Consider the following 40,770-nt stretch of genomic DNA (forward strand, 5'->3'; position numbering starts at 1 on the left):
GCTCACCCAACGCCTCAGCAGCCTCCACCAAAGACAACGGCGCCAACCTCAACTCACACAACACACCCTCACGCGCAGCCTGCGCCACCGCATCCATCACCAGCCGCGGTGCCTGCCGGGGACGGTAGGCCAAGGCCAGCACCATGCGTGGTACCGAACGCCGCAGCATGTGCGCGATCAGCTCCGCCGACGCTGGATCCGCCCAATGCACATCGTCTAGCGCCAACACGATCGGCTTGCGCAGAGCTAGTTGGTCGAGGGCGGTGCGCACCGCACGATAGAACTCGAAGCGCTCCACTTCCAGTCGGCCCACGGCATGCGAGTCACGTCCCGACAGCGATGGCAAAACCGCCGCCAACTCCGCCATCCGATCCGGACCCAGCTCGGCGACACCCTGGGAGTCCAGGGCTGCGAAGCTTTCATCCAACGCGTCGACCACCACACCGAACGGAACCTCGCGTTCCAACTCGGATCCCCGCCCTGCCAACACTTCGAAACCCGCTGCAGTCGCTCGCTTACACAACTCAGTCAGAAGAAGCGTCTTACCGATCCCCGGTTCACCCAGCATGACGACGGAACCCGCCGAACCGGACCGAGCATCTGCCAATGTCTGGTCCACTCGCTGCAGCTCGGAGGCCCTCCCTACCAGAGTCGCACCTCGTCTGCCACGGGCGCCGACCGCCACCATCAAGCCTCCACCCAAAGATCAGCCGCACACGGGAGCCGCGGCCAACAGCCAGCACCCGCACACCGATACTAGTCCCCGCGTGCCGGACCGCGGTCTCCGTCGCTAGCGGCGACGGTCCATGGCACCGCGTCGGCGGCCAGGTGACAAAGCTCGTCAGCCGCCCGAAGTCGTGATGAGAGCCGATATTCTCGGCCAGGCCGCGGTCCTCCACCTAGGTCGAGTCCTCGGGAAACACGCAACGGCCAGCAGAGTTGAGGAGTGATCGGCGAACGACGTGTGGAATGCCGCGAACGGACGCTTCACCCCGTGCCGAAACTTGTTGGGCCACTCAGTACGAGGCTCCTGGCGCGGCGTAAGACACCGCTCCGATAGCGACTGCCCTGGTTTGCTCTTCGGAGTCGGCCGTGTTTGCGCGGTGCCACGAAGCACACAGAACCGGAGGCACGCCAGCAATCGACATGGACCACCGTTGCGGTCGGCCACTCTGACCGGAAGTGACAATCGCCGCACGCGTCGCCGGGAGATGCTATCGTTTAGACGTCTGATGATCAGCTGTATATGTAGGCAGAGGCATATACCGGCAGGGACATCGTCGTTGCGAGAGAGGGGCGGACGAAGGTATGTGTAGGACACGGTCCGGTGCGGTCCATCGGAAGTAGGCGCCCACGCTGATTGTTACCGAGCCCGTGCGGAGCCCAGGGCGAAAGATGTCCAGCCCGCTCCTCCGCAAATCAATTGCCTGGATGTCGGTGCACCTCCGTAAACCGAAGGGCATGGATACGGATAAATCACGGTCATGGTTTCGCGACATTCCGTGACACGATACAGAAGACCAGGCACATCATATGCCGCACCAAACGAAGCCGATGGATCGAAACCGGTGTCGGAGCGACAAAATTCGATACCGGCGGCGATCGAACGCTTCCTCTCGGAATTGAACAACAAATGGACAACCGCCGCAATATATGCGCCGCCGCACCCTCGCCGCAAAGTTATCCGGCCGCGCATTGAACCATCCCCACTCTTCGAGCCATATGCATTGAACGTTTATATCCGACCAAATTGAGAAAGAAACTTTCAGAATGAGTTCGTGGACGCCGTCGAACATCGAACCGCGTTCCGGAATGGGGGCATGTCGCGACATCGCATGCAGATACCCCATCAGCCCAGTCACAGAAGGAGTCCGCAGTGTCGGGCACATCACCGCTCACCTCGAAATCAAGCCCGAACAACCGACCGCCTGGGCCACGAGGATCGTTTGCACCCACTCTGCAGTTCCAGCGCACACCGCTTGAATTTCTCTCCAGAATGCTCGACGAACACGGTGATATATTCTCCGTCGATCTCCTCGGAATGCCGACCATCGTGCTGAACGACCCCACGTTCGTCGATCATGTTTTAAAGCGCCACCACCATAACTACGACCGGAACGGCCCCGCGGTCGAGATGGCACGGAACATGTTCGGCTATGGCCTCGGCACCGCGTCCAGGCCCGAGTGGCTTCTACAGCGCCGCCTTCTGCAACCAGCCTTCCATCGCCAGCGGATTGCCGCGTTCGACGAAATGATGACAACCGCGATCGAAACCACGCACGATCGGTGGGAGCAGGCGCGGATTGCCGGCACACCGATAGACGTCGGCGCCGAAATGACCGACCTCACCCTCAGGATTGTTCTCGCGACACTTTTCGACTTGAATCCTGGTGACGAAATACTACGTACCTTCACCGATGCCTTCACCATCACGACCCAAGAGCTGGCATCGTTCATGCGGTTTCCCTTACTGCCACTCTCTGTGCCGACGCCTGGCCACCGACGCTTCCATCGGGCGTTGAATGTGCTGGACTCGATCATGTACGAGATGATCCGACGGCATCGGGCGGACGAGGGCTCCGACCAGAGCCTGCTGTCGAGGATGATGGCCGCCCGAGACGCCGAATCCGGCGAAGGGATGACCGACCGCCAGTTGCGTGACGAGATCCTGACGATGCTGTTCGCTGGGCATGAGACCAGCGCCAACACGTTGACCTGGGTTTGGTACCTGCTCGGCCACCATCCCGATGTCGAGGAACGGTTGCGCGCCGAAATCGACACCGTCCTCGCCGACCGGCGGCCCCGGACGGCCGATCTGCCGCCGCTCACTTATACCCGCCAGGTCATCCAGGAAACCCTGCGCCTCTATTCTCCCGCATGGCATAATTACCGGCAAGCCGTGGAAGACGATGAAATCGGTGGCTACCGAATTCCCGCCGGCACAACCATTTTGTGGAGCTACTACTTCATACATCGCCACCCGAACTATTGGCCCAATCCAGAGCAGTTCGATCCCGACCGTTTCAGTGAAGTCAACGACGTAGGCGGAACTCATCCAGGTTACTACCCATTCGGCGCCGGACCCCGCATGTGCATCGGCAACGTTTTTGCGATGGCGGAAATGCAGCTGACGATCGCCATGACGCTCCAACGCTATCGACTCGTTCCGACCTCGAACAAACTTATCGCTCCGGTTCCTCTTATTACGCTTCATCCTCGCAGACCAGTGACCGTCCACCTGGAGCAATATCGTTCCTTGTCGTCCCCCTCGACCGGGAGCAGGTGAGGGCTCCGGATGCTGAACGCGAGGGCACACGTATCGCGGAAATCCCCACGCAGCCAACGCCGACCGCAATGCTGCGGCCAGCCGGACGGTGTCCTCGCGAAGCCACACCGATGCGCGACCACCACGCGGGAGTGGTCGTCGATGGACACGAACGGATACGTCTTCAAGCGGACTGAGGGCGCAGCCGCACCCCCGTACGCCGCTCCGTGCGGCCGCAGCATTGCGGCCGACGATGGTGGCTGTTCAGCCGCAGGCATTCACCCATTCGGAAAGTCCGTCGGAGAACAATTGTCGCTTCCAGATCGGCACTTCGTGTTTGATGCGGTCGACCAACTCCGAGCAAGCGGCGAACGCTTCGGCACGGTGCGCCGCGGCCACCGCAGCGACGATCGCGAGATCACCAATGGTCAAGTCGCCGACGCGGTGGACGGCGGCCATCGGCAGACCGTACGACTCGGCCACCTGGCCGCACACCTGCCGCAGGAACCGCTCGGCCTCGGGGTGTGCCGAGTAATCCAGCGCGGAAACTTTTTGGCCACCATCATGATTGCGAACCTTGCCGGTGAACACCACCACAGCGCCGTATCCGGGGCCGGTCACCGCGGCTTCGACCTCGGCCGCATCAAGCGGCCGGTCACTGATTCGGACGAGCCGAACGAAGGATTCGGTTCCTGTCATGATTTCAGCCTTCCCGCGACACTGGTGCCGTCGGCTTCGGCCGCCGCGGTGGCCGGACGGTGGGCACGAGGCCCGTCCGCGAACAATTGGATGGTGGTCTGGGATATCGCATCGACCGAGGACCGGCTGAAACCCGGCCTCTCCCAATGTCCGTGCTTGCCGCCGTCCTTGGTGAGTAACCGCACCGCGTCGAGCGTTGCCGCCGGGTCGACCGCCTTCAGCAGGTAATTCAAGGTCAGCCCTGCGACTGCGACCGCGGTGAGCGCCTCCATCTCGACGCCGGTGGGCCCGGTGGTTTTTGCCGTCCCCTGGATCGTGATGGCGGTATTGGTGAAGCCGAACTCGACCTGGACCGAGGAAAGGGCCAGTTGATGACACAAAGGAATAAGCTCCGAGGTCTTCTTCGCTCCCGCAATGCCTGCGATCCGTGCGGTGGCCAGCACATCCCCCCGCCACTCGCTCTCGCTACGCAATGCCGCTAGCGCCTCGGTGGTGGTTCGTAGTTCACCCGCGGCGACCGCGATCCGTGCGCTGTCGGACTTCGCGCTGACATCGACCATTCGCGCGCGACCTTCCCGGTCGACATGGGACAGCTCACTCATCATCGTCCTTCTTGGCGCCGGGGAGCGCACGCCGCATGTTTGCACACTCGTAGCTATACGTTTGCTTACTCAAAACAATCACATTCATACAATTATGCCCACCTCGGATACGGCTTACCTCTCAGGGGCCGCACAGTGTTCGGGTTCGCGGGCGATCCCATCTTTGCTGATCAGCCGAATCGCATGCACCGCTGCCGCGGGGTCCACTGCTTTCACCATGTCGTGCAGGGTGAGAGCGGCGACCGTGACCGCGCTGAGCGCTTCCATTTCTACCCCGGTGGGCCCGACGGCTTTTGCCGTTGCTCGGATCGTAATGGCGGTGTTGGTGAAGCCGAACTCGACCTGCACCGAGGACAGGGCCAGTTGATGACACAAAGGAATAAGCTCCGAGGTCCTTTTGGCCCCCATGATTCCCGCGATACGCGCGGTCGGCAGCACGTCGGCCTTCGGCATGTCATCCGCCCGCACGAGTGCGACCACCGCCGCGGTGGTCCGCAGCTCACCCGCGGCGACCGCGATTCGTGTGATATCGCTCATGCAAATGATGTTTGCACAATCGCATCCCACAGATGGCTACAGGATTGCCCACGGGTGGGAAGTTGACCAGATTTGTCCGTCTGTGACATGGCTCATAATTCTGAACATGAGCTTTGTCGAAATGGGGATGCCCGCTTTACGTCACTCCGGGCGTCCTTCGCTCGACGGACGTCCCGACACGAGTGAATTAATAGATCGCTTCGGCCGGATTGCCCACGATCTGAGGGTCTCCATCACGGAGAAATGTTCGCTGCGCTGCACATATTGCATGCCCGAAGAGGGCCTGCCTCCGATACCACGCGAAGAGCTGCTGACAGTCGACGAGATCGTGCGGTTGGTCAGCCTCGCGGCCCGCCACCTCGGCGTACGCGAGGTCCGATTCACCGGTGGTGAGCCGTTGATGCGGCGCGATCTCGAACAGATCGTTGAGGGCTGCCATGAGCAGGCACCCGACACCCCACTGTCCATGACCACCAACGGCATCGGTCTAGAGCATCGCGCTCGCCGCCTGGCCGCGGCTGGGCTGCAGCGCGTCAACGTCTCGCTGGACACCGTCGACCGAGCGGGATTCGCCCGGCTCACCAGGCGTGATCGCCTCGACTCCGCGCTGGCGGGCATCCTGGCCGCCCGCGACGCGGGGCTGGCACCAGTGAAGGTGAACGCGGTGCTCATGCGCCAAACCCTCGCCGGTGCACCGGATTTGCTTCGGTGGTGCCTGGACGAAGGGTGTCAGTTGCGTTTCATCGAGCAGATGCCACTGGACGCCGACCGGGAATGGGCGCGCACAAACATGGTGACCGCTGCGGAACTGGTCGACGTGCTGAGTAGTCGCTTCACCTTGACCGAAGCGGGGCGAGGGGATGATCCGTCCGCACCCGCCGAGCTGTGGCTGGTCGATGGCGGCCCAGCCACTGTGGGCATCATCGCCTCGGTGACCCGCAATTTCTGTGGCTCTTGCGACCGCACCCGCCTCACCGCCGACGGTATGTTGCGGTCCTGCCTGTTCAGCGACCAGGAATTCGATGTGCGGCAACTATTGCGTTCCGGTGCCGCCGATGCCGAGATCGCCGACCTCTGGCGCGGCGCCATGTGGAACAAATCGGCCGGCCACGGCATAAACGCCGACGGCTTCGTACCCCCGGAACGGACGATGGGAGCAATCGGTGGTTGAGATCCATTACTTCGCCGCGATGGCCGAAGCCGTCGGCAGGGACCGTGAAGACCTCGATCTTCCAGCCGGCGCCACCATCGCCGACCTGTGCTCCACCCTCGCGACGAGATACGGTGCCGACATCGCAAAGAGACTTGCCGTCTGCGCCTTCGTGGTTGGAGACGAGCTCACCCGTGACCGCGGCACACCGCTGTCGCTACGTGTAGACGTGTTACCTCCATTCGCCGGCGGGTAGCCGCACCTCATAACAGCGACGTTTGCCTACCCCAAGGTCAAGTTCCCGGCGTTCGTGGTCGACTGCTTGTCCCGTTCCATCGTGGGCTGGCAGGCCGCCGTGATCGAGGACGTCGTCATGGTCACCACCGCAGTGTGGATGGTGCTGGAGGCGGCGCGACCACGATGGTCACGCCATCGGATCCATCACAGTGACGCGGTCGCAATACACCTCGATCTGTTCGAGACCGAGGCGTTGCCGTGGCAGCCCGTTTCTACCGGGCCGTTGCGGTCCCTCGACGATATTGAGTTCGCATCAATGAAATGGGTCGGCTGGTACGAAACCAGTGGCTACACACAGCCTCCTGGCCCACGTCCCACCCGCCGAGTACGAAGCCGCGCGGGTGGCGCCTGCCGAGTCCGAACACACCTCGCGCATCCGCGGACCTAGGTTCGTTTCGGCCTCATCGGCGCCGCCAGAGGGATCGTGACGACCGAAGCAGGAAAGGAGCAGTGGCTGACGGATCCGTCCTCAGCGGTCCGCCAAGGTGACTGGTTCGTGCTTTTCGATCCGGACTGGCGTGGTGACCTCGCCCGAGGCCCACCTCCGAGGTAGATGATGGTCGGCGGTTGCAGACTCGAAGAGCGAATACTCGAACCCTTCAGACCGAACGAAAAGTGTCAGCCCATTTCGGTGGCGAACTCGGCGAAACTACGCGGCGCACGGCCGAGCAACTTCTCCACGGTGCCGGTGACATGGCTGAACACGCCCGCTCTGGTTGCTCCCAGCACGGCGGTCATGGTGGCGACAAGTGGCGCGGGAAGCCCTTGGCCGGTCAGCTGTTCGACGAATCCTTCCGGTGTGACGTCCCGTAGTCCGATGCGGCGCCCCAAAGCTCTCGTCAACTCCGCCGCCAGTTGCTCGAATGTCAGGGCCGCTGGTCCGCTCAGCGCGTACTCCTGGCCTTCGTGGCCCTCCGACGTCAGCACCACCGCCGCCACCGCCGCGATGTCGTAAGCATCGATGTGGCTCACCGCCGCAGAACCAGCGGCCAACACCAACTCGCCGGCTTCGATCATCGGCGGGAAGATCGGGCCTTCGCTGAAGTTCTGGTGAAACCAGCTGGCGCGCAGGATAGTCCACGCCTTGCCAGAGGCTTGCACGGCTAGCTCGGCCGCGCGATTCGGAGACTCTGAACCGAGCTGATCGGTGCCCATCGCCGACAACAACACCACCCGGCGGGTATCGCCCGCGGCAGCCAAGAACTCAGCGGTGCGGCGGCCCGCGCTGGGGTATGCGTACGGACCGACCACATAGACGGCCTCGGCTCCGGCTACCGTCGGCGCCCATGTGCTCCGGTCCAGCCAGTCGAAAACTACCGGTTGCACACCGTCGCGGGCGGGTGCGGGTTTGCGGCTCGCGGCTCGCACGGTGGCACCGCGAGTCAGCAGCGCTTCCACTACCTGCCTGCCGGTCTTGCCGGTTGCGCCAATCACAAGAACGTTCTGCACAGCACTCCTTCAGTCGACTTCCGTAATGGTCACGCTAGTCATCGACCGCGAGACGATCCATGCCTGACTGTCGAGAAAAGATATCCATTCGTATTGGCCGTACAGATGTATGGTGCAGTCATGGACGTTCTCGCGGATGTGCTGTCTGCTATGCGCACCGGGCATCCCGTGTCCGCGCACACCGAGGGCCGGGCGCCGTGGGGGTTGCGCTACCTGAGACCAGCCGCGACCGCGTTCCATATGGTGTTGCACGGCACCTGCTGGTTGGTGCGGCCCGAGGCGCCGCCGCTGGCACTGAGCCCTGGTGATGTGATCTTGCTACGCAATGTAGGCCCACACACGCTGGCCGACGATCCGGCCAGCACGCCGGTCGATTTCACCCCGGATGCCGTCGATGATTCCCCCCGTATCAGCAGACTGCGGTTGCCCGGCCCTGGCGCCGAGACCGCACTGCTGTGCGGGGCTTATCTCCTCGAGCAACAACGTGCACACCCACTGCTCGAGTCATTGCCGCCGGTCGTGTACCTGCCCACGCGGGCAGGCCGGCACCATGTGCTGCACGCCACGGTGAACTTGCTCGCCGAGGAGGTCGATGTCCAAGGCCCCGGCGCGAGCGCAGTGGTGTCCGCGTTGGTCGACGCGTTGCTGATTCACATACTGCGGGCGTGGCTGGCAGAGCAGCCGAGCGGCTGGGCAGCGGCGCTGACCGACCCCGCAATCGGCAAGGCACTGGCAAAGATGCACACCGATCCCGCGTTGCCGTGGACCGTCGAGGGGCTCGGTTCCGAGGTCGGGTTGTCGAGGGCGGTATTCGCGCGCCGGTTCCACATGCTGGTCGGCGAGCCGCCCTTGACCTACCTCACCAGGTGGCGGATGACCACAGCGGCAAGGGCTCTGCGGGAATCGAACGCACCTTTGAAGGCAGTGTCGCGACAGATCGGATACAACTCTGAGTACGCCTTTGCCAAGGCATTCAAGCGCGATTACGGCGTCGCCCCCGGCCGTTACCGCCGTACCGCCCGCCTCGCGGGTTCGCCGAACTGATTGTCTCGCACCGCACCTCAGGGGCTGTGGCCGGAATACGGCAGAAGGGACAATAGCGCCCTGTAGCCGCTGGTCGTAGGTATCCGGTCGCGATGGTCGGACTGGTCGTTTAGGGTTCTGACCGGCTGTGTAGACCATGGGTGGCCGGGGAGTTGTGTGGCGTCGATCGACCGGACCGCGTATCCGCGGTTTCAAGCGTGTGGTGTCGGGCCGGGAGCTGGCTGATTCGTTTACGCCCTCACCAACCGAGGTGGAGTGGGCCGGGTCGCGTACCACCTCCGAGTTGCATGCGCTGGTGCTGAAGTCGTATCAGCGGCTCGGGTATTTCCCGAAGCTGGCCGATGTGCCGGAAGTTGTTGTCGCCCACGTCGGTACGGCGGCCGACCTAGGTTCGGGTGTTGTTGCGGTGGAGCATGTTTCGCCGCGTACGGCGAAGTGGCATCGACAGTTGATCCGCGAGTATCTGGGTGTGACGTTCGAGCCGGCGCGGGTGCGGGCGGTGGCGGAGGCCGCGATCCGGGCGGCGGCGCAGACGAAGGACAATCCGGCGGATCTGATCAACGTCGCGTTGGAGGAGCTGGTTCGCCAGTCGTGTGAGCTTCCCGGCTACACGACCCTGGACGCGATGACCAAGACCATCCGTACCGAGGTCAACACCAGTTTCTACACGGCGGTGGCTGGCGGATCGGCCAGCCGGAGCGGGCCCGGCTGGCGCGGTTGCTGCTGGTGGATCCGGTGACGCGGCGCAGCGAATTCGACCGGATGAAAGATCCAGCGAAACAGGCGAGCCTGGGCAAGTTCCGCCAACGCCTGGAACACATGGCCGCACTCGACGCGCTCGGCGCAACCGAGCAGTGGCTCGACGGGATTCCCTCGGGCAAGGTCGGCCACTTCGCCGGGGAGGCGCGGGTGACTGATGTCGCCGATTTCCGCAAGTATGGCCAGTACAAACGGCTGACGTTGCTGGTCAGCCTGATCCACACGTTGCGGACCGCGGCCCGCGACGAGGTGTGCGACATGTTCTGCAAACGGATCTCCGCCATCCACAAGAACGGTCGCGACCTGCTCGACAGGCTGCGCGAGCAGCATCGTGAGGAGTCCGAGCGGCTGCTGGGTGTACTCGGCGATGTCCTGGGTGCCACCCGTCAAGCTGTCGCGCCGGCCGACCTCGAGGCCGAGCCTGTCACCGCGCCGCGCGCGGGAGCTGTTGGCGGGGTGAATGATTCAGAAGTGTTCGGGCGGGCCGGACAGCTGATGCCGAAGGTCCTCGAAGCCGGCGGCGGCATCGAGGCGCTGGCCGCCGCGCACGAGGAGATGTCGGCTCATCACGGCAACAACTATCTGCCGCTGTTGGAACGGTTCTACCGTTCGCACCGCAAGGCACTGTTCACTCTGGTCGACTCGATCCAGCTGGAAGCGGTGACCGCCGAGCGCAGTGTGCTCGACGCGGTGGAGTTCGTGCGCGCGATCCGTGACCGGCGCAGCGACTGGATCGGTGAGATCGCGATCGACGAGGGCGACGGCGAGAAGGTCACGCTCCGGGTGGATGTGGACGGCTTCGCCAGCGAGGCGTGGCGGAAAGTGGTGTGTGACAAACATAAACCGGGGATGCTGTCGCGGCGGCATCTGGAGGTGTGCGTGTTCTCGCACCTGGCCGCCGAACTGCGCTCGGGCGATATCTCGGTGGCTGGGTCGGATTCGTAAATGGTTTTTCTCGAGAGCTCGTAGGCTCCTGGGCCTCTTTGCTGCTTGTTCGTGAATGTTCGGATGTCTTTAGTTTTAGTGCCAGGGATTCATATGTTCAGATACGCATATCTACGTATCTACATGTTATTTGCACACTGGCCAAACCTGCCCGGGCTGGGGCTGGTATCCCAGCTCGCGGAACGGCGCAACATCTTCCTCGAAGATTCCTCCTGACGGCACCCCAGCTGCTTCAGCGATCGCACTCCCCTCCCCTGGCGCGCGGCGGCCGAACTGCCCTATCCCCTGCGCTGTGCCGACGAAACGGGTCTAGGCAGTAATCGCCGAAACCAACAGATATGGCGTAGTGCCTGGTTAGAGCTACCAGTCACCGGCCAGGGCGGTGTCGCCACGACGAGTGCTCCCCCGAATGACATCCGTCATGGACCGGATGGACCGTTCGCACGACTGCTGTTCGCCGTCACCGACGCCACGCAAAATGGGGACTGCCGCGGTTGAACGGACTTCGGTCGGCGAGGTAGCGCTGCATCACCACGGTGTTGAAGTGCCTCGTCTCGGCCAATCGGAACTGGATACGCTTGTCCAGTGTCGGGAAGAGCGGTGTGCCGGCGCCGAGCACCACGGGTGAGAGGAACAGTTGGTACTCGTCGATGAGCCCGTGTGGCCTCGGCGAGGCCGCGAGGCTCGCGCCGCCGACCTCCGCGCGAAACACAACGACATTGGCTCGACCAGCAGCGATGGCGGATACCCTGTTTCCGTGGCAGCTATCCCAATCTGGTCCGCGTGCAGAAGGCGGTTCTCGAGCGCTGTTCGAGAAGTCAGGAAAAGGAGTTCGATGCGAGCGCACCGACGCCGCCGCGTCGTCGCCGCACTCGCGGCTACCACTGCGGCACTGGTCATCAGTGGCACGGTGCCGGCCGCGGCGCGCCCCGCGCCACCCACCCTGATCGCGCCGATGGAGGCAGATTTCCTCTGGGGCGTTGCGGCTTCGGGATACCAGTCGGAAGGACACGCCCCCGACAGCAACTGGTCGCGCTATGTGGCAGCCGGGAAAACACAAGATCCATACCGAGATTCGATCGACTTCACCGCGCATTATCAGTCGGACATAGCCCTGGCGGCGGCCCTCGGCGTCACGGTGTATCGCGTCGGAATCGAGTGGGCTCGCGTGCAACCCGAAGCGGGTACGTGGGACGCGAACGGGCTGGCGTTCTACGACAACGTGATCTCCGCGATCAACACGTCGGGCATGCGCCCGATGCTCACCATCGACCACTGGGTATACCCCGGCTGGGAGGTCGACAAGGGTGGGTGGAACAGCCCGGGCATGGTCGAGGACTGGCTCCGCAATGCACGTATGCTCGTCGACCGCTACGCCGCCCACAAGCCGCTGTGGGTCACGTTCAACGAGCCGGCGTTCTACATCGTCAACGAATTGCGCCACGGCGGCTTGTCACCCGCCTCCGTGCCCGCGATGCATGACCGGATTGTCCAGGCGCACAAAAGCATTTATGACTACATCCATCACGTGCAGCCGGACGCGATGGTGACCAGCAATGTCGCCTACATCCCTGCCGGCGAGGACGTCGTGAACAAGCCGCTCATCGACACGATCGCCGCCGAACTCGACTTCGTCGGCATCGACTATTACTACGGCCTGTCCCCCGACAGCCTGCTCGGCATGATGAGCTTCACGGAGTTGTGGAAGAACCCACTGCAACCGGAGGGCATCTACTATGCGCTCCAGCACTACTCGCGCCGATTTCCCGGCAAACCACTTTACATCGTAGAGAACGGGATGCCCACCGAGAACGGCATGCCGCGCGCGGACGGATATGATCGCGCCGACGCGCTCCGCGACACTGTCTACTGGCTCCAGCGCGCCAAGGCAGACGGAATGAACCTGATCGGCTACAACTACTGGAGCCTCACCGATAATTACGAGTGGGGCTCTTACACACCACGTTTCGGGCTCTACACGGTGGACGTGCTGTCCGATCCCACACTGACCCGCAAGCCGACCGACGCGGTCGCGGCGTACACCGACATCACCCGTGCCCATGGCGTAGCACCCGACTACCGCCCGACCCGAGCACCGAAGAATTGCTCGCTCGTCGACGCGGTGGCCAGCTGCGCCGACCCGGTCACCATCCCACGCTGACCCCCGCGACTCCTGCCCGCACCGTGGGCACCACCAGGAAGGCAGATGATGGCCGTCGACGACCCAGTCACAGTCCTACGCCGCTGGCACGATTTCGGCGGCGTCTGGCGCGTGCTGGGGCACCGATCCGGCGCAGTCATCGTCGCGCTGTATCAGTGCACCGGCGGCGAAGAGGTCGACCGTCTCGTCTCCGCCGATCCTGAACTACTCGAATTCCTCGGCGGCCGGCTCAGTAGCGAGGACTGACCGCGGAGGCTGAGCCGAGGTACGCCGGTCGGGCCGGACCGCAACCCTTCGAGCACTTCGCAGCGGTGACCTTGCCGACGTCTTCCCGGCGATCAGTACCCATAGACCGCCACAGCCGATCCCGACTGTCCGCACTCGTCGGTGATCAGCCACGATAGCCCAGCATGTCGAGTAGGGCATCGAGTTGGAGTTCGAACACTTCGTCACGGTCGGCGAAGGTGTCGGCGCCGTACATGTCAAAGACGTCCGCGCTCACCGCACCGAACAGAGCAACCCAGAACGTTACGCCGCGGGCGATCAGCCAGTCGGGCAGATCGAGTTCGAAATCGTCCCGGATCCGCGCGAAATCGCCTGCGAGCGGAGCGGATATCTGCAGCGCGCGACTGGGTTCGGCGAGCAGACCCGCCTGGTGGGCGCGAGCGAACAGGATCTGCATCATGACGATCACCCGGGTCCCCGGCGCGATGGTCTCGGCCGCAGGCGCCTTGTAACCGGGCACCGGCGTGCCGAACAGCAATCCGTAGCGGGCGGGTTCGGTCAGCGCCCAGCGCCGGACAACGCGGCTCAGGACCCGCAGATGCTCGACCGGATCGTCGGTACGCTCCGCCAGTGCGGCGTCGACCTCATCGCCCAACTCGTTGTAGCCGTCGACCACGAGCAGGGTGAGTAACTCGTCGCGGCTGCGGACGTACCGGTAGATCGCGGAGGACACCACTCCGAGGTCGCGAGCGACCGCCCGCAGCGACAGCGCGGCCGCGCCGTCCGTCGCCAGATGTTCCCGTCCGATCCGAACGATGTCGGTCATGGTCTGAGCCCTGGCGCGGGCGCGTGGTGTCGTCGGCATATCGTTAACCATGCTCGCCGTAGAGAGCAATGTCAACTCTTGCGAGCGGTGCTCTGGATGGAGCGGAGGCCGACCGCCATCGGCGGCCGGATTCGCCTTGCCCGCAGACGTTCGAGATGCCGCCACCTGGCGCGGGGTCGTTGGCACCACGGTGCGACACAAAACCTACTCGGGAGTAGTGTTGTCCGAGTCACTGGCGACAGATCGAGGAGTTCCACATGGACCAGCGGACGACGGATTTCGATGTACTCATCGTCGGTTCGGGGTTCGGCGGCAGCGTCACCGCGCTTCGGCTGGTGGAGAAGGGCTACAAGGTCGGCGTGCTCGAGGCAGGCCGGCGATTCTCTGACCACGAGTTGCCCGAAACCAGTTGGGAGCTGAAGAAGTTTCTTTGGGCACCCGCTTTCGGCTGCTATGGCATCCAGCGCATCCACCTGCTGCGCAACGTCCTCATCCTAGGCGGCGCCGGTGTCGGAGGAGGCTCGCTGAACTACGCCAACACGCTCTACGAACCGCCGGAGCCGTTCTTCCGGGATGTGCAGTGGCGGGATATCACCGACTGGCGCGACGAGCTGACACCGTACTACGAGCAGGCGAGGAAAATGCTCGGCGTGGTGCGTAACCCGCATATGACGCCTGCGGACGAGATCTTCAAAGCGGTCGCCGACGACATGGGCATCGGCGATACGTTCGTGCAGACACCGGTCGGGGTATTTTTCGGCGAACCAGGAAAGACGGTGGCGGACCCGTACTTCGGTGGCGTCGGTCCCGAACGCACGGGTTGTGTGGAATGCGGCGACTGTATGGTCGGCTGCAAGTACGGCGCGAAGAACACCCTCGTGAAGAACTACCTGTACCTCGCCGAAAAGGCCGGCGCCGAAGTGATTCCGATGACGACGGTCACCGAAGTGCGCCCACTCCCCGACGGCACCTGGGACGTGTCCACCGCCCGCACGGGCAGGTGGGTGCGCAAGCGGCCGCGGACACTCACCGCGGCGCATGTCGTACTCGCCGCGGGGACACGAGGCACCCAGAAATTGCTGTTCACCATGCGAGACAAGGGTGTGCTGCCGGACCTCTCGGATCGGCTCGGCGTGCTGACGCGGACCAACTCGGAATCGATCGTCGGCGCGGCGACGAAGAAGGTCACCCCTGGCGTCGACTTCACCAAGGGCGTCGCGATCACCTCCTCGATCCACCCCACGCCTGATACCCACATCGAACCGGTCCGTTATGGCAAAGGCTCCAATTCGATGGGTCTGCTGCAAACGCTCATGGTCGACGGCGGTGGCGGCATTCCGCGCTGGCTACGATTCCTCGGCATGGTGCTGCGGCATCCGATGGACCTACTCAGCTTCCTGAGCACCCAGAACTGGAGCGAACGGACCATCATTTCGCTGGTCATGCAGCATTTGGACAACTCGATCACCATCTACACGAAGCGTGGGCTGTTCGGCCGCAAGCTCACCAGCAAGCAAGGCCATGGCCAGCCCAACCCCACCTGGATTCCCGAGGGCAACGATGTCACCCGGCGGGTCGCGCGGAAGATCGGCGGCATCGCGGGCGGAAGCTGGGGCGAGATCTTCAATATCCCGCTCACCGCACACTTTCTCGGCGGGACGGTGATCGGCGCCGACGCCGAACACGGGGTGATCGATGGGTACCACCGGGTGTACGGCTATCCGACGCTGAGCGTCGTCGACGGCGCCGCGGTCTCGGCCAACCTGGGCGTGAACCCCTCGCTGACCATTGCCGCGCAAGCCGAGCGGGCGGCGGCGTACTGGCCGAACAAGGGCGAGGTGGACACCCGACCACCAGTGGGCAGCGGGTACCGCCGGATCGCTCCGATCGCTCCCGCTCAGCCGGTCGTTCCGGCGAGTTCACCTGCGGCACTGATGCTCCCGATAGTCGAGGTCAAGCAGACACCTGCCGCCGGATGAGCCCACCGCGTGCCCGCGCCGAATCGTGAAACTCTCGTGCACATCCGAGCATGATGCAGACAACCGCTGCCGGATCCGAATGCGGAAGCGGACCTCAGCTGAATCGGACGATCGACAGCGATCCGGCGACCAGGCAATAGACCGCGAACGGCAGCAGTTTGTGGGTCTGGAAGTATCGCTCCAGGAAACGCACCGCCAGCCACGATGACACGCCGGAGACGATAGCTCCGACCAGCACCGGTCCTCGGATGCCATCGGTTCTGGGCCCGACCAGTTCCGGCATCTCCAACAACCCCGCGCCCAGGATCGCCGGGGTGGCTAGCAGAAAAGCGAATTTGGCCGCGTGCTCGTGTTCGAGACCACGCCACAAGCCGCCGACCATGGTCAGACCTGCCCGGCTGAATCCGGTCAGCAAGGCGCCGACCTGGGCAAAACCGATACCGACTGCGTCCAGGACCCCGAGGGCCGCCAGTGGCCGATCGGTTTGGCGACGAGTTTCCGTTTCGACGGCGAGAGTGCCGCCGCGCGCCTCTCGTAGGGCGAACCGTCGGCCGTATTCTGCCAGTGATGGTTCATTGCGCCGCCGCAGCCCTTCACCGACGATCAGCACCACACCGTTCAGAGTCAGAAAGACGCTGGCATAGATCGGCGCCGCGAGCAGAGCGTGCAGTGGATGTTCCAGTAATGGCCCGAGGACGCCGACGGGGATGGTGGCGATCACGATCAGCCATGCCAGGCGTTGCGGAACGGTGTCGAGGCGCCTGGTCCGCAGCGTGATGATGAAACCGACGATGATGGCATGCCAGTCACGCCAGTAGTAGCCAAGTAGCGCCACCGCGGTCGCGACATGCAAGGCGACTACGAACGCCAGATACGGTGTGCCCGTGTCGGACTCGCCGGAACTGACCAACTTCTTCCAATCGCCTCCGAGCCACGCGGCAACCAATACGGAGTGCCCCAGGCTCGAGATCGGGAACAGCTCGGTGACACCTTGCACCGCACCGATGACAGTCGCTTGAAAGTAAGTGAGCATCGTAACGAGTCTCGCATGGCGCATTCCCGCAGCGGCAAGGCGGCCGGTCCAGCGGGCAAGCCCGGAAGCTCGAAAACCGTTCTCCGATAGGGGCCCAGCCGGCTACCAAGTGAGGAGAAGCCGCTCCGGACCACGAGTGAGCATGCCGTGCTTCCACGTAACATCGCCGACCGGCACAGCAAGGGCCAGATCCGGGAACCGCTGCGGCACCATGGTGAGCAGCACTTGTAACTGCATTCGGGCCAACTGGGCGCCGAGGCAATGGTGCACTCCGTGCGCGAAACCTATGTGCGGATTAGGGTTTCGCGCCAGATCGAGCCGATCGGCGTCGACGAATGCCTCGGGGTCCCGATTCGCGGAATTGATCGACAGGACCACACTGTCACCTTCGCGCACCATTAGCCCACTGAGTTCCACGTCGGTGGTCGCCACATACGGCAGGCCGCTTCCACTTCCGAGCGGGATGTAGCGTACGAGTTCCTCGACAGCGGTTGGCACGAGCTCGGGGCTATCGCGAAGCCGATCGTACTGCCGGTCATCGGTGAGCAACACATACAGCGAATTCGCCATTTGATCGGCGGTGGTCTCGAAACCCGCTGCCAGCAACGTGATTCCAAAGGTGACGAGTTCGTCGTCGGAGAGTTTGCCCTGGTCGTCGTGCGCCCGGACCAGCGCGCCGATCAGGTCGTCGGTGGGATGTCGGCGCCGTTGTTCCACCATGTCGCGAACGTAGTCGGCGAGTTGCACCATCGCGGCCATGCCCTCCTCTGGATTCACGGAGGTGACACTCAGCAGGTCTCGGGCCCACTCCCGGAACGCATCCCGATCGGACTCCGATACCCCCAGCAGGTCGCCCATGACCAGCGCCGGGAAGCGTATCGCCACCTCCGAGACGAAATCCGCCGGCCTGCTTCCGTTCTCCAGCCGGTCCAACAGCAACGCCAAGATCTTCTCCGCTCCTGCCCGCAGTTGCTCGACCCGGCGGACAGTGAACTCCCGCGCCACGATGCTGCGGATTCGGGTGTGATGCGGCGGATCCATACTGATGATCATCGAATTCGGCGGCGGGACCGTGGTGATCCGAGGCATACCCGGCGCACAGGCCAGCGCCCGGCTGAACCGGTTGTCGGTCATGATCGACCGAACATCCGCATAGCGGGTCACGAGCCAAGCCGTGCCTTCGGGTAACCTGACCGGCACCACCGGGGAAGACTCACGGAGATGGGCATATTCGGGCTCGATATCGAGACCCGATTGCGCGGCGAACGGAAAGCCCAACTGCGCTTGGCGTACCGCGGACATCAGCTCTCCTCAGGAAACAGAAGTCGGCCGGTGTCAACGTCCACGATCGTGATGGCCTCGGCCGGACAGCTCATGGCCGCCAACAGGATTTCCTCGCCGGCACGGCACGGTGAAGCCGCGGGCTGTGAACGGTCACCGACCAGCATGAACGCCCCGTTCGAGGCCGCGACGCAGATCCCCGACCCTAGACACAGGTCACGATCGACGGCGATGTCCCAGTCGCTCACGCGCTTGCCTTCCTGCTACTCGTGCGGAAGACCGAACACCCGCGCAACTTCCCGGACCAGGACCGACGACATACCGAATCATTCACCATCGGACAACTCACTCTTACAAGCCAGAAAACCGGATCTCGCAGCGAACTGTAACCGATACCCTTCGACCGCGCAGCTGGTGCAATCCCGTGAATCCGAGTGGTACCGGAATCCACGCGATCGCTGACGGTGACTGCTTCGTCGCTCTTTCTCCGACAATGGATTCCGGCCCACCAGCCGTCCGAAAACGAGATCGTGCTCTGCGGCCGTATACAACTGAGCATCGAGTGGCACCGATGACGGAGATACTCACTCTGAGTGACGTTACGCGGTGGCGTCCGGGCGGCTTCTAACCGAAAGGCCGATCGCGTTGGATTGATTCATTCTTTGGCAGAACACGATTCGTCGCCATCGCGGATCGAGGATCAGTCTGCTCGGGCCAGCCGCGACAGTAGCGACGGAGCGGGTTGCGCGCGCGCTCGGAGCTATTGACTGTCGGCGGTATTCGCCTCCAGATGCTTGCGGACCGTCTCGATGAACTGCGGCGGTGAGGGGGGCGTCGGACTCTGCACGAAACTGCCCAGTGCGACGTCGTAGCGCGGTCCGACCGAGGGTTCGATGACATCGTGTCCGTCTTCGCGCAACTGGGCGACGTTCCGCTGGATGGCGGGCTTGGCCCACATCTCCGCGGACATCACCGGGAAAAACACGACCGGTGCGGTGGCCGCGATGATGGTGGCGGTCAGCATGTTGGGCGCCGCGCCGGTGGCCGCTGCCGACAAGACGTTCGCGGTCGCGGGAAGTACCACGAACAGGTCGTGCTCGGCGGCGAGGCTGGCGTGATTCTCCCGAGCCCAGGTGCTGGCGTCGTTCCCGGTGACCACCTTGTCGGCGAACAATCCCATCGTCGAGGCGGGGAGGAAGGTCGTCGCGGTATGGGTCATGATGACCGTCACGGTGCCATGGAACTGCCCGCGCAGCGCGGAGACGAACATGGGCAGAAACGCGACTGCGACCGAGCCGCTGGCGCCGATGAGCAGGCTCCCGGCGAAGGGAGGTGGCATGGTGTCGGACATCGTGTTCCCTTCGGGCTGGTACGGATACCGATCGTTCTCGGCTCGAACATGGACGGCTTTGCGGGCTGCACACACCGACGACCAGTCGCGCGAACGCCGCGGGGAACTGCATGGTGTAGGCCGTCAACTGTCCACGAACGTCAATGAGCCCAGCGAGAACCGCGCTGCGATCGTTCTGCGAGACCATGCGCTGACCTTCGAACTGGATATTGGCCAGCACGTGGACCTCGCGACTGCGTGCGATGAGCGTGCTGTGCGACTCACCCGCTGAGCGAGTCAGGACACCGTCGAGGACCCGACCCCGTCGATGTCGGTATGCCGCACTCGGCCGCCGAACCCGCTGTCGCCAATCGGCTGGATCCCCACTTCGACGAAGGTTTCGCAGACCAAGTCCCGCCAGTAAGCGGCCACGTCCGCACCCGAGACGTCCGCCGTGGACCACATCGCGGCGGAACCAGGAGATGATGGTGAGATCGGTTTCAACATCCTTCCTTGCGACGCAGCCCTGTCGTGCGCCGACCGGTGTCGGTAGGCCTCTGGTGTACCGATGGACGGGCCGTCTCGGCCCTCTGCACCGGCCCACCACTCGTCACGGATCCAGATAACGTCTCCGACCTCAGCGGTCACACTTCCGACACGTCACGTCCGGCATCCGCTATCAGTCACAGTACGCCCCACACCACCTGAGCCGTGCCCGGATGGCTTGCTGCGCGCCGACCTCGCCGAGCTCACCGAAAGATGGTGATCGCCTGGTCAGCGCACGCAAATCGCATCGCGGAGCCAGGGGGATCGGCGGTGGTGGGGGCGGATCCGATCGGTCCAGAGCGGATTGGATTCGTCACGGCGGTAAACCGCGAGCTGCCCCGCGATGGCGAAGTGCAAGCGGGTGGCTTTGCCGACCACCTCGCCATCGGTGGCCAGCGCCTCCGGAGTGGGTATCTGCACGTGCAGTTCCGGCAATAGGCGCTGGCCGTAGACCTTGCTGTGGCCGATTGCGGCGAACAACAGCGCCAGCACCGCACGAGCGCGGGACCAGCGCAGGTCGGCACGCAGCCAGCGTAGGTCGAGCACTCCGGCATCCAGCCGGTCGCGGAAAGCGGGTACCGCACCATACGGATGGTAGGGGCCGTTGCCCACAAACAGGAACCACACCCGTTGCCAGCGTCCGTCCAGACAGATCTCGATCGGTTCGGCACGACGCAGGGTAACTACGAGCGCAGCGGCGAAGGCCGGCCATTTCCCCCAGCGCGGTTGCCATTTCTCGCGCAGCTGCACCAGATCCGGATAACTGCCGACGCTGGCGGTGTTGATCAAGAATCTTGTGCGCGAACCGGTTTCGTCCTCGTACTCGACGCTCGCGATGTCAACCGCGACGGCCTCGCCGACCCCGGTGGCGTCGACCACCTCACGCAGGTCGTAGACGCCGAGGTCGCGGGCGAAGTGGTTGAGTGTACCGGTAGGGATGACGACCAGCGGCAACTCGTGACGCAGTGCGGTCGCGGCCACGGCGGCCACCGTTCCGTCGCCACCGGCGACCCCGATTGCCAAGACCGGCTCGATGTGCTCGGCGAGAGCCTGCTCGAGCTGATCCGCACAGTCGAGATCGGGTTGGGTGCGCAGCACGGTAGCGGCGGGCAAGGCCTCGATGATCTCGGCGGTGGGATCGTAGTTCGGATCGCCGGACACCGGGTTCACCACAACCACAAGCCCTTTGCCTTCCACCAGCACGGGCACCTCGCGCACCGGGCGGGCCCGTGCCTCGTCCGATTCGCGCACCGGCCACCAGCGGCGGGTAGCCAGGGCGATACCGGAACCGATGGCGGCACCGACGAGCACATCGGAACTCCAGTGCACGCCGGTGTGCACCCGAGAGTAGGCGACGGTCGCGGCCAGCGGGGCGGCGACCAGTGCAGTGCGGGGACTTTCGAGCGCCACGGCGGTGGCGAATGCCGCTGCACAGGCGCTGTGCCCCGAAGGGAAAGAGGAGGAGGTCGGGGCAGGGCTCAGACGCCGATGCAGGGGCAGTAACTCTGCGGCTGGGCGGCGCCGCGCGATGAGCGTCTTGAGTCCAGCGTTGACAGTGAGACTCGCGCCTGCGACGGAGACGACGCCGCGCAGCGCAGCGCGCCGCGGCGCTCCTTTCCGTGTGGCGAGCAGCGCCGCGAAGACGAGCCACAGCATGCTGAAATCAGCGCTGCTGGTGAGCCGCAGCAGCCCGTGATCGACCATGGAGGTCGGCAGCTCGGCGACCGCACCGCCGATTGCCCGATCGAACCGTCCGATCCTGTGGAAATTCCTGCGCACCCAGTTACTCACTCGTTCGACACTACCGACCGCCGTCACGTTCCTCCGCGAAGCCCAGCGGCGTAGGGCTATTCGACATCATGCCCAGCAACGGGTTGGCCCGCAGGCGAGGTCATGGCCACTGGATACGACTGCATTACTCGGCGAGGAATTCGAGTAGGGCTGGGTTGACGACGTCAGGGTGTGTCCAGGCGATGTTGTGTGGCCCGCCTTCGACGGTGACGAAGGTCAGGTCCTTGATCAGCGCCGGCAGTCGGGCTGCGGTGTTGGCGTACGGCAGAATTCGATCGGCGTCGCCGTGGATCAGCAGGGTCGGCACATCGATCTTCGGCAGGTCCGGACGAAAGTCCGTCAGCCAGGTGTCGACGCAAGCGTATGCGGCGAATGCCGACGCCGCGACGGCCACATTGAAACTTTGCTGCCATGCTTGGTCGCTGATACGTGTCCCACCCAAGACATCGACGTTGTAGAAATTGTCGAGAAAATCCTTGAAATAGGCGGGTCGATCCTTCTCGATCGCTTCTTTGATGCCTTCGAACACCGAACCGTCCACACCGTCGGGATTGTCCTCGGTCTGGAGCAGGAACGGCGGAATCGCCCCCATCAGAACGGCCTTGCGCACGCGGGCGGAGCCGTAGGCGCCGAGGTAGCGGGTGACTTCTCCGGTGCCCATGGAGAACCCGCAGAGGATTATGTCGTCGAGGTGTAGGTGATTCAACAGCGTGTCGAGGTCGGCGGCGAAGGTGTCGTAGTCGTAGCCGACGGTCGGTTGCGAGGATCGGCCGAACCCACGGCGGTCGTAGGTGATGACGCGGTAGCCCTCCGCGAGCAATACACGTTCTTGCTTTTCCCAAGAATGCCCGTTGAGCGGATAGCCATGGACCAACACCACCGGCTGCCCTTCGCCGTGGTCCTCGTAGTAGATCTCGATGTCGTCCGCGTTCTGTTGACCGACCTTGACCTTGCCCATCAGGTGTCCTCTCTGGTGGCTGCCCCAGCGGCCCGAGCTGATCGCAGCTCAGCGGGCTACGGTCTAGTGGCAGGTGATCCGTCGAAACTTCTACAGTTCGGGTGTCGCCGCACTTGCGCGACGCCGTGGAGCTACGAATCAGCGAACGCCTGCGCGTATGGGAGTTCTAGACGCCTCAGGCCGTCATACCGGGATCGGAAATGTGCCGCGTGCTGGGACCGAGTCATGCCGCGACACCGTGGGTCCACGCGGCATCGAACAGACGAACCTGGCCGGGACGCGGCCGATATGACGCTGCCGCTTCATGATTCCAACCAGGCAAGGAAGGTCGACCTGTTACGGCAAATTCCGGGCCGGCGTCCGGGCGACTGAATTGCCACCAGTTCGCTGATCCGGTCGTAGTAGACGTCGACGCCACCGTCTTCCACGAGGGAATCGTATCATCGAGAGCCTTGTCATTCAGCGAGGCCGGCACCGGCCGAAGCGGATCGACACCCGGATGCGTGGGCTCGGGACAGTGCGGGCACCTGTCCGTTATGTGGATAAAATCCCATATCAGTGCCATATTTCTCCCAATATCATCACCGCGGTGCCCACGGGCGACATTCGACATTCGGGGCGGAAGCTACCGGTCGTCGCGGGCGGACGAAGTCGACTCACAGATCGACATCAAGGCGGCAGTCCGTATTTGCTGAAAGATAACGATACGCTAATTTCTGATGGCGTCGACATTATCGCGCATCCGGCCCATATCTGCTCCGGCGCACCTCCCGTACCCGACCCTTGCCACATCGCGACGCTCGCAGGGCTTGCCGACCAGACCGACAAGGTGGTGGGCTTCTGGATACGCCATATCACCAACGTCCCGGATCCCACCTCCTGGTCTCGCCGAGAAAGAAGGTGGTTCACCAGGCAATCGCGTGGAATACCGAGTTCGAGTCCGTGCCGAGACAACGATGGAGCAACGTATGGACGACGGTTCCGATCGCAAGCCGCAGCTCACGGCGTTCCCGCGCATCGACGACTATGGTTTCATCTCCGACTGCGAGGTCACTGCCCTTATCGCTCCCAGCGGAGCCATCGAGTGGCTGTGTCTACCGCGAATGGACTCCCCCAGCGTCTTCGCAGCCATTCTCGATCGGTCCGCCGGGTCGTTCCGGTTCGCCCCCGCCGACGCCATGGTGCCCACCGATCGGCGCTACATCCCCGGCACGATGGTCATGGAAACCACCTGGCGCAGCGGCGAAGGGTGGGCGACGGTGCGCGATGTGCTGCTGGTCGGGCCCTGGCGGCACCAGAAACCAGGCCGCAGTGCCCATCGTCGGGCACCCACCGACTACGACGCCGAGCATATTCTGCTGCGCACGGTGCGGTGTGAGACCGGGCAGATCCAATTCGGGCTCGACTGCCAACCGGGCTTCGACTACGGCAAGCACCGCGCCCGGTGGGAGTATCTCGACAGCTACCATCTCGCGCAGGCCAACGCCGACGGGATCGATCTGCGGCTGACCTTGAGCACCGACATGCGCTTGGGGCTGGAAGGGACGCACGCTGTCGCCCGTACCCTCTTGAAGACCGGTGACACGCGTTTCTGCGCGCTCGCCTGGGGAAGCCGCGACGCCCCCCGCACGGCGGACGAGGCCGATGAACGGCTGCTGCGGACGATCCATCATTGGCGGCACTGGCTGGCCGGCGGGCGGTTTCCGGACCACCCCTGGACTACCCAGCTGACCCGCAGCGCGTTGACCCTCAAGGGTCTGACCTTCGCTCCCACCGGCGCCATCAGCGCCGCCGCCACGACCTCATTGCCGGAAACTCCAGGTGGACAACGCAATTGGGACTACCGCTACTCGTGGGTGCGCGACTCCGCCTTCGCACTCTGGGGGCTGTACACACTGGGTTTCAGCTGGGAGGCGAACGACTTCTTCTCCTACGTCATCAGCTTGACCGAAGGCGTCCGGGATATGCAGATCGTCTACGGCATCGGCGGCGAGGCCGACCTCACCGAGCAGACCCTCACTCACCTGCGCGGCTACGAGAATGCCCGTCCGGTGCGGATCGGCAACGACGCCTACCGGCAACGCCAGCACGATGTCTGGGGCGCGGTGCTGGATTCGGTCTACCTCTACGCCCGTCAGCAGGACCAAATCGACGCACGGGCTTGGCAACTGCTGGGCCGAGCGGTGAAGAGCGCGCTCACCTACTGGCGCGAACCCGATCATGGCATCTGGGAAGTTCGGGGGAAGGCCCAACACTTCACCTCCAGCAAAGTCATGTGCTGGGTCGCCGCCGATCGCGGCGCCCGGTTGGCCCGGATCCACCAGGACCCAGAACACGCGCAGCGCTGGCAACAGGCCGCGGACGAAATCCACGCCGACATCTGCACCCATGCGGTGGACTCCCGGCGGGTGTTCACCCAGTACTACGGCAGCACAGCACTGGACGCTTCGACTCTGCTCATCCCGCTGGTACGGTTTCTGCCCCCGGACGACGATCGGGTGCGCAACACCGTGTTGGCCATCGCCGACGAACTGACCGAAGACGGCCTGGTACTGCGATATCGCGTCGAGGAAACCGACGATGGATGCGCCGAGGAGGAAGGCGCTTTCACGATCTGTTCGTTCTGGCTGGTCTCCGCACTGTCGGAAATCGGCGAAAAGAAGCGAGCGGAACAACTGTGCGAGAAACTACTCGGTTACGCCAGCCCCCTCGGGCTCTACGCTGAGGAGATCGACCCCCGAACCGGCCGGCACTGGGGCAACTACCCACAGGCATTCACCCACCTTGCCCTGATCAATGCCGTGATGCATGTCATCCAGGACGAACAAGCCGTGCTCCGACAAGCACTCGGAGGAGAATCGATCGCCCCGCGACTGAACGATGCACCGTTCACGCTGGGCTACCTTCACCACTGACCAGGGCGGCAATGGTATCGGTTGTCCGGTCGTCGAATTCGTGCGGCGGGTCGAGTTTCCCGGCGTTCCCGGTCGAGCAGGCCCGTCGATCGTAGCGGCTTCCGACCGCCACCAGCCGAGATAACGCTGCGCCACGACAGTCGGCTGATTCGGATCGTGGCGTCGACGACCCAACGATTCGGGCACCACCCGTCGGTGCTCCAGCGGGTCAGGTCATGCGCCGACGTAGGCCGCGAGGTGTTCGGCGGTGAGAGTGGCGCGGGCGGCAACGAGATCAGCGGGGGTCCCCTCGAAAACGACCCGGCCGCCATCGTGGCCCGCGCCGGGGCCGAGGTCGATGATCCAATCGGCATGCGCCATGACCGCCAGATGGTGTTCGATCACGATCACCGACTTGCCGGAGTCGACCAGCCGGTCGAGCAGACCGAGCAACTGCTCGACGTCGGCGAGGTGCAGACCCGTGGTCGGCTCGTCGAGGATGTAGACGCCGCCTTTCTCGGCCATGTGGGTGGCCAGCTTGAGCCGCTGCCGCTCGCCGCCGGACAGCGTGGTCAGCGGCTGGCCCAGGCTGAGATAGCCGAGCCCGACGTCGGCGAGCCGCTGGAGAATAGTGTGCGCGGCCGGCGTGCGCGCCGCACCGGTGCCGAAGAATTCCGCCGCCTCGATTACCGACATCGCGAGCACCTCGCTGATGTCGAGGCCGCCGAGACGGTACTCCAGCACCGACGCCTGATACCGCTTCCCTTCGCAGTCCTCGCAAGTGGTGGCGACACCCGCCATCATCGCCAAGTCGGTGTAGACGACGCCGGCGCCGTTGCAGGTGGGGCATGCGCCCTCGGAGTTGGCGCTGAACAGCGCCGGTTTCACACCGTTGGCCTTCGCGAACGCTTTACGGATCGGGTCGAGCAATCCGGTGTATGTCGCCGGGTTGCTCCGGCGCGAGCCACGGATCGCGCCCTGATCGACCGACACCACGCCGTCCTCTGCCCGGAGAGACCCGTGCACGAGCGAGCTCTTGCCGGAGCCGGCGACACCGGTGATGACGACAAGCATCCCGAGGGGAATGTCGACGTCGACGTCGCACAGATTGTGCGTCGTCGCGCCGCGGATTTCCAGCGCGCCGGTGGACTTACGCGCCGTCTCCTTCACGACGGCCCGGTCGTCGAAATGGCGGCCGGTGATGGTGCCGCTGTCGCGCAGCCCGTCGACGGTGCCCTCGAAGCAGACGGTGCCACCCGCTGTACCTGCGCCGGGGCCGAGGTCGACGACATGGTCGGCGATCGCGATCGTCTCCGGCTTGTGCTCCACGACGAGCACCGTGTTGCCCTTGTCGCGCAGTCGCAGCAGCAGGTCGTTCATTCGCTGAATGTCATGCGGGTGCAGGCCGATCGTCGGCTCGTCGAAGACGTAGGTGACGTCGGTCAACGAAGAGCCGAGGTGGCGGATCATCTTGACGCGCTGCGCCTCGCCGCCCGAGAGCGTGCCCGACGACCGGTCGAGCGAAAGGTAGCCCAGCCCGATCCCTACGAACGAGTCGAGCGTGTGCCGCAGCGAGGCGAGCAGTGGTGCCACTGATGGCTCGTCGAGGTCGCCGACCCAGGCGGCCAGGTCGCTGATCTGCATCGCGCACGCGTCGGCGATGGTGATCCCGCCGACCCGCGAGGAGCGGGCCCCCTCGCTGAGCCGGGTGCCACCGCATTCTGGACAGGTGGTGAACGTCACCGCTCGCTCCACGAACGCCCGGATGTGTGGCTGCAACGAGTCTGCGTCCTTCGAGAGAAAGGACTTCTGCACTTTCGGGATCAGCCCCTCATAGGTGAGATTGACGCCGTCGATCTTCACCTTGACCGGCTCCTTGTACAAGAAGTCGTGCAGCTCCTTCTTCGTATATCGCCGGATTGGCTTGTCCGGGTCGACGAAGCCCGATTCCGCGTAGACGCGCACTGTCCAGAAACTGTCCGACTTCCAACCGGGGATGGTGAACGCACCCTCGGCGATCGACTTGGAGTCGTCGTAGAGCTGGGCGAGGTCGATATCGGACACCGTGCCCCGGCCCTCGCAGCGCGGGCACATACCGCCGGTGCGGGTGAAGGTCTGTTTCACAGCCTTCGTCTTGCCGGCGCCGCGTTCGACGGTGATGGCGCCGCTCGCCCGCACGGAGGGGACGTTGAAGGCGAACGCGCTGGGCGGGCCGATGTGCGGCTGCCCGAGTCGGCTGAACAGGATGCGCAACATCGCGTTGGCGTCGGTGGCGGTACCCACGGTCGAACGGGGGTCGCCACCGAGCCGCTGCTGGTCGACAACGATCGCGGTGGTCAGCCCTTCCAGCACGTCGACCTCGGGGCGCGCCAACGTCGGCATGAAGCCCTGCACGAACGCGCTGTAGGTCTCGTTGATCAGCCGCTGCGACTCCGCGGCGACCGTGCCGTACACCAGCGAACTCTTCCCCGAGCCGGAGACGCCGGTGAACACCGTCAGCCGGCGTTTGGGGATCTCGATACTGATGTCCTTCAGGTTGTTCACCCGCGCGCCGTGCACGCGGATCACATCGTGACTGTCGGCGCCATACGGCGCGGGCGACTGGGTGTCCGTCCTGGTGGGCGTGCTCATCGTGTCTCCATCTGTTATGCGGGGCCGGCTGCGCAGTCTCCGTCGGCGACACCCGGCTCGATCTAACCAGCTTCGACCACTCGGTCTGGTTTTCGCTTTGTCGGTGTGGTCGCGCCAACGGTCCGCTGTTCTCCGACCGGTGGTACCGGACAGGGCTGGCGCTACGGCCGTCCGGCCGGCGCGGTCGCGGCGGCGCATGGACCCGAGACAGCGACGCCGCTCGTCTCCACCAGCGCCGCCAACCCCGACCACGCCCGTCCGATGCGTCCGGACCGACCGACAACCGTCGCGCTGCTACCTGCTACCTGCGATCGAGTATCGCGTTCACCGATCCGCCGCACCGGCCACCCGGACAGCTCTGTCGTGAGCGAGCCGATGCTCGATCCCGTGCAGACAGCACTGATCAGGCCGGAATCAGCTCGTGAACGTCGCTCTCGCGATCAGTCACGGCAACCACCGGTCGGCCGCAATCGACGGCATTCGCGGGTATCGATCTGGTGCTGTCTGTGCAGCTCGTGGCGGTCGGCGCCGGGCGACTCAGCGCAACTGCTGAACGCGGATCAGGTTACCCGCGGGGTCGCGAACAGCGAAGTCGCGAACTCCGTACGGCTGCTCGGTCGGCTCTTGGACGATCTCGGTGTCGCTGGCTTGCAACCGTGTGAAGGCATCGTCGAGGTCGGCGGTAGCCAGCAGAATGCCGCCGTAGGTCCCTTTGGCCATCATCGCCATGATGGTGCTGCGCTCGTCCTCGGTGACGCCGGGGTCGACCCCCGGCGGATGCAGGACGATGGACGTGCCGGGCTGGTTCGGAGGGCCGACTGTGATCCAGCGCATCCCGTTGTATCCGACGTCGTTGCGGACCTCGAAGCCGAGGGTGTCGCGATAGAAGGCCAGGGCTGCGTCCGGGTCGTCGTGCGGGAGGAAGCTCGAGTGAATGCTGATATCCATGGCAGTCACGATAATTGCGGCTCGATAACCGGCGCTTCTCGATTCCTGATCGGTCTGCTCACTTGTTTCGCGACGCACGAGGGTATCCCCGCCGTCGCGTCCGCCGCTCGGCGTCGATAGACGCTAGGCGGCACACCGACCAGCTCGGTGAAGCGACTACTGAAGGTTCCCAGCGACGAACAGCCGACCGCGAAACAGACCTCGGTGACGCTGAGGTCGCCACGACGCAGCAGCGCCATCGCGCGCTCGATACGTCGCGTCATCAGATAGGTGTACGGCGACTCGCCGTAGGCGAGCTTGAACTGGCGGCTGAGGTGCCCGGCCGACATGTTCACACCGCGGGCGAGCGCCTCGACGTCCAGCGGCTGCACGTACTCCCGGTCGATCCGGTCGCGCACGCGGCGCAGCAGCGCGAGGTCGCGCAGGTGCTGCGCGGCGGTCGGTCTGCTGGTCACCCAACGGATCCTGCCACATCGCAGGGATCGCCGATCGGGGGCCCAAGCGGTCGAGCGCTGCCATGGGCGCGTTCGCCCGCAACCGCGACACACGCACCTGCCGACCCGGTTGGCCGAGGCTGACCGAGTTCGATGTGGGCAGCGTGCACGCCGTGCTCCTGTCCGGCCCTGGGTATTGGACCCGCCCCACGCATTGACGGGTGGGGCGCGCCCGCGGTGCACCTTCGGCGCGACGACCATCGGGTTCACCACCGGCCCAATGGAATTCGCCAGTATTGGCACTTTTCCGCGCACGCCGCGCCTTATAGCGTTCAGGCGTATGAGGAGGAAGCGTGGGAGCAGACGAAAGTACTGCCATTCATCGAGATGGCACAGGTCGCCGCTGCGTTCACGCCGGCTGTCGCGTCGCCTCCGGGCGACAACGCCATGCCGCATCGCCTCGCCCGCGCCGAGAAACGTAATCTGTTAGGACGTCCGATGGCCGCACCCGAGCAGTGGCACGACGGAAATGATCGAAATCTTCGCCGGTTGCGCGCGATAGCTGGAGAAGTTCTCGAGCTAGATGCCGAAACAATCGATATCGGCGCAAATTTTTACGATGACCTGGGCGTATCCTCGTTGGAGAAGGCAGAGATACTGTCGCGGATCGAACGAGAATTCGGCGTGACGCTCACGGACGGTTCGCACACCACCGTGAATTGCCTCGACGACGTGTCGGCGATCGTCGACCACTCGAGAGGTGGTCGTCGGTGAACCTGATCGAGTTCTTCGTCGGAAAACACGTGGATTCGTCTCGGAAACATTGTGTGGCCTATATAGATTCCGAAATCGGGAATGTCACCTTCACCGAACTGTTCCGGGCGGCAGGCGAATTCGCTGCACTGCTCGCGAACGCGGGGGTGGCCGCGCGGACACGGGGCATGGTGCTGGCAGACGACTCGGTGACAACCGTGGTGGCCGTCCTCGGACTCTGGTGGCACGGGTGTTCGGCAGTCCTGGTGAATCCGGCCTTGTCGGACAATGAGATCGGATTCATCGCCGCCGACAGCGGCGTGGAGTTCGTCCATGTCGATGTGACCGCATCCAGGCGAAGAGGCCTCGCGGCGGTGCTGGCGGACACTGCACAACTCGACGGTGACGCCATCAGAGAGCTGGTCATCCAGCAGCAGCGCTCGACCGAAGTCTCCGAATGCCCCGAGCCGGCGCAATGGTCGCCCGATCAGGAAGCGCTGCTGCAATACACATCTGGCAGCACCGGGGTACCGAAGGGAGTTGCGCACCGGGCGGACGCCCTCCTCTCGGTGCCTGCCGGGTTCGGACGCGTTGTTGCGCTCGCTCCAGGCGACACCGTGCTGTCGACCGCGAAGTTGTCCTTCGCCTACGGCTTCGGCAACTCCCTGCTCTTGCCGCTCAGCGCGGGCGCAACCACAGCGCTGATCCGGGGCGGGGTGGACGCGCAGGTCGTTCGCGGCGCGCTTCGCCGCTACAACCCGACGGTACTTTTCTCGGTACCACGCCTCTACGCGTCGCTCGTGGGGTCGTTCGACGGCTCCGGCGGCGGTCGGCTGCGTCTGGCGGTCTCGGCCGGCGAGGCTCTTCCCGCTGAGCTGAGCGAACTGACCATGCGACGCCTCGATGTTCCGCTGGTGAACGGCCTCGGAACGACCGAAGTGCTGTACATCGTCGTGGCCACATCGCCGTCGGATCCGGCGCCCGGCACTATCGGTGTGCCAGTGCCCGGGGTGCACGTCACGGTACGCGATCAGGACGGCCGGGTCCTGACCGGTGACGATGTGGAGGGCCGGCTCCACATCGCCTGCCCCTCCGTCGCGGCCGGCTATCTCGACCGGCCCGCCGCGACGCAGGAAACGTTCGCCGCCGGTGGCGCGTTCACCGGTGACATTGTTCGGCGATCACGGGGCGGCTCGATCAGTTACCTCGGTCGAGTTGACGACTTCTTGAATCTGGGCGGATACAAAGTCGCCCCCGCCGAGATCGAGCGGGTGGCCCGCACCGTTCTCGGTGTTCGTGACTGCGCTGTGGTCGCGGTCGCGGACCGGCACGGGCTTCAGCAAGCGGTGGCGTTCGTCGTCGCGAACAACGAGTTCGAGCCCAACGCGGTACGTCGCGCTGTCATCGCAACCCTGCGTGCCGAACTTGCCTCGTTCAAGCGCCCCGGTCGGGTCGAGATGGTCGATGCCCTACCGACCACATGGACGGGCAAACTCGCACGCAACCGCCTGCGCGCAATGGGAGCCGGCTGATGCCGTGGGATATCACCGGGATGGCGGCCACCGCGTCCATCGGCGACGCGCCCGACCAGATTTTCGCCGCGTTGTGCGCGCGACGCAGCGGCATCGGGAGCCTGCGCGCGTTCGACGCGGCAAAATACCGGACCCGGCACACCTACGAGATCGATGACCGCGGATCGGACGGCGACCGGCCGTTCCGGGCTACGCAATGGCTTCGAGCCGTGATCGCGGCGGCGTTGGCGGACTCGGATCTCGCGGCGTCGTCCCAGCAGTACCCCGTGCTCGTCGGAACCACGCTGCGAGAACAGCGATCCGTCGAACTGTGGTGGAAAGACGCCGGCGCGTCGACATCACTCGATCCCGATCGCCTCGATTTCGCCGCCGCGCTTCGAGACACCGCACAGATCGGCGAGGTGTACACAGTCGCCAGCGCCTGCGCCGCGTCCCTGTACGCACTGGGAATGGCGACGGACCTGATCGAACTCGGACTTGCCGACACGGTGATCGTCGCGGGCACGGATTCGATCACCGAGAGCGCGTTCGGTTCGCTGGACCGCGTTCAGAACAGTACGCCGAACGCGCTGCGCCCGTTCGACACCGATCGCGCGGGCATGATCATGGGTGAAGGCGCGGCAGCGGTTGTCGTGCGTCGAGCCGAAACCGGAGTCGCTCGGCATGCACGGCTTCGCGGCGTCGGGATGAACTGCGACGCGCGCCACGCCACCGCGCCGGATCCGGCGAGCATTCAGGCCGTCATCGGGGACGCCCACAAGCGAGCAGGAGTCGATGCCGGCGACATCGACCTGGTGATGCTGCACGGCAGCGGCACACCGCTCAACGACGCCGTCGAAGCATCGGCGCTGACCGAAGTCTTCGGCGGGCTCGTCGCACCACCCGCGATGACAGCGATCAAATCAATGACCGGTCACACGCTCGGCGGGTCCGGATTGTTGAGCCTGATCATGGGGGCAATCGCGTTGCGGCGCGGGCTGATTCCCCCGATCGTAGGCCTCACCGATCCACTGGCCGAGGCAGCGAAACTGCACCTGGCGCAGGACGTGGTCCAGGCCGACATGACGATCGCACAGATCGATGCGTTCGGGTTCGGTGGCATCAACGCGGTGGCAGTCATCGAGAAGGGGACGAAATGATGCGACAGCCATCGGTCGTCACCGGCGTCGGCCTCGCGGTCGCGGGGCTCGCCACCGGCACCAGCCTGATGTCGGTGGACTCGATCGACGGTGGGTTCGATCCGTTGGTCGACCTGGGCGGACCGCAGATGCGACACAAGGACCGCGCGTCGAGACTGGCCTTGCGCTCGGTCGAGCGCGCGTTCGCCGACGCGGGCAGGTCGGCCGGGACAGCGGGCTCGGTGGATCACGCGACGACGGCCACGGTGGTCAGCTCCAACTACGGCAATCTCGACACCGTCTGCGAATTCACCGATCGCATCGCGGAACTGTCCACAGCCGGTTTGAGCCCTTTGGGGTTACCCCACGTGTCGTCCAACGCCATCGCCGGCTGGATCGCGATCCGGCACCGGCTGCACGGTCCGAACATCACCTTGTGCAACGGCCGGACCAGCGGAATCGACGCGCTGTATTGGGCAGACAACCTCATCGGTGTCGGCCGCGCCGACGCCGTGGTGGTCGTCGGTGTCGAACCCGACACGCGTCAGGTGCGCCGACTGTTGCGTGCCGGGCCGGATGTGCAGGTGCTCGACGGCGCCGCGGCCGTGATTCTGGAATCGGAGGCGTACGCGGCGAATCGGCAGGCGAGGGCGCGGGCCGTCCTGGGAAGCCGTTCTCGTGCAGCCGATATCGATCAGGTGGTTGCCATGTTCCGAGACGAGACACCGATGCCGGGGCTGTGGCTGACCCCGTCGGCACTACCGCCGGATACCTCGCCGCTGGTCTCGGTCCTCGACCTCACCCAACAACTCGGAGAGTGTTCGGGGGCTCTCGGGGTGCTCCAGTGCGTGGCGGCGGTCGCTCACCTCGACAGCGGGGATCCGGGGCCGATCTACGCGACGTGCGGCGGTGGGCCACGCGGCGACCTCGCGACGATGCGATTTCTCCGCCCGCGCGACCTCGCGACGACACCGTTTCCGGTTCGACACCACGCCGGAAATTTCCCACTCGATCAGGAGGGAAGATGACGAGCAACCCATGGTCGGCGGCTGATATCGAGGATCTGCGGGACTTGGTCGCCCGCGTCCTGGAGGTGGCTGCTTCCGAGTTCACCGAAGACACGGATTTCGTCGACCAATTCAATGTCGACTCGCTGCTCGAGCTCGAGCTCGCCGCGCGTTTGGAGCGGAAATACCGCATCGAGATTCCCGCAGCCGAGATCGCCACGCTCACGTCGCTCGGGCACGTTCGGAAACTCGTCGACCGGCTGCGCGACGCGGATTCACTCCGTGCCGAATCGAATAACTGAGAATGGAGGACCAGGTGACCGCACCGGAATCCGTGCGCATCGAGCCGGCGGTCGACACGGCGACCGCGATGTCGCGCCTGGCGGGATCGGATCGATTCGGTGATTACGTCGTCTACGAACGGCCCGGGCACTCGGTCTTCGCGGCGAGTCCCCTCGGTCACGTCCAGTTCGACACCGACCAACTGCGGGTGAGCGTTGCCGACCGACACACACGCGAGCACTGGAACGGCCGGCCGGTCGACACGCTGAGGCGAGCGTTGGAGTCGTTGCGTGTGGGCTGTGGTGCAGGGGCATCGGGTACCGCGTACGGGTGGATAGGATTCGAGTTCTGCGCCTATTCGTTCAGCGCCGAGCACCACCTCTCTAGCAGAACCGGTTTGGCGCACTTGATCATTCCTCGCATCGAGGTCACGATCACGGAATCGAAGGTGACCGTGAACGGTGCGACGGCCACGGAGGTCGACGTGATCGAAGAACTGCTCGGCGCGCCGGTCGAGTCGCCACCGGTGGCGCATCCCGTCGACATCCGCGCAGATGCGAGCGGCTACCGCGCGCGGGTTGCCGCAGCCGTTGCCGAGATCGCCGAGGGGCGGTATCAGAAGGTGATCCTGTCGCGTCGGGTCGAATTACCGTTCCGCGTCGACCTGCCTGCCAGCTACCGGCTCGGGCGGGCCCACAACACCCCCGCGCGCTCGTTCCTTCTGCGGCTCGACGGATTGGCGGCGGCGGGGTTCAGCCCGGAGTTGGTGGTCTCGGTCGATGACGAGGGCGTCGTGTCCACCGAACCGCTGGCGGGCACCCGAGCCCTCGGGCGGGGCGCGAGAGCGGATCTGGCTGCCCGGAACACTCTGGAATCGGACCCGAAAGAAATCGTGGAGCACGCTGTCTCGGTGAAAACGGCGCTTACCGAGGTGGCGTCGATCGCCGAACCGGGTTCGCCGGTGGTAGCCGATTTCATGACCGTCCGAGAGCGCGGAAGCGTCCAGCACCTGGCGTCGACAGTCCGCGGGCGGCTTGCCCGGCATCGGACCAGCTGGGATGCGCTGGAAGCGCTGTTCCCGGCCGTCACCGCGTCGGGAATACCGAAGCGGGCCGGCGTCGACGCCGTCTTTCGCCATGATGACCCACCACGCGGTCTGTACTCCGGGGCGGTGGTGACAGTATCGGACAGCGGTTCGCTGGAGGCCGCACTGGTGCTGCGGGCGGTGTACCAGTCCGATGGTGCCGCATGGCTGCGTGCGGGTGCGGGCATCATCGGGCAGTCCCGGCCCGAGCGCGAATTCGAGGAAACCTGCGAGAAATTGAGCAGTGTGGCGCCATATCTGGTGCGCATGGCTTGAACTCGCACTGAACCGGCCCGACGACGGATGCCGATCCGGGCGCCCGACGGCTCGGAAAGCCGTGCTTCTCGCGACGTTGTTCGCGCGAATTGCAGTGGCGCGTAGGAGTTGCGGCATGGTGACGCATGAGTAGGCTCCCGATATGCTCGGCCGGACCCACTCATGAGCGCGGCGCTCACGGCTTTCCCGATGGGTGCTGCGCGGCGCCCTCCACCATCGATGTCCGGCCACCTGCCGTCGCTCGCCAGCCGACGAGGCTGACAGTGGACGTGCACGTGACATTCGCGGGTCGAGGGGACCTCGGTGGCCAGATCTACCGGCAGATCAAGGCCGCGGTGCTGGACGGGCGACTGTTGCCAGGACAGCCACTGCCCCCGTCACGAGAGCTCGCGCGACGGTTGGCTGTGTCGCGCAACACTGTGACCGGCGCCTACGATCGACTGACTGCCGATGGACTGGCCGAGAGCCGCGTCGGGGCCGGAATATTCGTGCGTGCGGCGATCACCGCGCCGGGCTTCCCACCCGCATCATCCGGGGGTGAATCCGCCGTGCTGCCATTGCCCCTGTGGACCGACCTCACAGTTCCCGGTCCCGATTTCTTTGCGGATACACCACAGTACGACCTGCGTCCCGGTATCCCGGATGTGCGGCTGTTTCCCTTCGAGGCGTGGCGGCGATTGACCTCGCAGATGCTCCGAGCATCGTCCATGGGGACAGGAATGCCCATCGACCCGGCGGGGCTGCTCGCACTGCGGGCCGCTATCGCCCGCCATATCGGCGTCTCCCGGGCGGTGCACGCGACCGCCGAGAACATCATCATCACGCAGGGCATCCAGCAGGCGTTGGACCTGGTCGGACGAGTGCTGCTGCGACCAGGTGACTGCGTGGCCATCGAAGATCCTTGCTACCCCCTCGTGCGAGAGTTGTTCCGGTCCATGGGCGCCGAGGTCGTCGGCGTCGAGGTCGATCCGGAGGGCATGCGTGTGGATGCGCTTCCCGACCACGCACGGATCGTCTATGTCACCCCGTCGCACCAATTCCCGCTGGGTATGCCGATGTCGTTGCCGCGCAGGCTTGCGCTACTCGACTGGGCGCGCGGTCGCGACGCCATCGTGGTCGAGGACGACTATGACACCGAGTTCCGGTACGGCGGGCGCCCGCTTCAACCGCTGCACAGCCTCGATTCCGCCGGACGGGTCATCTACGTCGGAACCTTTTCCAAGATCATGCTTCCGGTGCTGCGAATGGGGTTCGTCGTCGCACCCGCTGCGCTCTGGGCAGCGTTGCGGGCCGCGAAGTATGTTGCCGATTGGCATTCCCCGGAGCCGACGCAGGCCGCACTTGTCGGGTTCCTCGAGGAAGGCTTGTTGGCCAAGCACATCCGTCGGATGCGCCGAGAGTATCAGGCGCGGCACGATCGAATTGTCGACCTGCTGGCGGCGGATTTCGCCGACGCGTTGACCGTCATTCCATCTGCGGTAGGACTGCACGTGGCGGCGTGGACCCACCCCGGCATCGACGCACGTGCCGTCGCTGCTCACGCTCGCGGTCGCGGCGTGGGCGTGTTCCCACTCTCCCAATTCCGCATGAGCAAGGGCCCCGACGGCCTGATAGTGGGATACGGTGCCATCCCGCTGACCGATGTCGACGAGGCCCTCGACCTGCTGCGCTCGACAATCGAAGAGAACCGACTGACAACTGCTACGCGCGCCGTCCGGCGCGCTGGGCCATGAGTTGATCGGAGCACTCCCCTTACTCGGATCGTGATCAGCCGAATTGTTTGCGCGCCCGCAACTCGGCCGACGTTTCGGTCTCCGACACAACGCGGCGTCGGTCTGCCTGCATTCGAACTACGGAAGGCGAATTGTCACCGTTCAGGGCCCGTGAGTCAGAGACTAGGTTCGGACCGCGATCTTGAACACGAGGTTGGTCAGGGCGCCGAAAGCGCCGTGTGCACCGATATAGAGCCGTTTGGTGTCGTAACCGGCGACGTCCTTCATGTTCTCGCCACCGAAGCGGGCTGTGGCTTGTCCGTCGATGAGGGTGACGTCAGTCCCGAGCAGGGCGTGCCTGACGTGAATCCGCTCGTCGCCACTCACGGTGGCCACCAGTTCGCCAATAGTACGTTCTCCACCCGATACTGGAAGGGCGGCGCAGGTCACGTTGCGCTCGTCGAGGTAGCGGTTGATCTGCTCCAAGGTGGCTTCGGCTCCGACGATCAGGGTGAGGTTACCGAGGTCGACAGCGATGTCGGTGTTGCTTCCAGCAGTCGGCGTGGCGGCCGGATCCTGTGACAGGTTGCCGGTCAGAGCCTCGCGGACGGCGGCACCGAACGTGCTCACGTCTGGCTCCTCGGGTGCGGGATCGGGCAGCATGATGCCGGGATTGAATAGCCCTGCGGGGTCGAAAGCCGTCTTGATCGCGCGTTGGGCGGCAATCTCGACCGGAGTGAAGCGCTTGGTCATGAATTGACGCTTCTCGGTGCCGACCCCGTGCTCGCCGGTGATGGTACCTCCCAAACCGAGGGCTGCGTCGATGATCTCGTTGTTCGCGGCTTCCAGTGCCGAGGCAGCCTTGGGGTTGCCCTTGTCGAAGAAGGTGGTTGGGTGCAGGTCGCCGTCGCCGGCGTGGCCGGTCACGGCGATGAACAGCAGCCCGTCGGCGTGGCGGGCGGCGGCGCCCTGGATCGCCTCCTGCATGTCGGGGATCCGTTGGCGGGGAACGGTGACGTCGCCGATGAAGAACCCTTTGCCGCTCTGCACCACCGAGTCCGGGGCGTGCAGACGGCCGTACCACAGCACGGCACGGGATTTCTCGTCCTCGGCGACTCGGACTTCGGTGGCCCGCTCGCGTAGCACCCGGTCCACGATCGGCTGGTCGCGGGCGACCTCGGCGGCGGTGCCGTCGATGTCGATGAGCACGATGGCGTCAGCGTCGAGCGGGTATCCGGTGTCGTAGAACTGCTCGAGCCCCGCAATACCGTCTCGGTCGAGCCATTCCACCGCGGCCGGGACGACACCGGAGGCAATCACCGCTGCGACGGCATCGGCACCCTCTCGGGCAGAGGCGAACGCACCCATGAGGCTGTGCGTTACCTCGGCGATCGGGCGAAGCGCGATGGTTGCCTCGGCAACGATTCCCAAAGTGCCCTCTGAGCCGATGAGAACGCCGAGCAGGTCGGGGCCGTCGTCGTCGACGCTGAGGGTGACGGTGGACCCATCGGAGAGTACGACCTCCACCGACAGGATGTGGTTGTAGGTCACGCCGTACTTCAAAGCATGGGGGCCGCCGGCGTTCTCGATGATGTTGCCTGCCACGGTGGCCAGGTGCGCGGACACCGGGTCAGGGGAGAAACACAGCCCGTGTGGGGCGAGCCGCTCCTGCAAATCGGAGTTGATGACGCCGGGTTCGACCCGTGCACGGCGGTTAGCGACATCGACCTCGAGGATTCGGTTCAGGTCGGAAAGGTCAAGTAGCACACGGCCTGCGGCCGGCATCATTCCCGCGGAGCAGTTCGACGCACCACCACGGGGGACGATCGGGACGTTGCGCTCGGCGGCGATCCGCACGATCGCAGCGATTTCGTCACGATCACGAGGGCGCAGCAGCAGGTCTGCGGTGCCGCCGAAACCCCAAAAGTCGTGGCCACGCTCGGTGCGGACGGTGCTGTCGGTGATCACTTCGCCGCTGCCGGTGACCGCGGTGGTGAACTGTTCGATGGTCGCGCTGTCCAGACTGGTGACGTTTCCTGAAGCATGAGTGGTCATTTCGATCGGTCCTTCGATCGTGCGAATCGACTTGTCGAGAGCGGTCGGTTCGGCGGTGCGCCGACGGCTGGACATCGACAGGTTCGGTGCTGGTGCGGCTCAGCGTGGGTCGCCGGAGGTGGTCATGAGACTGCCGCTTGCTGTTGGTCCGTTCATGGTGTCGGACGCCGGTGAAGTCGGTTGCCGTCGTTCCGATAGATGCGAACCGGCGCTACCCGGAGAACTGCCTGATGGGTTTTCGTACTGCCGACTACCGGCTCATAGATGGCCGCGTCGACCCGCAATGATGGCTTGCAGCCGATTCCCGGTTGTCAGAGAACAAAATTTAGAAGACCCCAATTATAGAAGGTCGCAACATATTCCACAACCGAGGTCGATCGGCGCGGAGAACCTGGATGAAGATAACCACCTGACGCCATCGCCATAGAATTGACCGCTGATCGAATTCCTTCCTCCGACAAAATATGGAGGATGTCAGGGACGCTCTCGAAAATTGTCGCCCATTAATCTAATCAATATTCGGTCGCTCAGAAATTCGCAGCGCGTGCGACGGCCTTCGCCGCGTCGCTGGCGCGAACTGGTCGACCCCACTCAGCCACACACCCGATCGGATCAGCCACTCCACCTATCGATCCCTTCCATTTCTATCGAGGGGCGACGCGGCGGCAGGTGTCGGCCGAGTTGCAGGCTTCCGCCGATTCCAGTCCACGAATGTGTCATGCGTCACAATATGTGATGAAACCGTCGCGGCGGCTTTCACGACTAGATGTCGGCAGTGAATTCACGGTGCCGACTGCACTGATCGCCGCCGGGATCCCCTCCTGGAACGACACGCACTGAACACCCGAAATACCGGAGGTCGTGGTGGTACATGCCGGACCTGCCACCACACCAACCCGGTCGGAATCCGCACGCGCGCTCACCCATCGTTCGGCCATCAGCATCCGAGCGACTCCGATTCGCTGACCCGAAGAAGTGAGCATCATTATGCGCATTTCCGGCAAATGCCGTGTCGGAGACAGCGTGCCGGTGCCGAATGTACTCGGCAATAGCGGGTGGTGAACTTCGGCGGCTACGCTGGGGTGCTATGTCGGCGACGCGACGCGTGCGTGCCGGGGGTTCGGTGACGACCACGGATGATTTCGTCGGCCGTGGTCCAGAACTGGA

33 protein-coding genes and 3 pseudogenes are annotated in these 40,770 nt (G+C 64.5%); 18 read left to right on the forward strand and 18 right to left on the reverse strand.

From position 1 onward, the window contains the following. The coding region (locus AB0C34_RS29845; RefSeq protein WP_357080240.1) for an AAA family ATPase at nt 1-688 on the reverse strand (688 nt) is incomplete at its 3' end. A gap of 1,188 nt (nt 689-1,876) precedes the next feature. On the opposite strand from AB0C34_RS29845, the gene AB0C34_RS29850 reads away from it, so the two are divergent. Continuing rightward, nucleotides 1,877-3,286, forward strand: coding sequence for a cytochrome P450 (locus AB0C34_RS29850; RefSeq protein WP_357080242.1), 1,410 nt, complete (start codon nt 1,877-1,879; stop codon nt 3,284-3,286). A gap of 243 nt (nt 3,287-3,529) precedes the next feature. Here the strand turns inward: AB0C34_RS29850 and AB0C34_RS29855 are convergent, their stop codons facing one another. The 3 genes and pseudogenes from AB0C34_RS29855 to moaC (AB0C34_RS29865) form a co-directional block, all read right to left on the reverse strand. After that, on the reverse strand, nt 3,530-3,964 hold the full coding sequence (locus AB0C34_RS29855; protein ID WP_357080245.1) for a molybdenum cofactor biosynthesis protein MoaE: 435 nt from the start codon (nt 3,962-3,964) through the stop codon (nt 3,530-3,532). A gap of 143 nt (nt 3,965-4,107) precedes the next feature. After that, a pseudogene (moaC, locus tag AB0C34_RS29860) lies at nt 4,108-4,566 on the reverse strand (cyclic pyranopterin monophosphate synthase MoaC); the annotation flags it as partial. A 156-nt stretch (nt 4,567-4,722) separates the two neighbouring features. After that, nucleotides 4,723-5,103, reverse strand: a pseudogene (gene moaC, locus AB0C34_RS29865) (cyclic pyranopterin monophosphate synthase MoaC); the annotation flags it as partial. 106 nt (nt 5,104-5,209) lie between these two features. On the opposite strand from moaC (AB0C34_RS29865), the gene moaA reads away from it, so the two are divergent. Together moaA and AB0C34_RS29875 are read left to right on the forward strand one after the other, a co-directional pair. Beyond that, on the forward strand, nt 5,210-6,274 hold the full coding sequence (gene moaA, locus AB0C34_RS29870) for a GTP 3',8-cyclase MoaA (RefSeq protein WP_357080248.1): 1,065 nt from the start codon (nt 5,210-5,212) through the stop codon (nt 6,272-6,274). Then, nucleotides 6,267-6,509: a MoaD/ThiS family protein gene (locus AB0C34_RS29875; RefSeq protein ID WP_357080251.1), complete on the forward strand. Its 243-nt coding sequence runs from the start codon at nt 6,267-6,269 to the stop codon at nt 6,507-6,509. Before moaA ends, AB0C34_RS29875 begins: the two co-directional genes overlap by 8 nt. A 659-nt stretch (nt 6,510-7,168) precedes the next feature. Here AB0C34_RS29875 and AB0C34_RS29880 read toward each other — a convergent pair. Continuing rightward, entirely contained in the window at nt 7,169-7,999 is an 831-nt protein-coding gene (locus AB0C34_RS29880; protein WP_357080254.1) for an NAD(P)H-binding protein, read from the reverse strand. Nucleotides 8,000-8,119: 120 nt separating this feature from the next. On the opposite strand from AB0C34_RS29880, the gene AB0C34_RS29885 reads away from it, so the two are divergent. The 3 genes from AB0C34_RS29885 (at nt 8,120) to AB0C34_RS29895 (ending at nt 10,747) form a co-directional block, all read left to right on the forward strand. Further along, complete coding sequence (locus tag AB0C34_RS29885; RefSeq protein WP_357080257.1) at nt 8,120-9,043, forward strand: AraC family transcriptional regulator; 924 nt, start codon at nt 8,120-8,122, stop codon at nt 9,041-9,043. Between the two features lie 202 nt (nt 9,044-9,245). Next, the gene (locus tag AB0C34_RS29890; protein WP_357080259.1) at nt 9,246-9,782 is read left to right on the forward strand and encodes a DUF4158 domain-containing protein; all 537 of its coding nucleotides are present in this window, start codon (nt 9,246-9,248) and stop codon (nt 9,780-9,782) included. Beyond that, on the forward strand, nt 9,779-10,747 hold the full coding sequence (locus tag AB0C34_RS29895; protein ID WP_357080262.1) for a hypothetical protein: 969 nt from the start codon (nt 9,779-9,781) through the stop codon (nt 10,745-10,747). Before AB0C34_RS29890 ends, AB0C34_RS29895 begins: the two co-directional genes overlap by 4 nt. 460 nt (nt 10,748-11,207) lie before the next feature. Here the strand turns inward: AB0C34_RS29895 and AB0C34_RS29900 are convergent. After that, nucleotides 11,208-11,447 (reverse strand): annotated as a pseudogene (locus tag AB0C34_RS29900) (dihydrofolate reductase family protein); the annotation flags it as partial. Between the two features lie 135 nt (nt 11,448-11,582). Between AB0C34_RS29900 and AB0C34_RS29905 the strand changes: the two are divergent. Together AB0C34_RS29905 and AB0C34_RS29910 are read left to right on the forward strand one after the other, a co-directional pair. Then, nucleotides 11,583-12,908: a family 1 glycosylhydrolase gene (locus tag AB0C34_RS29905; protein ID WP_357080265.1), complete on the forward strand. Its 1,326-nt coding sequence runs from the start codon at nt 11,583-11,585 to the stop codon at nt 12,906-12,908. A gap of 48 nt (nt 12,909-12,956) precedes the next feature. Next, complete coding sequence (locus AB0C34_RS29910; protein ID WP_357080331.1) at nt 12,957-13,154, forward strand: hypothetical protein; 198 nt, start codon at nt 12,957-12,959, stop codon at nt 13,152-13,154. Nucleotides 13,155-13,299: 145 nt separating this feature from the next. On the opposite strand, the gene AB0C34_RS29915 is transcribed toward AB0C34_RS29910, so the two are convergent. After that, nucleotides 13,300-13,998: a WHG domain-containing protein gene (locus AB0C34_RS29915; RefSeq protein ID WP_357080268.1), complete on the reverse strand. Its 699-nt coding sequence runs from the start codon at nt 13,996-13,998 to the stop codon at nt 13,300-13,302. 218 nt (nt 13,999-14,216) lie between these two features. Between AB0C34_RS29915 and AB0C34_RS29920 the strand changes: the two genes are divergently transcribed. Then, a complete protein-coding gene (locus AB0C34_RS29920; RefSeq protein ID WP_357080271.1) occupies nt 14,217-15,938 on the forward strand; it encodes a GMC family oxidoreductase in 1,722 nt (573 codons plus the stop codon). A 94-nt stretch (nt 15,939-16,032) separates the two neighbouring features. On the opposite strand, the gene AB0C34_RS29925 is transcribed toward AB0C34_RS29920, so the two are convergent. The 4 genes from AB0C34_RS29925 to AB0C34_RS29940 form a co-directional block, all read right to left on the reverse strand. Beyond that, a complete protein-coding gene (locus AB0C34_RS29925; protein WP_357080274.1) occupies nt 16,033-16,971 on the reverse strand; it encodes an undecaprenyl-diphosphate phosphatase in 939 nt (312 codons plus the stop codon). A gap of 102 nt (nt 16,972-17,073) precedes the next feature. After that, entirely contained in the window at nt 17,074-18,273 is a 1,200-nt protein-coding gene (locus tag AB0C34_RS29930) for a cytochrome P450 (protein WP_357080277.1), read from the reverse strand. After that, the gene (locus AB0C34_RS29935) at nt 18,273-18,500 is read right to left on the reverse strand and encodes a ferredoxin (protein ID WP_357080279.1); all 228 of its coding nucleotides are present in this window, start codon (nt 18,498-18,500) and stop codon (nt 18,273-18,275) included. The genes AB0C34_RS29930 and AB0C34_RS29935 overlap by 1 nt, the downstream gene beginning before the upstream one ends. 512 nt (nt 18,501-19,012) lie before the next feature. Continuing rightward, nucleotides 19,013-19,603, reverse strand: a complete 591-nt coding sequence (locus AB0C34_RS29940) for a flavoprotein (RefSeq protein WP_357080282.1) — start codon at nt 19,601-19,603, stop codon at nt 19,013-19,015. Between AB0C34_RS29940 and AB0C34_RS29945 the strand changes: the two genes are divergently transcribed. Next, nucleotides 19,590-19,874 (forward strand): hypothetical protein, encoded by a 285-nt coding sequence (locus AB0C34_RS29945; protein ID WP_357080285.1) that lies wholly within the window; start codon nt 19,590-19,592, stop codon nt 19,872-19,874. The genes AB0C34_RS29940 and AB0C34_RS29945 overlap by 14 nt on opposite strands. Before the next feature lie 5 nt (nt 19,875-19,879). Here the strand turns inward: AB0C34_RS29945 and AB0C34_RS29950 are convergent, their stop codons facing one another. The 3 genes from AB0C34_RS29950 to AB0C34_RS29960 all read right to left on the reverse strand — a co-directional run bounded on the left by AB0C34_RS29950 (nt 19,880) and on the right by AB0C34_RS29960 (nt 22,877). Beyond that, complete coding sequence (locus tag AB0C34_RS29950) at nt 19,880-20,089, reverse strand: hypothetical protein (RefSeq protein ID WP_357080288.1); 210 nt, start codon at nt 20,087-20,089, stop codon at nt 19,880-19,882. A 267-nt stretch (nt 20,090-20,356) separates the two neighbouring features. Next, nucleotides 20,357-21,919: a phosphatase PAP2 family protein gene (locus AB0C34_RS29955; RefSeq protein ID WP_357080291.1), complete on the reverse strand. Its 1,563-nt coding sequence runs from the start codon at nt 21,917-21,919 to the stop codon at nt 20,357-20,359. A 124-nt stretch (nt 21,920-22,043) separates the two neighbouring features. After that, nucleotides 22,044-22,877: an alpha/beta hydrolase gene (locus AB0C34_RS29960; RefSeq protein ID WP_357080293.1), complete on the reverse strand. Its 834-nt coding sequence runs from the start codon at nt 22,875-22,877 to the stop codon at nt 22,044-22,046. A 968-nt stretch (nt 22,878-23,845) separates the two neighbouring features. On the opposite strand from AB0C34_RS29960, the gene AB0C34_RS29965 reads away from it, so the two are divergent. Continuing rightward, nucleotides 23,846-25,792 carry a glycoside hydrolase family 15 protein gene (locus AB0C34_RS29965; protein ID WP_357080296.1) on the forward strand — a complete coding sequence of 649 codons (1,947 nt, stop codon included), beginning with the start codon at nt 23,846-23,848 and terminating at the stop codon, nt 25,790-25,792. Between the two features lie 213 nt (nt 25,793-26,005). On the opposite strand, the gene AB0C34_RS29970 is transcribed toward AB0C34_RS29965, so the two are convergent. The 3 genes from AB0C34_RS29970 to AB0C34_RS29980 form a co-directional block, all read right to left on the reverse strand. Continuing rightward, a complete protein-coding gene (locus AB0C34_RS29970; RefSeq protein ID WP_357080299.1) occupies nt 26,006-28,402 on the reverse strand; it encodes an excinuclease ABC subunit UvrA in 2,397 nt (798 codons plus the stop codon). Between the two features lie 537 nt (nt 28,403-28,939). Next, complete coding sequence (locus AB0C34_RS29975) at nt 28,940-29,350, reverse strand: VOC family protein (RefSeq protein WP_357080302.1); 411 nt, start codon at nt 29,348-29,350, stop codon at nt 28,940-28,942. A gap of 5 nt (nt 29,351-29,355) precedes the next feature. Next, nucleotides 29,356-29,805 carry a helix-turn-helix transcriptional regulator gene (locus tag AB0C34_RS29980; RefSeq protein WP_357080305.1) on the reverse strand — a complete coding sequence of 150 codons (450 nt, stop codon included), beginning with the start codon at nt 29,803-29,805 and terminating at the stop codon, nt 29,356-29,358. A 366-nt stretch (nt 29,806-30,171) separates the two neighbouring features. On the opposite strand from AB0C34_RS29980, the gene AB0C34_RS29985 reads away from it, so the two are divergent. From AB0C34_RS29985 to AB0C34_RS30015, 7 genes are all read left to right on the forward strand, one after another. Next, complete coding sequence (locus tag AB0C34_RS29985) at nt 30,172-30,558, forward strand: acyl carrier protein (protein ID WP_357080308.1); 387 nt, start codon at nt 30,172-30,174, stop codon at nt 30,556-30,558. Further along, nucleotides 30,555-32,069 (forward strand): AMP-binding protein, encoded by a 1,515-nt coding sequence (locus AB0C34_RS29990; protein ID WP_357080311.1) that lies wholly within the window; start codon nt 30,555-30,557, stop codon nt 32,067-32,069. Before AB0C34_RS29985 ends, AB0C34_RS29990 begins: the two co-directional genes overlap by 4 nt. Further along, entirely contained in the window at nt 32,069-33,208 is a 1,140-nt protein-coding gene (locus AB0C34_RS29995; protein ID WP_357080314.1) for a beta-ketoacyl synthase N-terminal-like domain-containing protein, read from the forward strand. Before AB0C34_RS29990 ends, AB0C34_RS29995 begins: the two co-directional genes overlap by 1 nt. Next, nucleotides 33,205-34,215, forward strand: a complete 1,011-nt coding sequence (locus AB0C34_RS30000) for a beta-ketoacyl synthase N-terminal-like domain-containing protein (RefSeq protein ID WP_357080317.1) — start codon at nt 33,205-33,207, stop codon at nt 34,213-34,215. The genes AB0C34_RS29995 and AB0C34_RS30000 overlap by 4 nt, the downstream gene beginning before the upstream one ends. After that, on the forward strand, nt 34,212-34,496 hold the full coding sequence (locus AB0C34_RS30005) for a phosphopantetheine-binding protein (RefSeq protein ID WP_357080319.1): 285 nt from the start codon (nt 34,212-34,214) through the stop codon (nt 34,494-34,496). Before AB0C34_RS30000 ends, AB0C34_RS30005 begins: the two co-directional genes overlap by 4 nt. Nucleotides 34,497-34,498: 2 nt before the next feature. After that, the gene (locus AB0C34_RS30010; protein ID WP_357080322.1) at nt 34,499-35,836 is read left to right on the forward strand and encodes a salicylate synthase; all 1,338 of its coding nucleotides are present in this window, start codon (nt 34,499-34,501) and stop codon (nt 35,834-35,836) included. 263 nt (nt 35,837-36,099) lie between these two features. After that, nucleotides 36,100-37,569 carry a PLP-dependent aminotransferase family protein gene (locus AB0C34_RS30015; RefSeq protein ID WP_357080325.1) on the forward strand — a complete coding sequence of 490 codons (1,470 nt, stop codon included), beginning with the start codon at nt 36,100-36,102 and terminating at the stop codon, nt 37,567-37,569. 162 nt (nt 37,570-37,731) lie between these two features. On the opposite strand, the gene AB0C34_RS30020 is transcribed toward AB0C34_RS30015, so the two are convergent. Then, nucleotides 37,732-39,603 carry an FAD-linked oxidase C-terminal domain-containing protein gene (locus tag AB0C34_RS30020; protein WP_357080328.1) on the reverse strand — a complete coding sequence of 624 codons (1,872 nt, stop codon included), beginning with the start codon at nt 39,601-39,603 and terminating at the stop codon, nt 37,732-37,734. Nucleotides 39,604-40,770 lie beyond the last annotated feature (1,167 nt).

Origin of the sequence: Nocardia sp. NPDC049220 (assembly GCF_040647855.1) — a bacterium.
In the GTDB taxonomy this organism is placed as follows: domain Bacteria; phylum Actinomycetota; class Actinomycetes; order Mycobacteriales; family Mycobacteriaceae; genus Nocardia.

What these genes read in the sequence shown, in the direction of transcription:
- AB0C34_RS29945 (WP_357080285.1), top strand. Translation starts at nt 19,590, where the DNA reads ATGGTGTCGGACATCGTGTTCCCTTCGGGCTGGTACGGATACCGATCG.
- AB0C34_RS29965 (WP_357080296.1), top strand. Translation starts at nt 23,846, where the DNA reads ATGGACGACGGTTCCGATCGCAAGCCGCAGCTCACGGCGTTCCCGCGC.
- AB0C34_RS29885 (WP_357080257.1), top strand. Translation starts at nt 8,120, where the DNA reads ATGGACGTTCTCGCGGATGTGCTGTCTGCTATGCGCACCGGGCATCCC.
- AB0C34_RS29855 (WP_357080245.1), bottom strand. Translation starts at nt 3,964, where the DNA reads ATGACAGGAACCGAATCCTTCGTTCGGCTCGTCCGAATCAGTGACCGG.
- AB0C34_RS29920 (WP_357080271.1), top strand. Translation starts at nt 14,217, where the DNA reads ATGGACCAGCGGACGACGGATTTCGATGTACTCATCGTCGGTTCGGGG.
- AB0C34_RS30020 (WP_357080328.1), bottom strand. Translation starts at nt 39,603, where the DNA reads ATGACCACTCATGCTTCAGGAAACGTCACCAGTCTGGACAGCGCGACC.
- AB0C34_RS29910 (WP_357080331.1), top strand. Translation starts at nt 12,957, where the DNA reads ATGGCCGTCGACGACCCAGTCACAGTCCTACGCCGCTGGCACGATTTC.
- AB0C34_RS29915 (WP_357080268.1), bottom strand. Translation starts at nt 13,998, where the DNA reads ATGCCGACGACACCACGCGCCCGCGCCAGGGCTCAGACCATGACCGAC.
- AB0C34_RS29950 (WP_357080288.1), bottom strand. Translation starts at nt 20,089, where the DNA reads ATGTTGAAACCGATCTCACCATCATCTCCTGGTTCCGCCGCGATGTGG.
- AB0C34_RS30000 (WP_357080317.1), top strand. Translation starts at nt 33,205, where the DNA reads ATGATGCGACAGCCATCGGTCGTCACCGGCGTCGGCCTCGCGGTCGCG.
- AB0C34_RS29985 (WP_357080308.1), top strand. Translation starts at nt 30,172, where the DNA reads ATGGCACAGGTCGCCGCTGCGTTCACGCCGGCTGTCGCGTCGCCTCCG.
- AB0C34_RS30005 (WP_357080319.1), top strand. Translation starts at nt 34,212, where the DNA reads ATGACGAGCAACCCATGGTCGGCGGCTGATATCGAGGATCTGCGGGAC.
- AB0C34_RS29905 (WP_357080265.1), top strand. Translation starts at nt 11,583, where the DNA reads ATGCGAGCGCACCGACGCCGCCGCGTCGTCGCCGCACTCGCGGCTACC.
- AB0C34_RS29970 (WP_357080299.1), bottom strand. Translation starts at nt 28,402, where the DNA reads ATGAGCACGCCCACCAGGACGGACACCCAGTCGCCCGCGCCGTATGGC.
- AB0C34_RS29975 (WP_357080302.1), bottom strand. Translation starts at nt 29,350, where the DNA reads ATGGATATCAGCATTCACTCGAGCTTCCTCCCGCACGACGACCCGGAC.
- AB0C34_RS29940 (WP_357080282.1), bottom strand. Translation starts at nt 19,603, where the DNA reads ATGTCCGACACCATGCCACCTCCCTTCGCCGGGAGCCTGCTCATCGGC.
- AB0C34_RS30010 (WP_357080322.1), top strand. Translation starts at nt 34,499, where the DNA reads ATGGAGGACCAGGTGACCGCACCGGAATCCGTGCGCATCGAGCCGGCG.
- AB0C34_RS29925 (WP_357080274.1), bottom strand. Translation starts at nt 16,971, where the DNA reads ATGCTCACTTACTTTCAAGCGACTGTCATCGGTGCGGTGCAAGGTGTC.
- AB0C34_RS29960 (WP_357080293.1), bottom strand. Translation starts at nt 22,877, where the DNA reads ATGGGCAAGGTCAAGGTCGGTCAACAGAACGCGGACGACATCGAGATC.
- AB0C34_RS29930 (WP_357080277.1), bottom strand. Translation starts at nt 18,273, where the DNA reads ATGTCCGCGGTACGCCAAGCGCAGTTGGGCTTTCCGTTCGCCGCGCAA.
- AB0C34_RS29995 (WP_357080314.1), top strand. Translation starts at nt 32,069, where the DNA reads ATGCCGTGGGATATCACCGGGATGGCGGCCACCGCGTCCATCGGCGAC.
- moaA (WP_357080248.1), top strand. Translation starts at nt 5,210, where the DNA reads ATGAGCTTTGTCGAAATGGGGATGCCCGCTTTACGTCACTCCGGGCGT.